The organism is Colidextribacter sp. OB.20 (assembly GCF_009911595.1).
Taxonomy (GTDB): Bacteria; Bacillota; Clostridia; order Oscillospirales; family Oscillospiraceae; genus Lawsonibacter.
Genome location: NZ_QWKG01000010.1, coordinates 1 through 56,391, shown reverse-complemented (window position 1 = coordinate 56,391; position 56,391 = coordinate 1). Strand labels below are relative to the sequence as shown.

Here is a 56,391-nt window from a genome sequence, read left to right as displayed (position 1 = left end):
CACTATTTCTACCACAGCGGCCAATGGATCAGTCCCCACCGCCACCCTGATGACCCGCCCAAGCAGAATCAATTCCGCTCCATCCCGGACACAGAGGCGATTGCCCAGGCATTTCCGGGGACGGACCCGGCCCTTTTGGAGGAGTATTTTCGGGAGGATGCCAATATCCGGGCCAGTTGGGCACAGTGGGCCGGCTATATGTCCCGCCGCCACCGGCAAAAGAACTGGCAACCGCCGGAGCAGCCCCCTGTCCACCGGATCAGGCCGGAGGACCGCTGCCTCTCCAACGACTGGCGGCTGGTTTTTGACCTTGCGGCCTATCTTGGCTTTCCCATTGAGGACTTGGGAATCTTGTTATAGCAGAAAAACTCCCCCGCCGCCGGCGGGGGAGTTTTATGTAAACTGATTGTCACACAATGCGGCGGCCGCCCACAAATCCGGTGGTGTAGTAAGCGGAGCTCATGCTGCTGATGATGACGCCCACCTTGGGGGTGGAGGCGTGGACGAACTGGTTGTTGCCGATGTACAGGCCCACATGCGTGGCGGCCTCCTTGCTATTGCCCTTCTTGAAGATGACGATATCGCCGGGCTGGAGCTCACTCATGGAGACGGGCTGGCCGTTTTTCAACTGGCCGGTGCAGGTGCGGTTCAGGGTATAGCCGAACTGCTTGTACACATAAGTAGTGAGACCGGAGCAGTCAAAGCCCTTGGGGGAGGTGCCGCCGTGGACATAGCGGCAGCCCACGAACTGGAGGGCGTAGTTGGCGATCTCCTGGCCCTTGAGGGCGGAGGCGTTGATCTGGGAGCCGTCAACCTCCTTCACATACTCGGCGCTGACGTATCCGGTGTCGATCTTGTACCAGCCCTCCTCCAGGCTCTGGAACTCCACGATCCGGCCGGTAGCCAGGCTGCCTGCCCTGTCGTAGTCAGTGCCGGGGCCGGTGCGGACGTTCAAGGGCCCGTCCACCACCTGGATGTAGGTCTTGACCGGCTCCTCCGCAGGGGCGGCGTCCCCGGCCAGGGGCGCAGGCGCGGCCGCAGGAGCCTCAGCCGCAGGGGCGGCCTCGCCCTCCAGCACAAGGTACTTGCCAGACACATAGCCCTGAATGCCCTCGTAGGACACCTGATGCCAGCCGCTCTCCAAGGTATTCAGAACCTCTACCTGAACGCCATTGGCCAGATTCTTCAAAATCTCGCCCTCGGTGCTGGCCTCAGCCCGGAGGCGGAGGACATCACTGCCGGTGTTGACCGTGCCGGTCAGGGCAAAGACGGGGGTGATCAGGGTGCTGACCAGCAGCAGGGCGGCGGTCAGGCGGGCTGCGATATGCTTCATAATTGACGTCCTCCTCAATATCTCTCTCAGCAGACGGTTTCTCATCTGTAACTTTTTTGTTACTTTCCGGACAGGGCCCGTTCCAGCCAGACCGCAGCCACGTCCATGGCCGCGTACAGGCTGTCCTTCTCGCTCTTCTTCACCACCCGATCCCGGCTCTTCAGGTCGGGGTCGGTGAGCTGAAGCTGAACGGAAACCTTGTCCGCCACGGACAAATCTCCCTGGTTTTTGGTGGACAGGACCTGGAGCATAATGATGTATTTCTCCGCCATGGTCCCGTAATAAATCAGATTGTCTTTCCGTCGCAGGGGGTGCCCCTTATAGGAAAGAGGCAAATTCTCGCTGGCCATCTGTGGGCCTCCTTCATCCAAAATAGTTTCAAAACGGTTTCAGAACGCACCGCTTTTCTTGTAACCGAATTGTAACACATTTGTTACCACTTGTCAAATCCTTTCCGCAAAATTCTCCAAGAAAAATTTTCCTTCCCTCTCCCACACAAAAAATGGGATAGGCCTTGACAGCCTATCCCATTTATGGTAGAATAAAATGCTTTTGTGTCCCTATGCAAAAATCGGACACTTTTCCATATTCACAGCGTCAGTGTACCACACCGGAGGGGAATTGGCAAGGGTGGATTGCTTAAAACAGTCCACATGCCCGTGTGTATCTCTCCTCCCTCTCCCTCCGAAACTGTGCATACTGACGGCAAACCTTCCCTTTTCTCCCAAAATTCGCCAATAAAAGTGCGTAACAACTGTCAATTCAGAAGAAAGCGAGTTGATTTTTCAGCATGGTCGTCAAGGACGTAATGTACGGCAAGACCCCACGAAAGAGCTTCGCCCGGTATGAGGAAATCCTGGGGATGCCCAACCTGCTGGAGGTTCAAAAGACCTCCTACCAGTGGTTCCTGGATGAGGGGCTGAAGGAGGTGTTCCAGGATGTGGGCTCAATTGTGGACTACGGCGGCAATCTGGAGCTTTCCTTCGTGGACTTCTCCATGGACGAGAAGCCCAAGTATGACGTAGAGGAGTGCAAGGCCCGGGACGCCACCTACGCCGCCCCTGTCAAGGTCAGGGTTCAGCTGCGCAACACCCAGAACAACCAGATCAATGAGCAGGAGATCTTCATGGGTGACTTCCCCATTATGACCAATTCGGGCACCTTTGTCATCAACGGCGCCGAACGGGTCATTGTCTCCCAGATCGTCCGCTCCCCCGGCATGTACTACACCCGTGAGGTAGACAAGGCCGACAACAAGACCTATACCACCACCGTCATCCCCGGCCGGGGCGCCTGGCTGGAGTATGAGACCGACCTGAGCGACATCTTTTATGTCCGGATCGACAAGAACCGCAAGCTGCCCATCACCTGCCTGATCCGGTCCATGGGCCCCCGGACCGATTCAGAGATTCTGGAGCTGTTCGGCGAGGATGAGCGCATCCTGGCCACTCTGGAGAAGGACGCCTGCAAGAGCTATGAGGAGGCCATGCTGGAGATCTACCGCAAGCTGCGCCCCGGCGAGCCCCCCACGCTGGACTCCGCCGAGACTCTGCTCAACGCCACCTTCTTCGATCACCGGCGGTACGACCTGTCCACTGTGGGCCGCTACAAGTTCAACAAGAAGCTGGCCCTGTGGACCCGGCTGTCCGGCCAGAAGCTGGCCCAGCCCATCGCCGATCCCCGCACCGGCGAGATCATCGCCGAGGCCGGTCAGATCCTCACCCGGGAAGAGGCCCAGGAGCTGGACTCCCGGGGAGTCAACCGGGCTGTGGTGGACGCGGACGGCAGAGAAGTGGTGGTCTTTTCCAACGATATGGTAGACGCCAGGGGCTTCACCGCCCTCACCGGCTTCGACCCCGCTGAGGTGAACATCGACGAGATGGTCTCCTTCCCCGCCCTGTGCGCCCTGGTGGACCAGTACCAGGGAGAGGAGCTGAAGGACGCCATCCGCCGCCAGATTGACGACCTGATTCCCAACCACATCACGGTGGCCGACATCATGGCCTCCATCAACTATCTCAACTGCCTGGCCCACAACGTGGGCAACCCCGACGACATCGACCACCTGGGCAACCGCCGCCTGCGCTGCGTGGGCGAGCTGATCCAGAACCAGTTCCGCATCGGCTTCTCCCGCATGGAGCGGGTCATCCGGGAGCGGATGACCACCCAGGACCTGGACGTGGTCACCCCCCAATCCCTGATTAACATCCGGCCCGTCACCGCCGCCATCAAGGAGTTCTTCGGCTCCTCCCCCCTGTCCCAGTTCATGGACCAGACCAACCCTCTGGCCGAGCTGACCCACAAGCGCCGTCTGTCCGCCCTGGGCCCCGGCGGTCTGAGCCGGGACCGGGCCTCCTTCGATGTCCGGGACGTCCACTACAGCCACTACGGCCGGCTGTGTCCCATCGAGACCCCCGAGGGTCCCAACATCGGTCTGATCTCCTACCTTGCCTCCTACGCCCGGATCAACAAATACGGCTTTATCGAGACCCCCTACCGCCGTGTGAACAAGGAGACGGGCAAGCTCACCGACGAGATCACCTATATGACCGCCGACATGGAGGATGAGTTCATCATCGGCCAGGCCACCGAGCCAGTGGACGAGAACGGCTGCCTGGTCAATGAGCGCGTCACCTGCCGCCACCGCAACGAAACCATCTCGGTTGACAAGCACCGGGTGGACTATGTGGACGTATCCCCCAAGATGATGGTGTCGGTGGCTACCGCCATGATCCCCTTCCTTCAGAACGACGACGCCAACCGCGCCCTGATGGGCGCCAACATGCAGCGCCAGGCCGTCCCCCTGCTCCGCCCCGAGGCCCCCATCGTAGCCACCGGCCAGGAGCACAAGAACTGCACCGACTCCGAGGTAGCCATCCTGGCCGAGGGCCCGGGCACCGTCACCAAGGTGGACGCCCGGTATATTACCGTGGCCTACGACGACCCCAAGCTGGGCTCCAAGGAGTACCGGCTCACCAAATACCTCCGCTCCAACCATACTACCTGCATCAATCAGCGGCCCATTGTCAACGCGGGCCAGCGGGTGGACTTCCAGGACGTACTGGCCGACGGCCCCTCCACCGACCGGGGGGAGATCGCCCTGGGCCGGAATATCCTCATGGGCTTCATGACCTGGGAGGGCTATAACTACGAGGACGCCATCCTCCTCAACGAGCGGATGGTCAAGGACGACGTGTTCACCTCCATCCACATCGAGGAGTACGAGACCGAGGCCCGTGACACCAAGCTGGGCCCTGAGACCATCACCCGCGACATTCCCAACGTGGGCGAGGACGCCCTGAAGGACCTGGACGAGCGCGGCATCATCCGCGTGGGCGCCGAGATCCGCGCCGGCGACTACCTGGTGGGCAAGGTCACCCCTAAGGGCGAGGCCGAGGCCACCGCGGAGGAGAAGCTGCTCCGGGCCATCTTTGGCGAGAAGGCCCGGGAGGTCCGGGACACCTCCCTGAAGGTGCCCCACGGCGAGGCGGGCATTGTGGTGGACGTGAAGGTCTACACCCGGGAAAACGGCGACGAGCTGGGCGCCGGGGTCAACCAGACTGTCCGGGTCTATATCGCCCAGAAGCGGAAGATTTCCGTGGGCGACAAGATGGCCGGCCGCCACGGCAACAAGGGCGTGGTGTCCCGCATCCTGCCCCAGGAGGATATGCCCTTCCTCCCCGACGGCACCCCTCTGGATATCGTGCTGAACCCCCTGGGCGTGCCCAGCCGTATGAATATCGGCCAGGTGCTGGAGGTCCATCTGGGCTACGCCGCCCGGACTCTGGGCTGGAAGGTGGCTACCCCCATCTTCAACGGCGCCACTGAGTCGGACATCCAGGAGTGCCTGAAGCTGGCCGGGCTGTCCCGTGAGGTGGGGGCCAACGAGCCTCTCATTGGCAAGCAGCTCTACCTGGCTCAGGAGCCCACCCAGTCCCGCCCCCTGACCCCGGAGGAGGCGGCCTTCCTCAACACAGACGACCCGGCGGGAGCCCAGGTCAGCCGTTGGAAGAACGACGGCCAGGTGCATATGGTTGACGGCCAGCCCTGGCTGGTGGACGACATCCGTCCCCTCACCGCCGAGGAGATGGCCGACGCTCCGCAGGTGGCCCAGTGGCAGAAGGAGGGCCTGCTGCGCATCGTGGACGGCAAGAACTGGCTCTACGACGGCCGCACGGGCAACCGCTTCGACAACCCGGTTACCGTGGGCTACGTCTACTTCCTCAAGCTCCACCACCTGGTGGACGACAAGATTCACGCCCGGGCCACCGGCCCCTACTCCCTGGTCACCCAGCAGCCTCTGGGCGGCAAGGCCCAGTTCGGCGGCCAGCGCTTCGGCGAGATGGAGGTGTGGGCCCTGGAGGCCTACGGCGCGGCTTACACCCTGCAGGAGATACTGACTGTAAAATCCGACGATGTCACCGGGCGCGTCAAAACCTACGAGGCTATTGTCAAGGGCCTGAACGTGCCCAAGCCCGGTGTGCCCGAGTCCTTCAAGGTGCTTATCAAGGAGCTGCAGTCCCTGTGTCTGGACATGAAGGTGCTGGACGACCAGGGCTGCGAGATCGAGCTGAAGGACGACGATGACGACGGCTACCAGCCCGTCAAGGACGACTACTACGACCGGGACGACGACTTCGGCTACCAGGCGGACGACGACTTCGCCTCTGCCGGCGGCTTCACCTTCAAGGGCGACAGCGACGATGACGATCTGTCCCTGGATACGGCGGACGAGACCTCCTCTGAGGACGCCCTGTTTGCCGAAGATGACTTTAACTGATAAGGGAGGAGAAAAAACATGAGCTACGCTGAGTTTGACGCGATCCGCATCGGGATCGCCTCCCCCGAGCAGATTCGCGAGTGGTCCTTCGGTGAGGTCAAGCGCCCCGAGACCATCAACTACCGCACCCTCAAGCCCGAGCGGGACGGCCTGTTCTGCGAGCGTATCTTTGGCCCCACCAAGGACTGGGAGTGCAACTGCGGCAAGTACAAGAAAATCCGCTACAAGGGCAAGGTGTGCGACCGCTGCGGCGTGGAGATCACCAAGGCCAAGGTCCGCCGGGAGCGGATGGGCCACATTGAGCTGGCCGCCCCGGTGAGCCACATCTGGTACTTTAAGGGCATCCCCTCCCGGATGGGCCTGCTGCTGGACATCAGCCCCCGGATTCTGGAGAAGGTGCTGTACTTCGCCGCCTATATCGTCATTGACCCCGGCTTCACCCCCCTGTCCAAAAACCAGATCCTGTCCGAGAAGGAATACAGGGACATGCGGGAGAAGTACGAGGACGACTTCGACGCCGGCATGGGCGCCGAGGCGGTGAAGAAGCTACTCCAGCAAATCAACCTTGACGAGCTGTCTGAGCAGCTGCGCAAGGAGCTGAAGGACGCCTCCGGCCAGAAAAAGGTGAAGATCATCAAGCGGCTGGAGGTGGTGGACGCCTTCCGGGTCTCGGGCAACAAGCCCGAGTGGATGATTATCGACGTGCTGCCGGTCATCCCCCCCGAGATTCGGCCCATGGTCCCCCTGGACGGCGGCCGGTACGCCTCCTCCGACTTAAACGACCTGTACCGCCGGGTCATCAACCGGAACAACCGCCTGAAACGGCTGATCCAGCTCAACGCCCCCGACATCATCGTCCGCAACGAGAAGCGGATGCTCCAGGAGGCGGTGGACGCCCTTATCGACAACGGCCGCCGTGGGCGCGCAGTCACCGGGGCCAACAACCGGGCCCTCAAGTCCCTGAGCGACATGCTCAAGGGCAAGCAGGGCCGCTTCCGCCAGAACCTCCTCGGCAAGCGGGTGGACTACTCGGGCCGTTCGGTCATCGTGGTGGGTCCCTCCCTGAAAATTTACCAGTGCGGCCTGCCCAAGGAGATGGCCATCGAGCTGTTCCGCCCCTTCGTCATGAAGAAGCTGGTGGACGACGGCCTGGCTAACAACATCAAGGCCGCCAAGAAGATGGTGGAAAAGGGCGAGGCCGCCGTGTGGGACGCCCTGGAGTTCGTCATCAAGGACCACCCCGTCATGCTCAACCGGGCCCCCACCCTGCACCGCCTGGGCATTCAGGCCTTCGAGCCCGTGCTGGTGGAGGGCCGGGCCATCAAGCTCCATCCCCTGGTGTGCACCGCCTTCAACGCCGACTTCGACGGCGACCAGATGGCCGTCCATGTCCCCCTGTCCGCCGAGGCCCAGACCGAAGCCCGGGTGCTCATGCTGTCGGCCAACAACCTCCTCCGTCCCCAGGACGGCGGCCCGGTGACTATCCCCTCTCAGGACATGATCCTGGGCGCCTACTACCTGACCTACACCCGGGACGAGGGCGATGTCAACCACGTCTTTGCCGACCGGGACGAGGCCATGCTGGCCTATGACTCCGGCATCGTCACCCTCCATACCCCCATCCGGGTCCGGCTGTACCGGGAGGTGGAGGGCGAGCTGCGGCATAAGCTGGTGGACACCACTGTGGGCCGCCTGATTTACAACGAGGCCATCCCCCAGGACCTGGGCTTCGTGGACCGTACCGATCCCGAGTCCATGTTCGACCCTGAGGTCAACTTTGTAGTGGGCAAGAAGCAGCTGGGCAGGATCATCGACAAGTGCATCAGCAGGCATGGCTTCACCACCTCCGCCGGTATGCTGGACGCCATTAAGGATCTGGGCTACCACTACTCCACCGTGGGCTCCCTCACCGTGGCCATCGCCGATATGACCGTCCCCACCAAGAAGTATGAGCTCATTGGTGAGACGGAGAAGGAGATCGTCCGCATCGACAAGCAGTACCGCCGGGGCCTTATCACCAACGACGAGCGCTACCGTCTCACCGTGTCCGCCTGGGAGAAGACCACCAAGGACGTCACCGACGCCCTCCAGGAGTCTATGGATCAATACAACCCCATCTTCATGATGGCCGATTCGGGCGCCCGAGGCTCCATGGCCCAGATCCGTCAGCTGGCGGGCATGCGCGGCCTGATGGCCGACACCGCCGGCCGCACCATCGAGATCCCCATCAAGGCCAACTTCCGTGAGGGCCTGTCCGTGCTGGAGTACTTCATCTCCTCCAGAGGCGCCCGAAAGGGCATGGCGGACACCGCTCTGCGTACCGCCGACTCGGGCTACCTGACCCGCCGTCTGGTGGACGTGTCCCAGCAGGTCATCATCCGCGAGGAGGACTGCGGCACCCACGACGGCATCCTGGTCAGCGAGATTGAGGAGCACGGCCAGGTCATCGAGACCTTCGCCGAGCGCATCCACGGCCGCTATCCCACCCAGGACATCCTCGACCCCAAGACCGGCGAGGTCCTCTTCTCCAGAGACACCATGCTCAGCAAGGATGACGCCGCCGTCCTGGAGCAGCACGACATCCATCAGGCCAAGATTCGCTCCGTCCTCACCTGCCGGGCGCGGAGCGGCGTGTGCGCCCGGTGCTACGGCATCAACCTCGCCATTGGAGAGCCCGTGGGGGCCGGCGAGGCGGTGGGCATCATCGCCGCCCAGTCCATCGGCGAGCCGGGCACCCAGCTGACCATGCGTACCTTCCACACCGGCGGCGTGGCCGGCGGCGACATCACCCAGGGTCTGCCCCGTGTTGAGGAGCTGTTCGAGGCCCGCAAGCCCAAGAAGATGGCACAGCTGGCTGAGATCTCCGGCCGCATTTCCATTGAGGAGACCAAGCGCAACGTCATGTGCAACGTCACCATCACCGCCGACGACGGCCAGGTGGTCACCTACGCCCTGCCCTACTCCGCCGGCATCAAGGTGAAGGACGGCGACACCGTGGAAAAGGGCATAGAGCTCACCGAGGGCGTCCTGTCCCCCCACGAGGTACTGCGCATCCGGGGTCTGTCCGACTGCCACAATTACCTGATTAGCGAGGTCCAGAAGCCCTACCGCCAGCAGGGCGTGGATATCAACGACAAGCACATCGAGGTCATTGTCAGCCAGATGCTGCGCAAGGTTCGGGTGGACGACTCCGGCGACTCCGACCTGCTCTCCGGCGCCACTGTGGACATCGTGGATTTCCGGGACGCCGAGGCCGCGGTCCGGGCCCGGGCCGACGCCGGGGAGAAGAACGAAATGGGCGAGGACCTGCGCCTGCCCACCTGCACCCAGCTGCTCATGGGCATCACCAAGGCCTCCCTTGCCACCGAGTCCTTCCTGTCCGCCGCCTCCTTCCAGGAGACCACCAAGGTCCTCACCGAGGCGGCCATCAAGGGCAAGGTGGACCACCTCCAGGGTTTGAAGGAAAACGTCATCATCGGCAAGCTGATCCCCGCCGGCTCCGGCCTGGCCCAGTACCGCCGGAAGGACGTCATCGACGACGAGGGCAACCTCATCGCCCAGGCCCACCGCCGTCCGGAGCGGGAGATCAACCTGGATTTCAGCGTGGACGAGGACGAGGAGGAGGGGGACGACCTCTTCACCGAGCTGGGCCCCATTGAGCTGGAGCCCGCCGTCAGCCCGGTCCCCGCTGAGGACTGAGCTCCCCATGTGAATATGGCTTCAGGGGACGCTTCCAACGGAAGCGTCCCCTGTTTTATGCCTCTTTTCCGCTGTCCCACTGAAAGCTTTTCAGGTCCACATGGTCGCTGTCCTTCAGCGACACGCCCTCCTGTCTCAGTCGGCTTTCCTGCTCCCGAAAGCCCGGGGCCAGCCGGCCCGCGTGGTTGACCACCCGGTGGCAGGGATAGGAGCCGTAGTACTGAGACATGCTCAGCACCTTCCCCACCAGCCTGGCGTTCTTCTCCCGGCCGATGAGCCGGGCAATCTGTCCGTAGGTAGCCACTCTCCCCTCCGGGATCTCCTCCACCACGGACAATATCTCATAGATCAGCGATTCATCCATGCCGCTCCCTCCAAAGCAAGCAGCCGCCTCTTTTTTTCCAGCCCTCCGGCGTAGCCGGTGAGGCCGCCGTCCGCCCCCAGCACCCGGTGGCAGGGAATAACCAGGGAGATGGGGTTGTGCCCCACAGCGCCCCCCACCGCCTGGGCCGACATGCCGCCCCGCTTTTGGGCAATTTGGGCCGCCAGCTGTCCGTAGGTGGTGGTCTGACCGTAGGGGACGGCCAGCAGCAGCTCCCAGACCGCCCTGCGGAAGGGGGTCGTCCGCAGGGCCAGCGGAGGGGTAAATTCAGGGGCTCTCCCGCTGAAATAGAGGTCCAGCCACTCAGCAGCCCGATCAAAAACAGGCAGCTCTCTCTCCTGCCGCTCCCCGGACAGGGAGGCGCCAAAATACTTCTGGCCGTCAAACCACAGGCCGGTCAGCGCCTGCCCGTCGCTGGCCAGCGTGATGCCCCCCAGAGGAGAGGTATAATGGGCGATATAATCCATTTTTCCGCCTCCTGTGTCAATAAAAAAATGGGGGGCACCGGGAGGTGTCCCCTCATTGAGGCAAAACTTACTTCAGGTTGAAGAACGCCTTGCGGCCGGGGTACTCGGCCACATTGCCCAGCTCCTCCTCGATGCGCAGCAGCTGGTTGTACTTGGCCACGCGGTCGGTGCGGCTGGGAGCGCCGGTCTTGATCTGGCCGGCGTTGAGGGCCACGGCGATGTCGGCGATGGTGGCATCCTCGGTCTCGCCGGAGCGGTGGGACACGATGGCGGTGTAGCCGGCCCGATTAGCCATCTGAATGGCGTCCAGGGTCTCGGTCAGGGTGCCGATCTGGTTGACCTTGATGAGGATGGCGTTAGCCACGCCCTTCTCAATGCCGTCGGCCAGCCGCTTCACGTTGGTGACGAACAGGTCGTCGCCCACCAGCTGGACCTTGGAGCCGATGGCCTTGGTCAGCATAGCCCAGCCCTCCCAGTCGGTCTCGGCCATGCCGTCCTCCAGGGAGATGATGGGATAGGTGTCGGCGAACTTCTTCCACATGTTCACCAGCTGCTGCTGGGTCAGCTTCTTGTTGCTCTTAGGCTGGATATAGCACTTCTCGTCCTCGTTCCACCACTCGGAGGAGGCGGCGTCAATGGCGATCATGAAGTCCTCGCCGGGCTTGTAGCCGGCCTCCTCGATGGCCTGGACGATCACCTTCAGGGCGTCCTCATCCTTCTTCAGGTTGGGGGCGTAGCCGCCCTCATCGCCCACGCCGGCGGCGGGGGTGCCGTTCTCTTTGAGAACGGTCTTCAGGGTGTGGAAGACCTCGGCACAGCGGCGCAGAGCCTCGCGGAAGGAGGGGGCGGAGACGGGCATAATCATGAACTCCTGAATCTCCACATTGTTGGTGGCGTGAGCGCCACCGTTGAGGATGTTCATCATGGGAACAGGCAGCTGCTTGGCGTTGGAGCCGCCGATATAGTTGTACAGGGAGGTGCCCAGAGCGGCGGCGGCAGCCTTGGCGCAGGCCAGGGAGGCGCCCAGAATGGCGTTGGCGCCCAGGCGGTCCTTGTTGGGGGTGCCGTCCAGCTCGATAAGCATCTTGTCGATGTCCACCTGGTCCAGCACGTTGGTGCCGATGAGAGCTTCGGCGATCTCACCGTTTACGTTGGCGACGGCCTTCTCCACGCCCTTGCCCATATAGCGGCTCTTGTCGCCGTCACGGAGCTCGCAGGCCTCATAGATGCCGGTGGAGGCGCCGGAGGGGACAGCGGCGCGGCCCATGGTGCCGTCCTCCAGGTAGACCTCAACCTCAACGGTGGGGTTCCCGCGGGAGTCCAGGATTTCGCGGCCGATTACGTCTACAATTTCGATCATCTGCTTCATAGTATTTGATCTCCTTTCAAATTGTCGGATATCATTGATAAGGCGGGACTGCCCGCCGGGGGCACGAATCATTGGTCTGCGGCCGGCGCGCCGGGCCGCCGCTATTTTACGATCAGGGTCTCTCCGTCCATCTCGGCGGGCTTCTCCAGGCCCATCAGGTCCAGCATGGTGGGGGCGATGTCGCACAGGCGGCCATCCCGCAGGGCAACGTTAGCCCCCACGATATAGAAGGGCACCAGATTGGTGGTGTGGGCGGTGAAGGGGGAGCCGTCGGTATCCGCCATCCGCTCTGCGTTGCCGTGGTCGGCGGTAATGAGAGACACGCCGCCCATCTTAGAGGTGGCGTCCACCAGCTTGCCCACGCACTCGTCCACGGTGGACACCGCCTTGCAGGCGGCTTCATACACGCCGGTGTGGCCCACCATGTCGCAGTTGGCGAAGTTGAGGATAATCACGTCGTAGTTCCCGCTGAGGATGCGCTTGACCGCCTCCTCGGTGACCTCATAGGCGGACATCTCAGGCTGGAGGTCATAGGTTGCAACCTTGGGGGAGTTAATCAGGCAGCGATCCTCTCCGGGGAAGACCTGCTCCACGCCGCCGTTGAAGAAGAAGGTCACGTGGGCATACTTCTCAGTTTCGGCGATGCGCAGCTGGGTCAGGCCCAGGTTGGAGATATACTCACCGAAGATGTTGTGCAGCTTCTGCCGGGGGTAGGCCACCGACACGTTGGGCATGGTGGCGTCGTACTCGGTGGTACACACAAAGTCCACGGGGATGAAGCCGGTTTTGCGCTCCACGTCAGTAAAGTCCTCGTCCACCAGGGTGCGGGTGATCTCCCGGGCCCGATCGGGGCGGAAATTAAAGAAAATCACCGAGTCGTTGTCCCGGAGCTGAACGTCCTTGGCACAGACCACGGGGATCATGAACTCGTCGGTCACTCCGGCGTCATAGGAGGCCTGGACGGCGTCGGCTGCGTCGGCCATAAAGGGGGCCTGGCCGCAGACAATGGCATCGTAGGCCTTCTGGAGCCGGTCCCAGCGCTTGTCACGGTCCATAGCGTAGTACCGGCCCATGACAGTGGCGATCTGACCGATTCCCATCTGCTGCATTTTCGCCTGGAGCTGCTCCACATAGCCCTTCCCCGAGGAGGGAGGCACGTCGCGGCCGTCCAGGAAGCAGTGGATATAGACCTTTTTCAGCCCCTGATCCTGAGCCATCTTCAGCAGGGCGAAGAGATGAGTAATGTGGCTGTGGACGCCGCCGTCGGACAGCAGGCCCATGAGGTGCAGGGCGCTGCCCCACTCCCGGCAGTTGTCCATGGCCTCCAGGTAGGCGGGGTTCTCGAAGAAAACCCCGGTCTCAATATCCCGGCTGATGTGGGGCAGGTCCTGGAACACCACCCGGCCCGCGCCGATGTTGGTGTGGCCCACCTCGCTGTTGCCCATCTGGCCGTCGGGCAGACCCACGTCCAGCCCGGAGGCGGACAGCCTGCTCCCGGGGCATTCGGCAAAAATTTTATCCAGGCGGGGGGTCGGAGCATTGAGCACCGCGTTCCCGGCGGAGGGCCCCTCTACGCCAAATCCGTCCATAATTATCAAAGTAGTAGGTGTTTTCATAAAACAAACCTTTCCTTTATTTGCAGGGGCAGCTTCTCCCGACCGCCTCATTAAACCGCAGCAGCAAAGCCTCCTTTGGAAAAGGAGGTGGCTGGCCGAAGGCCAGAGGGAGGATTGTATCTCGCCGCAGGCGAAATACAATCCCCACCCGGCTTCACCGGGAGCCCCTTGCCTAAGGGGCCCGCCGGGCAGCAGGACGTCCGGGGGCCGTCCCCTACATAAAATTACTCTTGATTGGCCGCCTCGATGATCGTGACAAAGTCGGCGGGCTTCAGGGCGGCGCCGCCGATGAGGCCGCCGTCCACGTCGGGCTGGGCCAGCAGCTCCTGCGCGTTCTTGGCGTTCATGGAGCCGCCGTACTGGATGGTAACAGAGCGGGCCACGTGGGCGCCGTACAGCTTGCGGATGACGGTGCGGATCGCCTGGCAGACCTCGCCGGCCTGCTCGGCGGTGGCGGTCTTGCCGGTGCCGATGGCCCACAGGGGCTCATAGGCGATGACCACGTGCCGGGCGTCCTCGGGGGCCACGTTGGCCAGGGCGCACTTCACCTGATAGGCAATGAGCTCCATGGTAACCCCCAGCTCCCGCTGCTCCAGGCTCTCGCCCACGCAGACAATGGGAATCAGGCCGGCGGCGATGGCGGCGTGGACCTTCTTGTTCACGGTGAAGTCGGTCTCATTGTAGTACTGCCGGCGCTCGGAGTGGCCGATGATGACATACTTGGCGCCCGCCTCCTTGATCATCTCAGCGGTAATCTCGCCGGTGTAGGCCCCGTGGTCCAGCTCGTGGCAGGTCTCGGCGCCGATGGCGATGTGGCAGTCCTTGAACAGCCGGACGGCGGCCTGGATGTTGACAGCTGGAACACACAGCACCACGTTGCACCACTTGCCCTTGGGCATAATGGGCTTAATCTCCTCTGCGAAGGCCTTGGTCTGGGAGAGGGTGTTGTTCATCTTCCAGTTGCCGGCGATGATGGTCTTGCGGTAACGACGGTTCATAAAAATCTCTCCTAATCGTATATTTTCCGAAATAGCTTCTGTTATGGGCCGGCCTCTGTGCCGGCCCGCTGTTGTATTTACAGACATCGGGGATAACAGGGATATCGGGGCGGCGCGGAGGCCGCCCCCTATATGGGGAACGATCAGGCGTCCAGCAGGCAGGCCACGCCGGGCAGCTCCTTGCCCTCCATAAATTCAAGGGAGGCGCCGCCGCCGGTGGAGATGTGGCTCATCTTGTCGGCGTAGCCCAGCTGCTGCACCGCAGCCGCGGAGTCGCCGCCGCCGATGATGGTGATGGCGCTGGTCCTGCTGAGGGCCTCGGCCACAGCCTTAGTGCCCACGGCGAACTTGTCAAACTCGAACACACCCATGGGGCCGTTCCAGATGACGGTGCCCGCGTCCTTCACCGCGTCACAGTACAGCTTGAGGGTCTCGGGACCGATATCCAGGCCCTGCCAGCCATCGGGGATCTCGCCGGAGGCGACCACCTTGGAGTCGGCGTCGGGAGCGAACTTGTCGGCAATGACGGTGTCCACAGGCAGGAGGAGCTTGACGCCCTTGTCCTGGGCCTTCTGGATCATCTCCAGGGAGTAGTCCTTCCAGTCGGCTTCCAGGAGGGAGTCTCCCACCTTGCCGCCCTGGGCGGCAGAGAAGGTGTATGCCATGCCGCCGCCGATGATGATGGTATCGGCAATTTCCAGGAGGTTGTTGATGACGCCGATCTTGGAGGACACCTTGGAGCCGCCCAGGATAGCCACCAGGGGCCGCTTGGGGTCAGCCAGGGCGCCGCCGATGAAGTCCAGCTCCTTCTGGATCAGGAAGCCGGACACGGCGGGCAGGTAGTCGGCCACGCCGGCGGTAGAGGCGTGGGCGCGGTGGACCGCGCCGAAGGCGTCAGAGACGTATACGCCGTCAGCTCCGGCCAGGCCGGCCATCTTCTTGGCCAGCTCGGGGTCGTTCTTGGTCTCACCCTTCTCAAAGCGGGTGTTCTGAAGCAGCATGATCTCGCCGCTCTTCAAAGCGGCGGCCTTGGCCTGGGCGTCGGGGCCGACGACATCCTCGGCCAGGATGACCGGCTTGCCCAGCAGCTCGCTCAGGCGGGCGGCCACAGGCTCCATACGCAGCTCGGCCAGGGACTTCTTCCACTTCTCCTCCGTGATAGAGGCCTCGTCCTTGCCCTTCTCCAGCTGCTTCTTCTTGTAGGACTCAAAAGTGGCCACCGGCTTGCCCATGTGGGAGCAGGCAATCACCGCCGCGCCCTGGTCCAGCAGATACTGGATAGTGGGCAGGGCGGCCCGGATGCGCTTGTCGTCGGTGATCACGCCGCTGCCGTCCTTAGCCATAGGCACGTTGAAGTCGCAGCGGAGCAGGACCTTTTTACCCTTGACATCCACATCCTTGACGGTCTTCTTGTTATAGTTCATCTTCTTGACTCCTTTCGCTTCATAAAAGGTGACAAAATTCAGGGGTTACGCATGGGAGGCCATCTCCCCCGCCCCGGACAGCTCCGGGAAGCCCTGCTGCCGCAGCGCCTCATAGGCCAGGACAGCCACCGAGTTGGCCAGGTTCAGGCTCCGGGCGCCGGGCCGCATGGGGATGCGGACGCATCGGTCCTGCCAGCGCAGCCGCAGGTCCTCGGGCAGGCCGGCGGTCTCCTTGCCGAACATGAGCCAGCAGCCCTCCTGAAACTTTGCTCTTGAGTAGTCCCGGGGGGCTTTGGTGGTGGCCAGCCACAAGTCGGGCTGGGGATTGACGGAGAAAAAGTGGTCCAGGCTGTTGTAAACGTGCAGATCGACCATGGGCCAGTAGTCCAGCCCCGCCCGCTTCACTGCCCTCTCGCTGATGTCGAAGCCCAGGGGCCTGACCAGATGGAGACGGCTGCAGGTGGCGGCGCAGGTACGGGCAATGTTGCCGGTATTCTGGGGAATCTCCGGCTCGACCAAAACGATGTTCAGCACATGGGCCCCTCCTTGCTGTTGCGGTCTTATTGTAGTCCAATCCGGCAAAAATTTCAACTGTAAATTGCCCGAAATATTGCAGAAACTTCATAAAAGCTTAAAAATATCATCGTTTAACCACATTTTTTAGGTACTTTTTATATTTGACTTGTTTTTCGACGCTTTTTTTCGGCATATTGCCGAAAAAAACCAGGCCGACAGGCAGGTAAAACTGCATTCCCCCCTCTTCTTTTCCTCAATTTGGTCCGGGAGGTAGAAAAATTATACAAAGTTTGTTCCGTTTCCTGGAAAATAACTACCCTTTTCCGTAACAGTGTGCTATAATTACCCCACCAATTTTATCTGAAAGGGAGGAAATCGTATGAAGCTGACCTGGAATGGGCACTCCTGCTTCACCCTGGAGACCGCAGAGGGCTCTGTGGTGCTGGACCCCTACGCGGACGGCAAGGTCCCCGGCCTGGCTCCCCTGCGCCTGACCGCCGACATGGTGCTGTGCAGCCACGAGCATCGGGACCACAGCGCCAGAGAGGTTGTGACCCTCACCGGAAATACGCCCACCTTCACCGTGGAGACCATCTCCACCTTCCACGACCCGGAAAACGGCGCCCTGCGGGGAGAGAACACCATCCACATCATCTCCGCTGAGGGGATGCGCATCGCCCACCTGGGGGACCTGGGCTGTGAGCTCACCGCCCAACAGAAGGACCGCCTGCACAGAGTGGACGTACTGATGGTCCCCGTGGGTGGGTACTACACCATCAGCGCCCATCAGGCCCGCACTCTCGCTACCCCGCTCTTTCCCAGAATTGTTGTCCCTATGCACTACCGCTCCGCCACAGCCGGATATCGCTTTGGCTATGACGTGCTGGGCCTGTTGGGGAATTTCACCTCCGTCTGTCCCAGTGAGAGTCTGGTCTATTACAAGGGCAATACCATGGAGATCACGAAGAGCACCCGCGGACAGACGGCAATTCTGACCTACTGCCCCGGCTGACGCTCCCCTGAAAAACTACTACATTTGGAGGTCCTTCCCATGTCTCATACTGTTGAAATCCTGTCGGTGGGCACCGAGCTGCTTCTGGGCAATGTGGCCAACACCGACGCACAGATCCTGTCCCAGGGGCTGAGCGAGCTGGGGCTGAACGTCTTCTGGCACACCGTGGTGGGGGACAACCCCCAGCGGGCCCGGGAGGCGGTGGCCCTGGCCAAGCAGCGGGCAGACATCATCATCACCACCGGCGGCCTGGGCCCCACCTGCGACGACCTGACCAAAAATATCCTGGCCGACGCCTTCGGCAAGAAGCTGGTCTTTGACGAGCCCTCGGCCGACCGCATCCGGAACTGGTTCCAGCGCACCGGCCGGACCATGACGGACAACAACCTCCAGCAGGCCATGCTGCCCGAGGGCTGCACCGTCCTCCCCAACGACTGGGGCACCGCCCCCGGCTGCGCCTTTGAGGCGGAGGGCTGTCATGTAATTATGCTCCCCGGCCCCCCCAGCGAGTGCCGGCCCATGTTCCAGTACCGCGCCCGGCCCTACCTGCTGTCCCTGTCCGAGGGGGTTATCGCCTCCCACACCATCAAGCTCTTCGGCATCGGGGAGTCCACCATGGAGGCCCAGCTCCGGGACCAGATGAACGCCATGACCAACCCCACCCTGGCCCCCTACGCCAAGGAGGGGGAGTGTGAGCTGCGGGTCACCGCCAAGGCGGCCGCGGACGGGGAGGCCCAGGCCCTCCTCCGGCCCACAGTGGAGCAGGTCAAGGCGCTGTTTGGGGACAAGGTCTACGGGGTGGACGTGCCCTCCCTGGAGCACGTGGTCATCCAGGGCCTGAAGGAAAAGGGCCTCACTCTGGGCTGCGCCGAGAGCTGCACCGGCGGCCTCATCGCCAAGCGGCTCACCGACATCCCCGGCGCCTCTGCCGCCTTCAAGGGGGGCATCGTGTCCTACACCAACGAGATCAAGCGGGATGTTCTGGGGGTTCCGGAGCAGCTTCTCACCCAGCTCGGCGCGGTGTCCGGAGAGGTGGCCGCCGCCATGGCGGAGGGGGCCCGGCGGGTGCTGCGCTGCGACATCGCCCTGTCCTCCACCGGGGTGGCCGGACCGGACCGGGACGACCGGGACAACGAGGTGGGCACCATGTTCGTGGCCATCGCCACCCCTGAGGGCACCCACGTCCGGGCGCTCCACCTGGGAGCCCGCCCCATGCGGGAGCGGCTGCGCATCCAGACCGCCAGCCACGCCTTCGACCTGGCCCGCCGGTATCTGGCCGGGCTGGACTACGGACACTGAGCCCGGTTTTGCCCATTAAGAGACACCAAGGGCGGCGCTTCCGTTGGAAGCGCCGCCCCTTTTCTATACCTGTATCCGCTCAATGCCGTCTACGGCGGCCTGGACCATGCCCTCGATGTCCAGCCCCTGCTCGGCGTACTCCAGCTCCCCCGGGAGGGGGCGCAGGCGGGGATGCCGGGGGGTAAAGACAGTGCAGCAGTCCTCATAGGGGAGGATGGAGGTCTCGAAGGTGCCGATTTTCCGGGCAATTTTGACAATGTCCTCCTTGTCCATCCCCACCACCGGGCGCAGGATGGGCATATCTGTCACCGCTCCGGTAACGGCCATTGCCTCCATGGTCTGGCTGGCCACCTGGCCCAGGCACTCGCCGGTGACCAGGGCCTTGGCCCCGCACCGCTGGGCCACCCGCTCGGCGATGCGCACCATAAACCGGCGCATCACCAAGGTAAACAGCTCCTGAGGGCAGGAGCGGCGCAGCTCCTCCTGGATGGCGGTGAAGGGCACCACGTGTACGGTGAGCCGCCCGCACCAGGGGGTGAGCAGCCGGGCCAGCGTGATGACCTTCTCCTTGGCCTCGTTGGAGGTGTAGGGGTAGGAGAAGAAGTGGACCATCTCCAGGGCCACCCCCCGTTTGGCGATCATCCAGGAGGCCACCGGGGAGTCGATCCCCCCGGACAGCAGAGACACCGCCCGGCCGTTGATGCCCACCGGCAGTCCTCCCGCCCCCGGCTCCGGGTCGGCGTGGACGAAGGCGGCGTAGTCCCGGATCTCAATGTGGACGGTGAGCTCCGGGCTGTGGACGTCCACCTTCAAATCGGGGTATAGCTCATCCAGCTCCCCGCCCACATACTGGCTGAGCTGGATTGAGGTCATGGGGAAGGTCTTGTCCGCCCGCTTGGTCTCCACCTTGAAGGTTTTCGCCGTGGACAGCCTGCCGTCCAGATACTCCCGGGCGGCGGCCAGGATGGCGTCCTTGTCCTTCTCACAGGCCCGGGCCCGGCTCAGGCCCACCACGCCGAAGACCTTCGTCAGCGCCTCCCAGGCCCCATCCATGTCGCACTCGTCATTCATGGGCTCCACATAGGTGGTGGACTGGCGGGTGTACACCCGGAACTGGCCCAGACCGTTCAGCCGGCGGTAGATATTAGCCTGGAGCTTGTCCTCAAAGCTGCGGCGGTTCAGGCCCTTCAGGACCATCTCTCCCAGCTTGAGGAGAATCATTTCGTTCATAAGCGTCCCTCTTTTGCATCAAACTTTCGTCTCCCGCAGGAAAAGGCCCCTTTTGAAAGGGGCTGTCGGCGGAGCCGACTGAGGATTGCGTTTTGCGAAGCAAAACTTACGCAGTAAACCCAAGCCTGCAAAGCTTATATTACTTCGTATGTTCGGCTTCGCCAAACACAATCCTCCGTCATCCGCTTCGCGGATTCCACCTCCTTTCCAAAGGAGGCTTCGGGCGCTTTCCCGCAAGCGGCCATTTTTATTGTTCCTTCCTCTGCCAATCCGGGATGGCCCTGGCCTGCTCATAGAGCCGGACGTAGCTCCGATGGCGGGTGGGAGGAATCTCTCCGGCCTCCACCGCAGCCAGCACGGCGCAGCCCTTCTCCTTCACGTGGGCGCAGTCCTGAAACCGGCACTTCCCCAGGTAAGGGGAGAACTCCCGGAAAGCGTATTGCAGCTCCTCCTTCCGGGCCAGCTCCATTTTATCCACATCAAAGGAGGAGAAGCCCGGAGTATCCGCCGCCAGCGCCCCGCAGGACAGCCGGAACAGCTCCACATGCCGGGTGGTGTGCCGTCCCCGGCCCAGCTTCTCACTGACCTCCCCGGTGGCCAGGTCAAAATCGGCCTCCAGGGCGTTGAGGAGGCTGGACTTGCCCACGCCGGAGTTTCCGGTAAAGGCACACACTCTGCCCGCCAGAAGGCGGCGCAGCTCCTCCATCCCCTCCCCCGTCCGGGCGCTCACCCGGACTGTGGGGAATCCAGCCCGCTCATAGACACGGGCCAGCTCCTCCCCCGGCTCCAGGTCCCGCTTGTTGACGCAGATCAGGGTCTCACAGCCCCGGGCGGCGGCGATGGCGGCCACCCGGTCGATGAGGAAGGGGTCGGTGGCGGGGATGGCCTCAGAGGCCACCACCACCAGCAGGTCGATATTGGCCACCGCGGGGCGATAGAACTCATTTTTCCGGGGCAGAATCTCGTCCAGCGCCCCGGAGCCGTCGGGCTGGAGGGTAAAGGCCACCCGGTCCCCCACCAGGGGGGTCAGCTTGGCGTGGCGGTGTTTTCCCCGGGCCCGGCAGGTGACGACGGACTGCCCGTCGTCCACATAGTAGAAGCCGCTGAGGGCCTTGCGGATGACCCCCTCGCTCATGAATCGAAGTCCACCTTATGGGTGCCTCCGGCCACGCCGTTGATATAGACAGCCACCTCTCTGACGCCCATTCCCGTACTTCCGTGGACCGGGATGTCCACCGAGGACTCCATCGCGGCGTCCGCCGTCCCGCTGCCGACCTCCGCGCCGTCCAGCAGGACCCGGATGTTGACCATGCCCTCATAGCCGTCCAGCTTGACGTTGATGAACTTGGTCACCGGCGTCGAGGGGGGGACGTCCGGGCCGGGATCATCCACTGCGGGCGGGTCGGGGGGCAGGGTGGCCGGATCGGGGCCCTTGCTGATAATCAGATTGACCGCAGTGCCCTCGGTCACCTTCGTGTTGGCGATGGGGTATTGGCTGATCACCTTGCCGGCCTCCACATTGGGGTCATATACCTCTTCAAATTTGCTGTTTTCCAGGTCCAGATTGCGCTGGGTGATGGTCTTCTCCGCCATCTCCTTGGTCATTCCCTCAAAGTTAGGCAGCTCCAGCTCCTTGACCGCGGGGCCCTTGCTCACCACCATCTGCACCTCGGTGCCCGGGGGCAGCTGGAGGCCCTCCTGGGGGGTGTAGGAGATGATATACCCCTCCTTGATCTCATCATCATACTGATACTCCGGCGGGACCACAGGCTTCAGGCCTATGCCCCGCAGCTGGATGCTGGCGGTGTTATAGTCCATACCGTCGAGGGGGGGCATCTCGACAGTATCCGGCCCGCCGCTGATGGTGACCTTGATCTCGGTGACGCTCTCCAGGACCTCCTTGTCCGACCTGGGGTCCTGGTCGATGATGGTGCCCGGCTCGGCCTCGTCGGCCACCGTCTCCCCCTCCACCAGGGTATAGCGGCCCAACAGGTCCGTGTCGTCTTTGATCTCCTCATAGACCTGGCCGATCAGGTTGGGGACGGGGTAGGTCTCCGAGGGGGAGAACAGGCTGGGGAAGATGGTCTGCACCAGGAAATAGACCACCAGCCCCACGAAGAGGAGCACCGCGATGGCGGCCAGGAAAATGGGCCACACCGGCCCCCGGCGGGGGTAGTCGTCCTCCTCGTCCTCATAGCGCTGGCGGCGCTGGGGCGTGGGCGGGTAGTCCTCCTCCTGACGGCTGTGCCGGCTGCGGCGCTGGCCGTGCCGCTCCTCCTCATACTCATAGGAGCGGCTGTGGCTCTGGGGGAAGTCGTCGGGAAGGGGCCGCTCCCCGGAGGCGTGCCGGCCTCCTGTGTGGATGGGGCGGATCTGGGTGCGGTCGTCCTCCGGCTCCTCCTCGGGGTCGAACTCCAGGGCGCTGTAGTCAAAGTTGATGTTGGGGTTTTTCCGGAACTCCTCCAGGTCGGCCAGCATCTCGTCGGCGGACAGATAACGGCTGTCCGGACTGGGGGCCATGGCCTTCATAGTGATAGACTCCAGGGCCTCGGGAATAGAGGAGTCCAGCTCCCGGGGGGACAGGGGGATGGAGTTGATGTGCTGAATGGCAACCGACACGGGGGTATCCCCCTCGAAGGGCAGGCGGCCGGTAATCATCTCATAGAGGACTACGCCGGCGGAGTACAGGTCGGACCGGGCGTCGATGTGGCTGCCCCGGGCCTGCTCGGGGGAGATATAGTGGACCGAGCCCAGGGCCTCCTGGGTCAGGGTGCTGTGTCCGCCGGAGGCCACCCGGGCGATGCCGAAGTCGGCCACCTTCACGCTGCCGTCGCGGAGGACCATGATGTTGTGGGGCTTGATGTCCCGGTGGATAATCCCCCGGCTGTGGGCGTGGCCCAGGGCCTTGACCACCTGGGTGATGAAGTGCAGCGCCTCCCGCCAGTTGAGCTTGTTGCCCTTCTTCTGCATGTACTGCTTCAGGGTGATGCCGTCGATGAGCTCCATGACGATGTACTCCAGATCAGAGGAGCGGCTCACGTCATAGACCGCCACAATATTGGGGTGGGACAGCATGGCGACGGCCTGAGATTCGTCGTGGAACCGGCGGCGGAACTCGGCGTCCTGCGCCAGGTCCTCCCGCAGGATCTTGATGGCAACCAGCCGGTTCAGCCGGTGGCAGCGGGCCTTATAGACCTTGGCCATCCCGCCGGTGCCCACCAGCTCCAGTATCTCATATCGGTTATCGAGTAATTTACCGATGTACTGATCCATGGTAAATATCCTCCTTATCATTCACTCTACGGGCCGTCCAGACGCTCAGCCCTATCTCATCAGGGAGCAAAACGCAGTTTTGCTGAAAGTTCTTTTTCGGTTCCTTTTTCTTTCGAGAAAAAGGAACAAAGCTTAGCGCTTCACCAGCACCGCTGTCACATTGTCGGGGGCGCCCCGGCTCAGGGCGATATCCAGCAGGCGCTGGCAGCACTCCGACTCCTCGCCGCCGTGGATGACCTCATAGAGCATCTCCTGCTCGTTGACCACATTGCTCAGTCCGTCGCTGCACAGCAGCAGATAGTCCCCCTCCGTCAGGGGCTGGCGGAAGCAGTCGGCCATCAGGATGGGCTCCGCCCCCAGAGCCCGGGTAATCAGATTCTTGTGGGGGTGGGTCCTGGCCTGCTCCCGGGTCAGCTCCCCCCGCTCCACCAGGTCCTCCACCAGGGAGTGGTCCCGGGTGACCAGAACGATGCCGTCACTGTTGATGTGATAGGCCCGGCTGTCCCCCTCGTTGAGGATTACCGCCTCTCTCTCACCGGCCAGCGCCGCCACCATGGTGGTGCCCATGCCGGCGCAGTCCTGGTCCTCCACCGACCGCCGGAACACAGCCTGATTGGCCGCCGAGGCGGCGTGGCCCATCCGCTCCTGGGCGGAGTCCTCCGGGCCGCCCCTGGCAAAGTGCTCCATAAACAGCTCTACAGCCATGGTGCTGGCCACATTGCCCGCCCGGGCGCCGCCCATGCCGTCGCAGACCAGGGCAAGCACACGCCCGTCCTCCAGCACCCTGGCGGCGTAGGCGTCCTGATTCTGCTGCCGGACCGCGCCGCGGTCCGTCACTCCCCATACCTGCATCCCGTTCAACCTCGTTTCTGCCGGAACCCCGGCACTTCGCTTTATCGTCTGTCCTTCATAGGGGCGGATATCATCCGCCCCTACTGTTCTTCCCGCATAGCCCTGCGGCGCAGCTGGCCGCAGGAGGCGTCGATGTCGCCGCCCAGCCTCCGCCGGACGGTGACGGTAACCCCGTGGCCCTCCAGTCGCTTCTGGAACGCCGCTACCCGGCGGCTGGGCTTCAGGGGACTCTCCTCCACCTGGTTGAGGGGGATGAGATTCACATGGGCCGGGGCGCCCCTCAGCCGCTTCGCCAGCAGGTCGGCCTGCCAGTCGGCGTCGTTCACCCCGTCAATCATAGCGTATTCATAGGAGATGCGCCGGCCCGTTTTTTCAAAATACCGCCGGCAGGTCTCCAGCAGCTTCTCCACCCCTACGCTCCGGTTCACCGGCATGATTTTGCTCCGGGTCTCATCGTCGGGGGCGTGGAGGGATACCGATAAGGTTAATTGTAACTCATACTGGGCCAGTTTGTCAATTTGCTCCACTAAACCACAGGTTGACAGAGAGATATGCCGCATCCCGATATTCAACCCGTCTGGGTGGTTCACCAGGGTAAGAAAACGCAAAACCGTGTCAAAATTGTCCAGCGGCTCCCCGATTCCCATTAAAACGATGTTAGAAACGGGCGCTCCGCTGTCAATTTGGGTAAACAAAACCTGATCCAGCATTTCCGCAGGGGTCAGGTCCCGGACCTTCCCCGCGATGGTGGAGGCGCAGAAGGCGCACCCCATCCGGCAGCCCACCTGACAGGAGATGCACACCGTGTTGCCGTGCTGATAGCGCATGAGCACTGACTCCACACAGCTGCCATCCCTGAGCCGCCACAGATACTTGACGGTGCCGTCCTGCTGGGACATCTGCCTTCGGGCCACTTGAGGCGGGGCAAGCAGGGCGGTCTCCACCAGTTTCTGACGCAGAGGCTTGGACAGGTTGGTCATCTCCTCAAAGGAGGTGACCCCCCGATACAGCCACTGAAATACCTGTCTGGCCCGGAACGCGGGCTCCCCCTGGTCCTTGAGCCAGGTGGTAAGCTCCTCCAGGGTCATAGATTTTATGTCAACCAAAGAGTTCACTCCTCTTTGCGCAGTTTGCAGATGAAAAAGCCGTCTGTCCCCTGCCGGTGGGGCCAGAGGGTGAGCATCCCCGTCCTGGCGTCCCCCACCTGCTCAGGCAAGGGAAAGCCCTCCGCCCGAAAGTCCGGGTGGTCCGCCAAAAAGCTCAGGGCCACATCCTCATTCTCCCGGCGGAGCAGGGTGCAGGTGGAGTAGACCAGCACCCCGCCGGGGCGGACATACCGTGCGGCGTTGTCCAGAATAGCCCGCTGGACCCTCGGCAGGTCCTTCAAAGGCTCCGGGTCCTTGTAGCGGATATCCGGTTTTTTCCGGATAACCCCTAAGCCGGAGCAGGGGGCGTCCACCAGCACCCTATGGAAGGCGTTCTCCCACTCAGGACGGAACACCTTCCCGTCGGCGGTCATGGGGACAACATTACGTAAACCAAGCCGGTCGGCCCCGGCCCGGATCAGCTTCTTCTTGTGGGGGTGGAGATCGCAGGAGATCACCTCTCCCCTGCCCTCCATCCCAATGGCGCAGGCAAAGCTCTTGCCGCCGGGAGCGGCGCAGCAGTCCAGCACATTCATGTCAGGCTTTGGGTCCAGAGCCTCCGCAGCCAGACGGCTGGCCGGGTCCTGAACGTAGAACAGGCCGTCCCCAAAAGCTGTCAATCGCTCCAGACTGCCGGTTTTGGACAAAATGAGACAATTTTCCAGCCAGGGGTGGGGCTGAACCTGAACCCCCTCCTCCTCCAGCACAGCCGTTAAGGCCTCCGCCGTTGTTTTTGTTATGTTAACCATTGCGGTGATGGGGGCCTGCCCGTTGTTGGCGGCTAACAGCTTGGCCGTCTCCCCGCTGCCTAGGGCGGTAAGGAGCTCCCCCACCAGCCACTCCGGGTGGGAGTAGAGGGTGGACAGATAGCTCACCGGGTCCTTTTGCGGGATGGTGGGCAGGCTGTTCCGGTTCCGCTCCAGATTGCGCAGGATGCCGTTGACCATCCCAGCCGCCCGAGGGTTCTTGCAGTGCTTCCGGGTCAGCTCTACCGAGGTGTTCACCGCCGCGCTGTGAGGAATTTTGTCCAGAAAGAGCATCTGATAGGCCCCCAGCCGCAGGGCCTCCACCACCCGGCCCTCCATCCGCTTCAGGGGCAGGTTGGAGAAGTGGGACAGGTAGAAATCCAGCAAAATCCGGTTTTGCAGCACGCCGAAGCACAGCTGAGTGGCCAGTGCTCTGTCCCGGCTGCTCAGCCGGCTGTCGGCCAGCCGCTTTTTCAGGATGGCATCCGACCATCCTCCCTGCCGCTGGCAGTCGTTCAGCGCCAGCAGCGCCGCTTCCCGGGCGTCCATGCTTTCTCACCGGCCTTTCTTCTTCTTTTCTTTTGAAAAAGAAAAGAAGCAAAAGAAAACTTTTGGAAAAACTTCGTTTTTCCTCTATATTCCTAAGCAGAGGATTGCGTCCTCATGGGTAACAGCTACTACCCAGTCCATAGTCCCGTCAAACAGATATGCGTCGATATCCTCCCAGAGCTCCAGCTGCTCCACATAGTCCACCACCGCACCAAAGCTGGCGGTGCACAGCATACGGATTCGCTCCGAATAGAAAAACACCTTTTTATCCCTGGAGATTCCCAGCTGCGCGATCTCCTCTGTGGGAAGACAACGGGGCTTGTACTGTGAAAAAAAGGAGTTCCACATCAGCCCCACCTGTCTCAGCCGTTTTCGGTCCACATAGCGGTCCCGGAACCGCTCCATAAGCCACGGAGCATTCAAAACGCGGTCATAGGCGGTAAAATCATACATACCATCACACCTGGATCGGGTGCCCCGCCAGGTAGGCGGCGGCGGACATCTTCTTTTTGCCGGGGGGCTGGAGCTCCAGGATGCGCAGGACATGCTTAAACTCCCCGCAGGCGATGTCGATGCCCTGTTTGTTAGCGGCGACGATGGCGCCAGGGCCGGCGTCGGTGTGCTTCTCCACGATCTGGGCTCCCCACAGCTTGATGGGCTCGCCGGAAATCACGTCGGTGGAGGCCCCCGGCCAGGGGTCCAGGCCCCGAATTTGATTAAAAATCTCCTGGGCGGTCTTTGTCCAGTCCACCGGGGACAGGGCCTTGGACAGCATGGGGGCCAGGGTGGCCTTGGAATGGTCCTGGGGGGTGTAGGCGGCCGTTCCGGCCTCGATCTGGGCCACGGCCTCCGTCACCAGCTTCCCCCCCAGCTCGGCCAGCCTGCCGTAGAGCATCCCCGCAGTCTCCTCTGGGTAGATGGGGGTGGACTGCTGTAGGATGATGTCCCCCGCGTCCATGTCGTGGGCCATGCGCTGGATGGTGACGCCAGTCTCAGCTTCCCCGTTGAGGATGGCCCAGTTGATGGGGGCGGAGCCCCGGTACTTGGGCAGGAGGGAGGAGTGGACATTGATGCACCCCTTCGCGGGCAGGGCCAGGATCTCGTCTGGGAGGAACCGGCCGTAGGCCGCCACCACAATGAGCTCCGGGTCCAGCTCCTTTAAAACCGCCAGGGCGGTCCCGTCCCGCAGGGTCTCGGGCTGGCAGACGGGGATATTGTACCCGATGGTGTTGTAATTTAGGGTACACCGCTTTACGATAGGGGGCTCCAGCTTGTTCTGGTGCCGGCCCACCGGCTTGTCCGGCTGGCAGAACACCCCCACCACCTGGTGGTTGGCGATCAGCGCCTTCAGGGAGGGGACAGCAAATTCGGGAGTGCCCATGAATACGATTCTCATCTTCTCCTCCTGACGTGTCTCCTCCGGGCCCGCCGCTGGGCGGGGGTGGTCTCCTCGGGCGAATCCTCCGACAGCATGGCGTCCACCTCCTCGGAGGTATACAGCTGGTCCACATGCTCATCGTACATGTGTCCGTCCAGATGATCCAGCTCGTGGCAGTAGCAGCGGGCGGCCAGATCGGCCCCCTCCACCTCAAACCAGTTGCCAAAGCGGTCCTGGGCCCGGACCTTCACCCAGGTGGGCCGCTTCACATAGCCCCACATGCCGGGGATGGACAGGCAGCCCTCCAGGCCGTCCTCCTCCCCCTCCTGGGCCAGAATCTCCGGGTTGACCAGCTCGATCATCTCGTCGACCTCCGGATCGGGCACCACGATGACCGCCCGGCGCAGGATACCCACCTGAGGGGCCGCCAGCCCCACGCCCTTGGCGCTGTCAAGGGTCTCCCGCAAGTCGTCCAGCAGGTCGGACAGCTTGTCATCAAATTTGGTCACCGGATGGCACACTTTGTTCAGTGCTGGATCTCCTTGGGTCAGAATCTTACGAATCGCCATATACCTCTTTCTCCTTTGGGATTTTTCTCTCTTCTTTTCTTTATAAAAAGAAAAGAAGCAAAAGAAAATTCTGGAAAAGCCTCGTTTTTTCTCTCAGCAATTATAGGGGTCCGCGTCGGCGCAGACGCTGACTCCCTTGTTCTCCTTATCTCTGTGGGCGGCCTGAAGCAGTCCGGACAGCAGGGTCCGAAAGGCCCGGCCGGGCTGCCCCGTCAGGGTGAGCCGGTATCGGTAGCGGTTGTTCACCTTGGCTACCGCCGCCGGGGCGGGACCCACCAGCCGCCACTCGCCCGGGATGTTGGGCAGTTCCCGCTCCAGCGCCCGGCGCAGGCGGGTACAGCACCGCAGAACCGCCCCCTCCTCCAGCCCGGCGGCGGTAATCACCACATGCTGGGCGAAGGGCGGGTCCCGGCGCAGGCGGCGCAGCTCAATCTCCCGCTCATAGAAGCCGTCATAATCCTGGCTGGCAGCGCAGCGGATCACGTCGTTATCCGGGGTGAAGGTCTGAATCACCGCCCGGCCCTGCTTGCTTCCCCGGCCCGCCCGGCCCACCACCTGAGTAAGCAGGGAGAAGGTCCGCTCCCCCGCCCGGAAATCGTCCACATAGAGGGACAGGTCGGGGGCAATCCCCCCCACCAGGGTGACATTTTCAAAGTCCAGCCCCTTAGCCACCATCTGAGTACCCACCAGGATGGGAACCCGCTCCTTGCGGAAGCGGTCCAGCAGGGCCTCATGGGGGTGGGCTGCGGAGACGGTGTCGGTGTCCATCCGCAGCACCTCCGCCCAGGGGAACAAATCCCGCAGCTCCTCCTCCACCCGCTGGGTGCCGGTGCCCACAAAGTTCAGCTGTCCCCCGCAGGAGGGGCAGACCGGGGGCAGCCTCCGGGAGTAACCGCAGTGGTGGCACATGAGCCGGTCGTTGGCCGAGTGGTAAGTCAGCTTCACCGAGCACCGGGGGCACTCGGGCACCTCGCCGCACTCCCCGCAGGACACCATCCGGCTCGCCCCCCGGCGGTTGAGGAACAGGATGGCCTGCTCCTCCCGCTTAAAGTTCTCCTCCAGCTCCCGCTTCAAAACGGAGCTGATGGAGGAGGGATTCCCCTGGCGCAGCTCCTCCTTCAAATCCACGATCAGCACCTGGGGCAGGGCCTTTTGGTTGTATCGGTTTTTCAGGCGGAAGAGGCCGATCTGCCCCTCCCGGGCCTGATACATGGTCTCAATGGACGGGGTGGCCGAGCCCAGCACCAGCAGCGCGCCGTTCTGAACGCAGCGGTACTTTGCCACCTCCCGGGCGTGGTAGCGGGGGGCGTTCTCCGACTTGTAGCTGGACTCCTGCTCCTCGTCCAGGATGATGAGGCCCAGGTTGTCCAGGGGGGCGAACACCGCCGAGCGGGTGCCGATGACCACCTGGGCGTCCCCCCGGCGGGCCCGCTTCCACTCGTCGTACCGCTCCCCCGCCCGGAGGGAGCTGTGAAGCACCGCTACCTGTTTTCCAAAGTGAGAGGCGAAAATCCTCAGCAGCTGGGGGGTGAGGACGATCTCGGGCACCAGCACCAGGGCGGTCCGCCCCCGGGAGAGGGTCTCCTGAATAAGCCGGATGTACACCTGGGTTTTTCCGCTGCCTGTCACCCCGTAGAGCAGGGCGGCGGCGGGCTTGTTCTGCCGGGCCAGGGCGTCCAGCCCCTCGAAGGCCGCCTGCTGCTCTCCGTTGAGCACCGGCGGCGGGACGGGGGGCACATCGTCCAGAGAGGCGGAACGGAGTACCTCCTGATTTTCCAGCGTGAGGATGCCGCTCTTTTCCAGTGATCGGACGGTCTGCATGGATGCCCCGGTGAAGTAGCACAGATCCTTGGCGGAGGCGGCCCCCAGGGCACACAGGAGCTCGGTCACCGAATACCGCAGAGGGGCAGAACGCCTCTTGGCGGTCACGATTGCCATAGCGTCCTCGGCGGGCATAGCCAGCACGGCCAGCTTCTCCGTCTTGTCCGCCACCGCCCGCTGGGCCCCCGTCTCCAGGGCGGCCGCACCGCTGTCAATCAGGAGCCGGATGGCGGGGTTGGGATCTCTGGCCCCGAAGGCCAGGCGGATCTGCTCCATATCCCCCTTGCCGCCCCAGCCCCACAGCAGGTCCAGCAGCTGAACCGCGGCGGGGGAGCCCTCGGCGGCAGCATAGGCCGCCTCCCGGTCCACTCCCTTCCGGATGGCTACCCGGTCCCGCAGGGAGAAGTACAGTCCGGCAGGGAGCATGGCCTTCACACATTCGTAGACGGTGCAGAAGTACCGCTCCCGCATCCAAAGAGCCAGCTGGACGGCCCTCTCATCCAGCACCGGATGGTCGTCCAGCACGGCTTGGATGTACTTCAGGGCCGGCCCGGCGGAGGGGGCCTCCGCAACGGACAGCACCAGTCCGTCCGACCCCCGGTTGCCCGCAGCGAAGGGCACCAGCACCCGCATCCCCACTCGCAGCCGCCCCTCCAGCTCCTGGGGAACCAGGTAGTCATAGGGCCGGTCGATGGCGTAGACCGCTTTGGCGACGGCCACCTTGGCGATTTTTCTGCTCACTGGCCGTCACCTCCGAAATCGGAACTCGTTCCCGTAAAAACAGGGGGCGGCGCCCCCTGTTTATTCCTGTTCAGGCTGCTCGGTCAAGTCGTCCAGCTTTCCGTCGGCCACGGCCTGGATGGCGATACTCACAGGCTTTTCCTCCAGCGGCTCGCCGGCCATCTCGGCCTCCCGGGCAACCTGGCGGGCCTTGCAGGCCACCACATTCACCAGCTCATAGCGGCTGGGCACCTTTTCCAGCAGATCCTTCATAGCGGGATACAGCATCATAGTTAAAACTCCTTACTTTGTGATTCCTCTGCAGGGACGGATATTACCCGCCCGTTCCCACGAAGCACAACGCGTGCTCGCTTGGGCGGATAATATCCACCCCTACAGGACATTATTACGCAAACTGCGCCAAAATAGACTTCCGGTTGTCCACCCTGCACTCCGCAGCGGTGAGGATGGCCTCGATCTCCGCCACAGCGCCGGACACCTTGTCGTTGATGACCAGATAGTCATAGCTGGGAATCTCCCGGAACTCCACCCGGGCCTTCTCCAGCCGGCCGGTGATGATATCCTCGCTGTCGGTGCCCCGGCGGTGGAGACGGCGGGACAGCTCCTCGAAGGAGGGGGGGATAATAAAGATGAACAGGGCGCCGGGGCACCGGGCCCGAACCTTGGCCGCCCCCTGTACCTCAATGTCCAGCAGCACATCGATGCCCGCGTCCAGCCGGTCCTGGATGGCCTTGAGGGAGGTGCCGTAGTAGTTGTTCACATACTCGGCGTACTCCAGCAGCTCCTCTGCGGCAATCATCCGCTCGAACTCCGCCCGGTCCACAAAGTTATAGTTGACCCCGTCCTGCTCCCCCACCCGGGGCTGCCGGGTCGTATAGGACACGGAAAAGTAGATATTCTTCCGCTGACTGAGCAGCTCGGCGATGACGGTGCTCTTGCCCACGCCCGACGGCCCGGACAGCACAATCAGCTGGCCTTTTTCCTTCTTCACGGCTCCTCCTCCTTCTCCTCGCCCTCCAGCCGGCCCGAGATGGCCTCCGGCGTCAGGGCGGAGAGCACCACGTGGTCGTTGTCCATCACCAGCACCGCCTTGGTTTTACGGCCATAGGTAGCGTCGATGAGAATGCCCCGCTCCCGTGCCTCCTGGGCCATGCGCTTGATGGGGGCGGAGTCGGGACTGACCACCGCCACCAGACGCCGGGCCGACACCAGATTGCCAAACCCGATATTGATGAGCTTCAATCCTAGGCCTCCTTCAGTGTATCGTCTGTAGGGGGCGGGCTCTGTCCCGCCCCGTCAAATGTCCCCTACATCAGGGCGGCGCAGAGGCCGCCCCCTACATATCATCATTCAATATTCTGCACCTGTTCCCGGATCTTCTCAATCTCGGCCTTGATGTCCACCACCTGGGCGGAAATCTCGATATCGCTGCACTTGGAGCCGATGGTGTTGGCCTCCCGGTTGAACTCCTGGATGAGGAAATCCAGCTTCCGGCCGGTGGCGCCCCCCTTGGAGAGCATCTCCCGCAGCTGAGCGATATGGCTGCGCAGCCGGACGGTCTCCTCGTCCACCGCCACCTTGTCGGCAAAAATGGCCGCCTCGGTGAGGATGCGGGCGGGGTCCAGCTGGGTGTTGGACAGCACCTCGTTCATCCGGGCCTCCAGCTTGGCCCGATACTCCGCCACCGTCTGGGGGGAGCGCTCCTCCACCAGAGCCACCTTCTCCTCAATGGCGGCGGCCCGGGACAGGATATCCTCCTTCAGCCGCTCCCCCTCCCGGGTGCGCATCTGGTCGAAGTCGGCCAGAGCCCTGTCCAGGACGGCACAGATATCCTTTGCCATCTGCTCCACGTCCTCCTCCGCCTTCTCGGCCAGCAGGACCTCCGGGAACCGGGACAGCAGAGAGACCGAGATGTCGCTGGCCAGCCCGTAGTCCTCCGCCAGCTGCCTCAGGGCGGCGTAATAGCCGTCGGCCACCGGCTTGTTTACCGACACCTGCACCTTCTCCGCCCCGGCGTTGTCCAGGGTGACGAACACGTCTACCTTGCCCCGGGAAATGACGCCCTGCACCCGGGTCTTGATGGCGTCCTCCGCAAAGAGGTACAGCCTGGGAATGCGGACATTGCAGTCCAGATAGCGGTTGTTCACCGAACGCAGCTCCACCGTGATGGCGCAGCCGTTGACAGTATCCTCCGCCCGGCCGTAGCCGGTCATGCTTTTTACCAAAGTCAGTCACACTCCTTCTCCGGACCTTAGCAGCAGGGTCCGCCCCAGGGGGTGCACAGGCTGCAGCAGAGGTAGGTGGTGCAGGGGTCGCAGCCCGCCGAGGTATAGCCTGCCGGCCGATAGCCCCCCATGCCGCCCCGCTGCATCAGAGCCAGGGCCTGGCGGTACTCCATGTTGTTGGGGTCCATCTGGACGGCCCGGGTGTAGTTCTGCATAGCCTCGTCCAGCCATCCCTTGCGGTAGGCGATGCTGCCGGCCAGGAAGTACCACTCCCCGTCCTTCTGCCCCACCTCATAGAGCAGCTGCTCCGCCTGGCCCAGGTCGCCGGCGTTAATCAGATTGCGCACCCGGGCGTAGTTGGGATTGCCGGAGGCATAGCCGCGCTGCTGATAGCCCCCGCCGTAGCCGCCGGAGGGGGCGCCCCCGGTGTAGCCCCCGGAACGCTGCTTGGTGATGGTGTCGTAGGCCTCGTTGATCTCCTTCATCTTCTCCTCGGCCAGGTCGGCCAGAGGATTGTTCTGGTAGTTGTCCGGATGGTACTTCCGGGCCAGCTCCCGATAGGCCTTCTTCACCTCTTCGTCGCTGGCATTCTGGCTGATTCCCAGGACGGAATACGGGTCTCTCATGTGTCGTTTCTCCAAATCTTTTGTATTTTTATCTCTCTCCAGCTGCCGTCAAAGACGGCCCGCTGGACCGCTGGCAGACCGAAATAAACTGTATTTTCCAGCACAGGCCTCCGGCACCCGAACCTGCCCAGCTGAAGGGCGGCCCCCATCAGCTCCAGGGAATGGTCCATGGTCAGCCGCAGAGCCCCGTCGTCCCCCTGGGGTCCGTATCGGGCGGCCACGGGGTTGTACCGGCCGGACAGCTTGTCCTCCTCCAGATCGTCCCGGGCATCGGCCAGGTAAATCCACCGGCCCAGGTGGTAGAGCAGCTGAGACAGCACCCGTCCCCGCTCCCCCTCTCCGGGGGCAGCGGACTGGAGCAGCCGGGCAAAGGTATCCGCCGTCCGGTCCAGGGAGGGACAGCCCTCCCGCTCCAGTGCCGCCAGCTCCTCCAGACAGGCCCGGACGGTCCGGTCAAACTCCGGCACCCGGCGGGCCGCCTTCCGGTAGGCGGGCCTCAGCACCCGGGACAGCGCCCGGGCGGGCAGACCACCCCAGAAGCCGTCGTCCCGGACCGAGTCCCGCAGCTTCCACCAGGCCAGCACCACGCTCTCGTCGGCGGCCAGCTCCAGGGCGGGGCTGTCGGGACACATGGGCTTTTTGGCCAGGGGGTTGCCGTAGCACCTGCCCCGGCAGGGGACGAACCCCTCCTCCGGCTCCCACAGCAGCAGGGCCAGGAAGGTGAAGTCATAGTTGAGCAGCAGCGGGGCAATCAGTCCGTACCGCCGCCGCAGGCAGCGGCACAGGCCGCAGTAGGTGGCCCGATACAGGTCAAAATCCTTGCACTTCAGCTCGGGCCGGAAGGGACGCACATAGCCGAACATGGCTCAAATCCTCAGCGCAACTGCTTCAGAATGGCAAACTCCGGGGCGGAGCTGCGGGTGATGGCCCGGTTCATCAGCACAGCGGGGAAAAAGCCCGCCGCCAGCCCCAGCAGGGCGGTGAGCAGGGAGGCCATCTCCCCCATCCGGAGCACATACAGCCCCAGGGCATAGCCCAGGCCCAGCCCCACACAGGGCAGGAGGAACACCGCCACCGAGGCGCTGATGTTGTGTCCGCCGGAGGGCGCTACCTCTACAAAATCCCCGGGCTTGGCGCCGATGCCGTTGGAGGCCAGAGCCAGAATCTCCTGGGGGGGCTTGGCGGAGCAGCCGGCGCAAGCGCCGTCGCAGTGCAGGCCGCACTCCATCTGCCGCAGCAGGGAGACCTCGGCCATCCCCTCCCGGACAATTTTCTTGACAATCGCGTTTTGAACCATATTGATCTTCCTCGCTTATCCGCTGATATCCACCGCGATAGTGTACTCTCCGATGACGCCCACCGTACTGGAGCCGTTGAGGTAGACCCTGGCGGACACCCGGCTTCCTCCCATGGTGGTCACCTCAGACAGGTCGGCCACCACGATGATCTGGCTGGCGTCAATCTTCTCCAACTCCTCCGCCGGTCCCCGGACGGTCACCAGGACGCTCTGGGTGACCACGTCGGCCTGATAGCCCTCGGCCAGGCCGGTGGTCCGGATATTGGTCACCGGGAACACCTCGGTGTCCAGCCCCTCCACCGTCACCGTGACGGTGGCCGAGGCCAGCCCGCTCTCGTTGGTCAGGCTGGGGTCCAGGGTGATGGGGAAGGTGAAGTCCTTGGTGCCCACCACGTTGGACAGGTCGATGGAGCCCAGGGAGATCTCCTCCAAACCCTCCAGATCGGCCTCAGCGCCGGAAACCACGATCTTCGGGGGATCAACGTCGAGCCTGGCATCGTCCCTCGTGGCGCCGCCGCCGGAGACCACGTTGACGGTGAGGGCCACCTCCTTGGTTTTCACCACCGGAACCACCACATAGGCCGACTCGGCGCTGAGGGTGAGCTCCAGATTCTCCAGGGACTTTCCCTGCTTGTCCACAGGCACCAGAGCCAGATCGCCGGTGAAGCGCTCATTCAGCTCCTCGGTCTTGAGCACCGCCATCACCCGGTCCACCTGATTCACCTGTTCCACGGGGCCGCTGATCACCACCTGCTCCGGCTCGATGGCGATAGTGCCCATCTGATAGCCCTTGGCTACCTTGCCATCCAGCTGGAACTGGATATCGAAGGACTTGCTGTACAGCTTTTCCACCTTTACAGTGACGGTGGACCGCAGGACGGTCAGATCGTCGTAATTGATATTCTCAGGCCATATCTCCCGCCAGCGCAGGGTGTTCTCCCCCTCCACGCAGCTGGAGACGTCCACCCGCACATACAGTCCGCTCCGGTTCCGGAGCAGATTGGCCCGGGCGCTGTTGGGCCCCTCCACCTGGAGCTCCACGACCTGAGGGGTTATCTCGGAAATAGCCAGGCCCTGGCTGGCCAGCACGCTGGCCCCGGTGGTCTCCACCCGCACGTTGTGGATGCTGATGGTCCCGCTGGGATCCACCGCCGCCCGCACATAGACCCATAAAATGATCGCCAGCAGGATGGACAGCAGCACATAGACCCACCGGCTCTCTCTCAGCCGTCCCATCATAGCTCATCCTCCTCCCGCCTGTTTCCGCCCAGCAGCAGACCCAGCAGGGGGAACTGGCCGCTCTTTTTCTCCTCGCCGCTGTCGTTGAGCAGTTCATTGCACAGCAGCCGCTCCAAGGTTTCCGGAGCCAGGTGCCGCTTGAGCATGCCCCCCACGGCGGCGGAGATTGAGCCGGTCTCCTCCGAGACGATGACCACCACGGCATCAGAGTGCTCGCTCATACCGATGCCCGCCCGGTGGCGCATGCCCAGGTCCCGGCTCAGGTTCACGTTGCCCGACAGGGGGAGCATACAGCCCGCCCCCACAATCCGGCCATTTCGGACAACCACCGCCCCGTCATGGAGGGGGGCCTTGTTCCAGAATATGTTCTTCAAAAGCTCGCTGGACACCCGGCAGTCCAGCGCGGTGCCCGTTTTAATCACATCGTCCAGCAGGTTCTGCCGTTCAAAGACCATCAGAGCCCCCACCTTATCCCGGGACAGGTCGGCGTAGGCCTCGGTAGTCTGGGTGATGGCGGTCTCCATCTCCTCTCCCGTCTCCTTGCTGGAGGCGAAGACAAAGCCCAGCCGTCCGCTGCCCATCCGCTCCAGGAAGCGGCGAATCTCCGGCTGGAACAGCACCACCAGCACCAGAAGCCCCCACTGCACCACCTTGTCCAGCAGCCAGCTGGTGGCCGTCAGGGACAGCACCTTGGAGGAGACGAACATGGCCATCATCAGGATGAGCACGCCCCACATCAGCCTGCCTGAGCTGGTCTTGCGCAGCATCCACAGCAGCTTATAGATGATAAAGGACAGGATCGCGATGTCCAAAATGTCGCTCAGCTGGATCTGAAGCAGCGGAAAATTGGACTGTAAAAACACCTGCGCGCTGTGAAACAGCTCTCCTGCCGAGCCCATCTCGCTCACCTTCTTCTTTCCGAGTATTGCCGGACAAAATACTTCATTATGTTATTATACGATATTTCCCTCCGCTTGGCAACCAAAAAGGCAAAATCCCAAATGAAATTTTTCTAAAATTTTTGTGAAAAAGCGGAGCCCCGGGAAGAAGGGCGGTCCGTGCCGCCCTTCTTCCCGGGGCTGTGGTCAGGTCCGCGGCCGGGCAATCTCCCGGACCGCGCGGAGAAACTGGCTGATTTCCCGGTCTGTATTGAACACAGAGACGCTGGCCCGGACCGTTCCGGTGTCCAGCGTTCCGCCGCTCTCGTGGGCCAGGGGGGCGCAGTGCAGCCCCGCCCGCAGGGCGATGCCCTGCTCCCCCAGAGCCTCCCCCACGTCCTCACAGTCCTGCCCCCGGAGCCGGAAGGACAGCACCCCTGTTTGGACCGACGGGTCGGCCGCCAGGAAGGCCTCCGCGCCGGGGATGGCCGTCAGGCCCTCGCCCATATGCCGGATGAGCTGGCTCTCCCCGGCGGCAACGCGCTCCAGCCCCCTGCGCTGGAGAAACCGCAGCCCCTCCAGCAGTCCGGCAATGCCTGTGATATTGTAGGTGCCCGCCTCCAGGCGGTCGGGGAGAAAGTCGGGCATGGCCTGCCGCTTGGACTCGCTGCCCGTCCCCCCCTCCAGCAGGGGGGCCGGGTCCACGCCGCACAGCAGAAGTCCAGTGCCCTGGGGGCCGTACAGCCCCTTGTGCCCGGGCATGGCGGCAAAAGCCGCCCCCAGGGCCTGGAAGTCCAGCGGCAGAACGCCGGCGGACTGGGAGGCGTCCACAATCAGGGGCACCCCCCGCTCCCGGCACAGGGCGGCGATGTCCTCAATGGGCAGGATAAAGCCAAACACGTTGGACACATGGGTGCACACCACCAGGTCGGCCCCTCTGTTCAGCTCCCGGCGGAAGTCCTTCAGAACGGCCTCCTGGTCAAAGAGCCCGCCCCGGGCCACCCGCAGATCCACATCCAAGGCATGGAGGGGCCGGGTGACGGCGTTGTGCTCCCAGCCCGAGATAACTACCCGGCTGCCAGGTCTGGCCAAGGTTTTGATGGCGATGTTCAGCCCGTGGGTGGCATTGAAGGTGAAAACCACCTGCTCCGGGTCGTCCACATGGAACAGCCGGGCCGCCGCCTCCCGGCAGGCGAAGGCGGTTTCCGCTGCCGCCATGGCGGGCTTATGGCCCCCTCTCCCGGGGCTCGCCAGGTGGCCGACAGCCCAGGCGGCGGAGGCGGCGACGGCGGCGGGCTTTTGAAGGGTGGTGGCGGCGCTGTCTAAATAGATCACAGGGCCACCTCCTGATAGCTGCCATCCCCGGCGGTGATATAGACCCGCTTGGGGGTCAGCCCCACCCGCTGTAGGATGCGCAGGGCATCAGGAAGCCTCCTCTGGGATATCTTCACCGAGTGGCTGCACCCTTCGCCGGCGATGCTCTTGGGGGAACGAAGCACCCGGGCGGTAATGCCCGCCCGCTCCAGAGCTGCGGCGGTGCGCTGGGCGTAGGTCAGCGAGCGGCATACGATCAGATAATAGAGCATGGCATAGTTCCTCTCCCGGGGCGAACATCCTCCGCCCCGCAGAATAGCCGGGAGGGGAATCGGTGTCCCCCTCTCGTAACCAGCTTATGCCAATGCCCCGCCGGCTGACACAGCCCGCACCGCTATGCCTCCACCACTGTCAAAACTCCCTCCACCTGGTTCAGCTCCCGGAAAATATCCTCCTTGGTGGCCCCCTGCCGGGAGTGGAGGGTCATCACCGCGCAGGAGGCTCCGTCCTCCTCCCCCTTCCGGGTGATTTCCAAATCCACAAGCTTCACACCCAGCGCGTGGCATTTAGACACCATGTCCTCCAGGGCGGAGGGCCGGCCGTACTCCGCATAGACCGTCACCTCTCGGGTATCCCGGAGCAGATGGTATTCCAGCTTGGAGAAAAAAATCTCCGCCACCAGCACCAGTACGGTGGCGTAAACCGCCCCCTCATAGAACGCGGTGCCGCAGCACAGCCCCACAATAGCCACCACCCACAGCCCGGCAGCGGTGGTCAGGCCCCGCACCCGCTGCCATTTGGTCATCATAATGGCCCCCGCGCCGATGAAGCTGACGCCGGCGATGACCTGAGCCCCCATACGGCTGACGCTGATGGGATAGCCCATAACCACATACAGATACTGGCTGGTGGCGGTGGTCATAGCCGCCCCCAGGCAGATCAGGATGTGGGTCCGGAACCCGGCAGGGCGGCGCTTGCCCGTCCGCTCAATGCCGATGGCGCCGCCGCACACCAGCGCCAGCAGCACCCGGACAGTCATGCCCAGCAGATCGGGCTGGCGCAGGAAATTCAGCTCGGAAAACATAGCCTCACCCTCTTAAATCTCATCAATCGCCCGCACATCCGGGCTGTAGGACAGGTCAGCCAGCAGGCGGGTGTGGGACTGGTATTTGGGCAGATGGAGATAGAATACCACGCTGGAGGTGTTCTCCTTCCGGCTGCTCTCCCTCCGGTCGATCTCCATGTCATAGATCTGGATGCCCCTGTCCTTCAGCGTCCGCACAAAGTCCCTCATCCGCTCAATGGCGGTAAATTCCACATACAGGTTCATATTCCGGGACCTGGCTAAAAGGAAGGTCTCAACATAGGGGAGCACCTTAATGCTCAAAAAGATGGTCAGAAAGCCCAGGAGCATCCCCTCATAAAAGCCCGCGCCAATAGCCAGCCCCATGCAGGCCGAGGCCCACAGCCCCGCCGCAGTGGTCAGGCCCTTCACCTCCCGCTGCTGGGTGATGAGGATGGTGCCCGTCCCCAGAAAGCCGATGCCGTTGATGACCTGGGCCCCGAACCGGGTCACGTCGGTGGTCATGCCCACCTCAAGCTGAGCGCTCTTCCACACCGTATTGAGCATCAGGTGCTGATACTGTCCCAGTATCAGCGTCAGCGCCGCCCCCAGGCACACCAGCATATAGGTGCGGAAGCCCGCCGGGCGCCGCTTGTGCTCCCGGTTGATGCCGATCAGCCCGCCGCACAGCACCGCCAGGGTGAGCCGCAGGAGAACGGAGGGGGTATTAAATTGGCGCAGATAGTCCAGCAAAATCACTTTACCACCACATTTTCCTCTCCCAGCCGCTCGTTCAGCTCCCTGACCAGGGCGGGGTGTATCTCACACCGGGAGCCCACCCGCTGCTTGCAGTCGGCGAAATAGACCACCACCTGGCTCTGCCCGGGGAAGAAGGAGAGAGCCAGCCGCACCTTCCGCAGGCGGGGGTCCTCCCGGCTGGGCAGGCGGAGGTACAGGGTCTGGTCTCCGCCCGGGATTTGGTCCAGGCCGCTGAGGGGCTTGATCTCGTCCACCATCAGCTGGGGGGCCTTGTCCTCCCGGACGGAGATTTTTCCCACAGCCAGAATCGCGGCGTTCTCCCGGATAAAGCTGCCGCTGTCGTTGAGGGTGCGGGAGAAGCACAGCAGCTCCATGGAGGCGGTGTCGTCCTCCAGCATCACATAGGCCATCAGGGTGTTGTTCCGGGTGGTCCGGGTCCGGTAGGTGGAGACCACCCCGGCGATGGACACCCGCTGGCCGTCCCGATAGGCCTGAGGGCCCTCCTCCCGCTCAAAGTCGGTGAGGATAGAGCCGATGGTCACCGCTCCGTACTGTTTAGCCAGCTCCCGGTACTGGTCCATGGGGTGTCCGGAGAGATACAGCCCGGTGGTCTCCTTCTCCATGTTCATCAGCTCCTGGGGGGTGTACTCAGGCAGATCGGGGAGGACCAGGGTGGGCAGGGGGGCTTGCTCCTCCTCTCCCCCGCCCATGCCGAACAGGTCCAGCTGCCCCTCCACGTTCCGCTTCCGTGCGGCGGCGATGCCGTCCAGCACCTGGCCGTAGACCTGCATCAGCTGAGACCGGCGGCAGCCCATGGCGTCGAAGGCGCCGCTCTTGATAAGGCTCTCCAGCATCCGCCGGTTCATGTCCTGGTCGAAGAGCCGGTCGCAGAAGTCCATAAAGCCGGCAAAGGGGCCGTTTTTCTCCCGCTCCTCCAGGAGATTGGCAATAAAGCTGCGGCCCACTCCCTTCAGGGCCACCAGGCCGAAGCGGATGCCCTCCTCCACCACGGTGAAGTTGGCCCCGGACTGGTTCACATCGGGGGGCAGCAGCTGGATGCCCATATCCCGGCACTCGGCGATATACTCGGCCACCTTCTCGGTGGAGTCCAGCACCGAGGTAAGCAGGGCGGCCATATACTCCCTGGGGTGGTGGCACTTGAACCAGGCGGTCTGGTAGCACACAATGGCGTACACCAGAGAGTGGGACTTGTTGAAGGCGTACTCGGCGAAGTCATACATCTCGTTATAGATGGCCTGGGCCGCCTCCTCCGGGACGCCGTTGGCCACACAGCCGGGAATCCTTCGCTTGGGGTCGCCGTGGAGGAAGGCCTCCCGCTCCTTCTCGATCTCCTTGACCTTCTTCTTGCTCATGGCCCGGCGCACCATGTCCGCCTGGCCCAGGGAGTAGCCCGCCAGGTCCTGGAAGATGCGGATTACCTGCTCCTGATAGACGATGCATCCGTAGGTCCCCGACAGGATAGGCTCCAGAGAGGGGTCCTTATAGGTGACCTTGGCCGGGTCCTGGGCGCAGGCCAGAAATTTGGGAATGGAGTCCATGGGGCCGGGGCGGTACAGGGCAATCACCGCGCAGATGTCCTCAATGCTCTTAGGCTTTAATCCCACGCACACCCCGGTCATGCCGGCCGACTCCAGCTGGAACACCCCGGAGGTCTTGCCCTCGGACAGCATGGCCATGGTCTCCGGATCGTTCTCCGGAATTGAAGCAATCGTGAAGCCCGGCTCCTGCTTTTGCACCATTTTTGCCGCGTCGTCCAGCACGGTGAGGTTGCGCAGGCCCAGAAAGTCCATTTTTAACAGCCCAAGCTCCTCCAGGGTGGTCATGACGTACTGCGTGACGGGCAGTCCGTCGTTGGTCGCCAGGGGAACATAGTCCACCACCGGCCGGCGGGTGATAACCACTCCGGCAGCGTGGGTGGAGGTGTTCCGGGGCATCCCCTCGATGGCCATGGCGGTATCCACAAGCTTTTTGGTCACCGGGCTCTCGTCATAGGCGTCCTTCAGCTGCTTGGACAGCTTCAGAGCGTCCTCCAGGGTGATGTGCAGCGCCCCCGGGCCGCTGGGGATCAGCTTTGCCAGGGCGTCCACCTCGCCGTAGGGCACCCCCAGCACCCGGCCCACGTCCCGGACGGAGCCCCGGGCGGCCATGGTGCCGAAGGTGACGATCTGGGCCACGTGGTCCTCGCCGTACTTGCGCTTCACATATTCGATGACCTCCTGCCGCCGCCGGGGGCAGAAGTCGATATCAATATCGGGCATAGACACCCGCTCCGGGTTGAGGAAACGCTCGAAGTACAGCCCGTACTCCATGGGGTCCACATCGGTGATGTTCAGGCAGTAGGCCACCATAGATCCCGCCGCCGATCCCCGCCCAGGCCCCACAGGGATGCCGCTGCCCTTGGCGAAGGCGATAAAGTCGGAGACAATGAGGAAGTAGTCCACAAAACCCATCTTGCGGATCATGTCTATCTCATAGCTGAGCTGCTTCAAATGGCTCTCCGGCTGGTCCGGGTAGCGCCTGGCGAAGCCGTCCAGACACAGCCTGCGGAAGTAGGCCTCCCCGTCGGTCCAGCCCTCGGGGAGCTGAAACAGAGGCAGGTGATACCTGCCGAACTCAAACTCCACGCTGCACAATTCGGCTATTTTGGCCGTATTCTCAATGGCCTCTGGGTGGTCCGGGAAGAGGGCAGACATCTCCTCCTCCGACTTGACGTAAAACTCCCGGGTCTCGAAGCGCATCCGGCCCGGGTCCTCCAGGGTCTTGCCCGTCTGAATGCACATGAGAATGTCCTGGGTCTCGGCGTCCTCCCGGCGCAGGTAGTGGGCGTCATTGGTGGCGATCAGGGGGATGCCCGTTTCCTCACTCAGCCGGATAATCTGGGCGTTCACCTTTTTCTGGGCGGCGATGCCGTGGTCCTGGAGTTCCAGGTAGTAGCCGTCCTCCCCGAAGAGCCCCCGCATCTCCAGGGCCGCCTCCCTGGCCCGGTCGTACTCCCCCGCCAGCAGCAGCCGGGAGATTTCCCCGGACATGCAGGCGGAGCAGGCGATCAGTCCTGCGGTGTGCTCCCGCAGCAGGTCCAGGTCGATCCTGGGCTTGATGTAGAAGCCCTCCAAATAGCCCTTGGACACCAGGTAGGACAGGTTGCGGTAGCCCTCTTCATTCCGGCACAGGAGAACCAGGTGGCTGTAGTGGGAGTCGAACTCGTGGACCTTCTGGAAGCGGGTGCGTCCCCGGGGAGCGACGTAGACCTCGCAGCCGATGATGGGCTTCACCCCCGCTGCCTTGCAGGCCCGGTAGAAGTCGATCACCCCATACATGCAGCCGTGGTCAGTAATCGCCACCGCCTCCTGGCCCATCTCCTTCACCCGCTCTACCAGCTTTTTGATGCGGCAGGCGCCGTCCAGCAGGGAAAATTCCGTGTGCAGATGTAAGTGGACAAAGGACATAGTTGTCACTCCTTTTCCGGCGGCGGACCGCTCAGCTTTTCCTCTAAAAGGGCTAACAGCTCCAAATTATTCTCAATTTTTCCCCATTTCCGTGCGGGGACAACAAGCAGCGCCAAACAAAACAGCACAGTAAGCAACGGCCCCCAGGAATCCGACGTTGCTATAACCCATACCCCGGCCAGAGCCAGCACGGCGGCGAAAAGCGTTATAAGCCTGCTCGTCCATGGAACCGTACTGACGCGCACCAGGCTTCCATCCGCTCCATCCGGCAAAATCACACCCCGGAAGGGGTCCTGAAAGGCCCATACCTTGTCGCTGGCGTGCCCAACGCGGTCCATTCCAGCCGCGCACCAGGCCCCAGGGCCAGTAAAAATATTTGTCTGCCGAAGGGTAAACTCGTTTTCGCCCTTCCATTTCAGGTGAATGGGGCATTTCTTCCCGTAAATAGAGTTGTGCGTCCGCACAAACACCTTTAATTCCCAATTCAACTGTTCCGGAGAAAAGGCACTGTGGAACTCATAAACTGTGCTCATCTTTTTCTCTCCCATCCCCCGCAGGGGCAAGCCTCCCTTCGCAAAGGGAGGTGGCATCCGCAAAGCGGATGACGGAGGGTTTTCTCCTAAAGAGACAGACACCTTTCGTTAGGAGAAAACCCCCACCCGGCTTCGCCAGGAGCCCCCTTTGCGAAGGGGGCCTTTTTCACGCTTCTACTCCGGTCTTGCGGCCTCTTGCAGGGTCTCCCCGGTGAGGCGGTACACCGTCCACTCGTTCATGGGGAGGGCATGCATCCGCTTTGTGTAGAAGTCGATGGAGGGCTGGTTCCAGTCGAGACACGCCCACTCCAGCCGCCCGCAGCCCCGCTCCATGGCAATCCGGGCCAGCTCCTTCAGCAGAGCCTTGCCGCAGCCCTTTCCCCGCTCCTCGGGCAGGACAAACAGGTCCTCCAGATAGATCCCCGCCCGGCCCAGGAAGGTGGAGAAGTTGTGGAAAAACAGGGCGAAGCCCACCGCTTTCCCTCCGGTCTCAGCAAAGATGACCTCCGCCTTTTTCTTCTCAAAAATCCACTCCCGCAGCAGCTCCTGGGTGGCGATCACCTGATCGGACATGTGCTCGTAGTCCGCCAGGGCGCGGATGAAGGTCAGGATCAGCTCCTCATCGCCGGGAACAGCGGAGCGGAAGGTACAGTCAGACATGATATTTCTCCTCATAGTTCAATTCGCTCTGTAGGGGGCGGCCTCTGTGCCGCCCCGCTGTATATCCTCCGGGGACGGAGCGGCGCGGAGGCCGCCCCCTACGTCTCCTTTCCCAGCTCCACCAGCTTCCTCAGCCGGTGATTGAGGGCTGACTTGGTGATGGGCGGGTCGCACCGCTGGGCCAGCTGGGCCAGGGTGTCCTCCGGGTGGGCCAGGCGGAGGGCGGCGGCCTCCCGGAGCTTGTCCGGCAGAGTAATCAGCATGCCGCCGCTGTCCAGCCGGCGGATGGCCTCCATCTGAGTCATGGCGGCCTCCACTGTCTTGTCCAGGTTGGCGGCGTCGCAGTTCACCCGCCGGTTCACCTTGCCCCGCAGGTCCCGCTCCAGCTTGGCGTTCATCACCTCCATAGCGGCGACGGGCGCCCCGATGCAGGTGAGGAAGTCCTCAATCTGGTCGCTCTGTTTGAAGTAGAGCACCGTATTCCCCTTGCGCTGGGCGGACTTGGCCTCCTGGTCCAGCTCCCGCATGAGGGCCAGCACCTCCCGGCTGACGCTGTGGTGGGAGGTGGCCAGCTCCAGGTGGTAGCTCTTCCGGGGGTCGGTGACCGACCCCCCGGCCAGAAAGGCCCCACGGAGAAAGGCGGCACGGCAGCAGTTCTCCTCCAGCATGGCGAAATTCACATGGAGGGCCAGCGCCTTCGGGTCAGATCCGAAGGTCTGGTGGAGCACTGCCAGCTTGTCCGGGCTGTCCAGCACAAACACCTGCTTCCCCTCTCCCTCCGGCAGACTGTCGAAGGAGAGCTTAAATGCCTTTTTGAACAGGGCGGGCAGGCGCTGGGCAAAGGCCCGGTTTTCCGTCACCACCCGGGCCTGCCCGGCGGTGAAGGTGTTGCAGTAGAGCAGCACGCCGTAGGCCTCCGCCTGGGCGCAGCACCTGCGGCTCAGGGGGGTCCGGCACAGCTCGGTTTTCACGTCTCCCGCAAAGGACATAGTCACTCCTCCAAAATATAGCGCCGCTCCCCCCGGAAGATGCGCACCGCCCGCTGGCGGTAGATCTCCAGAACCGCCTGGGCCAGCTTATCCGGGTCGTGGCGGGCGTAGCTGCCCTTTTCCGAGGCCACTGGCCGCTCCACCAGCTCCAGCCCCAGGCGCGCGATGCGCTCCCGGTCCACTGTAAGGGGGACGGCGCCCTCCTCCCGATACTTCTCCAGCAGGCCGGGGTCCACCGGGGCGGTGTTGGCCAGGCACAGGTCCACCAGCCCCGGCTCTCCGTGGACCAGCAGGGCCTCCAGGTGGTCGGCGGCGGTGTAGCCCTCTGTCTCCCCGTCCTGGGTCATGATGTTGCAGATGTAAATCTTGGGGGCGTTCGACCGGGCCACCGCCTGGGCCACCCCCTCCACCAGCAGGTTAGGGATGACGCTGGTATACAGGCTCCCCGGCCCCAGCAGGATCAGGTCGGCCTCCCCGATGGCCTCCAGGGCGGCGGCCGTGGCCTGAGGCCGCTCTGGAATCAGGCTCACATGGTGAATGCGGCAGTCCTGCCGCTTCTTAAAGGCGGCAATCTGAGACTCCCCCACCACCCGGGTGCCGTTCTCAAAGACAGCCTCCAGCTGCACGTCGGCGCTGGTCACCGGGATCACCCGCCCTGTGATGGCCAGAACGTGGCTCATCTCGGCCACCGCCTCCTCAAAAGAGCCAGTAATGCCGTTGAGGGCGGCCAGGATCAGGTTGCCGAAGGACTGCCCGGCCAGAGAGCCCTCGGTGAAGCGGTAAGTAAGCAGTTTCTCCATAACGGGCTCGGTGTTGGCCAGGGCCTCCATGCAGTGGCGGATATCCCCCGGCGGGGGCATCCCCAGGTCCTGGCGCAACACCCCGGAGCCGCCCCCGTTGTCCGCCACCGTGACAATGGCGGTGAGATTTTTGGTATATTTCTTCAAGCCCCGCAGCATGGTGGACAGCCCCGTCCCGCCGCCGATGGCGGCAATCTTCGGGCCCCGCTCCCATTGCTGGAGGGTGGAATATTCAGACATAAGGACTCCTCTTTTCCATCCTGTAGGGGCGCACATTGTGCGCCCGTTCTATCGCTGCACAGTACGTTATCGTGCGGGCGCACACTGTGCGCCCCTGCATAAGCTGCGGTTCTTTGACAGGCGGCCACAGGCCGCCCCTGCATAGAGCGTCACGTCCGCCCCAGATCCCGGTGGCTCTCGGCCACCGGCCAGCCTTGGGCCTTGACCTTGTCCGCCAGGGCGTGGGCAACGGCCACCGAGCGGTGATGCCCGCCGGTACAGCCCACGGCGACAACCAGGGAGGTCTTGCCCTCCTCCTCATACCGGGGCAGCAGCCAGCCCACCAGCTCCCACAGCCGCCTCAAAAACTCCTCCGCCTGCCCGTTCTGAAACACATACTCCCGCACCCGGGTATCCAGGCCGGTGCGGGCGCGCAGCTCAGCCACATAGAAGGGGTTTGGCAGGAATCGGGCGTCAAAGATCAGGTCGGCCTCCATAGGCACCCCATGCTTGAAGCCGAAGGAGGTCACCCTGACCTCCATCCTCCCCTCAGACGTCCCCGCCCGGCCGAACATCTGCCGCAGAACACCCTTCAGCTTGGCGGTGGACAGATTGGTGGTATCCACAATCTTGTCCGCCCGGTCCCGCAGGGCGGACAGCATCCGCCGCTCCAGGGCGATGGCCTCCTCCAGGCTGTCAGTCCCGTCGGCCAGGGGGTGGGCCCGGCGGGTCTCCTTATACCGCTTGATGATGGTCTCGTCGGAGGCGTCCATAAACAGGATACGGTAGGCGCACTTCATCCCCTCCAGGCTGTCCAGGGCCTGAAACAGGCTCTCGAAGTTGGTGCCCGCCCGGACGTCGGTGACCAGGGCTACCCGGTCGTACTCCCCGGAGCCCGCCATGCCCAGCTCGGCGAATTTGGGAATCAGGGGAGCGGGCAGATTGTCCACACAGAAGTAGTCCATATCCTCCATGAAGGAGGCCGCCTTGCTCTTTCCCGCTCCGGACAGGCCGGAGATTATCACAAATTCCATTGATATCACTCTCTTTTGCAACACATTTACTCCCCCCTTTTATGGGGGAAGCGGCCGAAGGGGGTTTGTTGAGCAACTGCGCCCCCTCAGTCAGCCTCCGGCTGACAGCTCCCCCACAAGGGGGGAGCCTTTAGCGCTCCTTCTCCACCAGGGGGACCAGCACGGCCAGAATGGCCTCCCCCAGCTCCTTCGGGCCGACGCCCTCCCGGAGCACCGTGCAGGGCTCCAGCTCCGGGACAAAGCCCCGCTCGGAGCGGCCATCCAACCGGGTAATGGACAGCTCCGTCCCTCTCAGCACAACGTCAACCATAGAGGAAGCCGCCTGAAAGGCCTTCCAGCTGCGGAGGCCGGGCTGGAGCCAATAGCCCTTGGCCTCCGGGTCATACTGGATGCGATTTTGTTTCAGCTCGTCCAGCAGCTCCAGCACCGCCGCGCCCAGCTCCTCCGCCTGGGGCGGCCAGGGGAGCCTTCGTGCCTTGTGGGAGGCGCATTTGATGCCCACAGTGGGCACCAGCAGGGTGGTTTTCTCCCGGACGGCGTAAATGCCCACCGGATATCGTTCACTCAGCTTCATCTCAGCACCTTGACCTCCATCTCCAGCTCCACGCCGGTCTGCCGGAGGACTTCCTCCTTCACCTGATCCACCAGCGCCAGCACATCGGCGCAGGTTGCCCCGCCCCGGTTGACCACGAAGCCGGCGTGTTTCTCTGACACCTGGGCCCCGCCCACGGCGAGCCCCTTCAGGCCGCACTGGTCGATGAGGGCGGCGGCGAAGTGCCCCGGGGGCCGCTTGAACATGGACCCGGCGCTGGGGTATTCCAGGGGCTGCTTCTCCCTGCGCTTGCCCGCCAGCTCCTCCATACGGGCCTTGATGGCGGCGGGGTCCCCCTGGTCCAAATGGAAGCGGGCCTTCAAAATCAGGCACTTCCGGTCGGAAAAAATGCTGTGACGGTAGCCGAAGCCGCACTCCGAGGCGGGCAGAGTACAGACCTCCCCCGCCTCGTCCAGAAAGGTGACCGACTCCAGCACCTGGGCCATCTCCCCGCCGTAGGCCCCGGCGTTCATGGTGACCGCCCCGCCCACGCTGCCCGGGATGCCGCCGGCGAACTCCAGGCCGGTGAGATTCCGTCCCAGGGCACAGCCTGACAGCGAAGACAGCAGAACAGCGCCGCCGGTCACCAGCAGGTGGTTGGCCTCCCAAACCCGGTTCAGTTCGTCTACAGAATAACGGCCGCTCAGTTTCATCACAAAGCCGGGATACCCCTCATCCGACACCAGCAGGTTGGAGCCGTTGCCCAGGAAAAAGGGCTCCACACCCAGCTCCCGGGCGGCTTGCAGCACCATTTTCGCCTCACTCACCGACTTGGGCAGGGCCATCAGAGCCGCCGGCCCGCCGATGCGGAAGGTGGTGTGCCTGGACATGGGCTCGTTCACCCGCAGCTCCAGAGCGGGACGGAGCTCTCTCAGACGTTTTTCCAGTCGTTCCATAGGTCCTCCCTGATTTAAGGTTGTGTATCGTTTGATTATAGCAGGTTTTTGCAAAAAATAGAATAGGGGGAAGAAAAAAACTGCCGTGGTTCTCCACAGCAGTTTTCACTCTTCGGTTTTTACAAGCTCCAATGCCTCACGGATGCCCGTCTCAGCGGATTGAAGATATTCCCAGGCCGCCCGAAAGCCATCCGCATAGGGCTCTTCCTCGCATTTCATCCCGAGGGTCATCAGCTCAATCGCTTTAATCCCACAGTGGAGCCGCTCCAGCGGTTCCTCCAACTTCACCAGTAATTTCTTCTCGTCCATGCGTATGTCCCTCCATTCTGATATTCAAACGAATATCGTTCCGTCATTATTGCACATAACTATTGTATTGTCAAGATATCCAAACAGCTATCATGGAGAACATAGTTATGGGGTATTACAAACGAATACGGGACCTGCGAGAAGATCATGACTTGACCCAGCGTCAATTATCTGCAACACTCAAAATCACGCAACCTCAATACTGCCTGTATGAACAGGGATATCGGGATATTCCAACTGATATTTTAATTGCTCTAGCTAGGATATACGACACTTCCACCGACTATATCTTAGGACTAACAGATAATCCCAATAAACCTATAGGAAAGAGCTGAAAAATATGGCTACTGACAAGCGAGTATTCACTTTAAGACTGTCTGATGAAGTATTTGACAAAATTGGGATTCTCGCCACTTCTGAGCATCGGTCCATGACCAATTACATTGAATATGTCCTGCTTAAACACTTAAATGAATATGAAACAGCCAAGGGCCCTATCAAAGGTTCAGAATAACAGCCTGAAAACTCCCTTGTCTTTCTTGCGGAAAATGTGTTATAATGTGCTCATAAGGATATCACAGCTACGGTTGACACATACGCAGGAGGTGAGCAGAAGTGAACATGCAGGAGAACGCCAGATTGATTCTCGGGCTCAGGTACAAGGGGTGGACCGACACCGAAATTACGGACTTTCTTCTTTGGATTGAATCCGGGGAGGAGCAGTACAGGCCGAAATAGAGCGAACAGCGTGACAGCTGATTTGAGGAAAAAGATATGATAGACGTAATGACAGACAAGCAGTTCAAGACCATTTTAGAAATGGTAGATATGATTCTCGACGGCTGCAAGGATCTGGACGAGGCCAAGCAGAAGGTCCAAAAACTGATTGACAATCAGAGCGGCAAAAAAGAGGAATGAAAAAGGCCCGGGCATAGCCCGGGCCTTCGCAATTACACCAGATTACACAGCAGGGCCGCGCCGACTACGCCGGCGTTGTTGCCCAGGGAGGCCTTCTCAATGCGGACCTTGTGCTCCTTGTCGAAGCACCCCCGCCAGACCAGCTCACGCAGGGGGTCCAGGAGCAGGTCGTCCTCGGCGTTGCTCACCCCGCCGCCCAGACAGATGATCTCAGGCTGGAGGATGTTCACAATGTTAATCATGCCGATGGACAGCCCCTGGAGGTATCTGGACAGCACCCGCTTGGCGGCGGGGTCGCCCAGCCGGGCGGCCTGGAAGGTGGTGCGGCCGCTGACCTTAAAGCTGTCTCCGTCCACGATGGTCCACATCTCGCTTCTCCGGTCCCACTCCATCTCCTGCCGGGCCATCTGGATCAGGGCGGTGGCGGAGCCGTACCGCTCCCAGCAGCCCCGGCTGCCGCAGCCGCACAGGACGCCGTTGGGCTGGATAATCATGTGTCCGATCTCCATGCCGGAGTTGGCGAAGCCGGTGAACAGCTTGCCGTCGATAATCATGCCGCCGCCGATGCCGGTGCCCAGCGTGACCATCACCGCCGGGTCGCAGCCCTTGGCCGCGCCGGCCCAGTACTCGCCCACGGCGGCGCAGTTGGCGTCGTTGCCCAGAAAGACGGGAATATCCCACTCCTTCCGGAACATTTCCCGCAGGGGGACGTTCTTATCCCGGAAGGGCATATTGGGGTTTTGCACGAAGAGTCCTGCCTTGTTGTCCACCGCGCCGGGCAGGCCTATGCCCACAGACTCGACCTTGGACGGGTCGATCTCTCCCACCTCGCACAGCCGGCGCGACATGCGCACCAGCTCCAAGCCGAACTGCTCCGCCGTCATGTCCTTAGCCACCGGCGTGGTCACCTGGTTGAAGATGTGCCCCAGCTCGTTTACCAGTCCGGCCACCAGGTTGGTGCCGCCCACGTCAATTCCGATGTAAAGCATTACTCTCCCCCTCTTTCCAATTCCTGTTGAAAGTGTCTGTCCATGCGGTCGGTCAGCTCCTGGGCCGCGTTGTGGCCCATTTTCCGGTTGCGGTTGTTCATGGCCGCCACCTCCACGATTGCGGCCAGGTTTCTGCCCGGCTTTACCGGAATGGTAGCCACAGGCACCTTCACGCTTAAAATTTCCATAAAGTGGGACTCCAGCCCGAAACGGTCATAGATCGCCGAGTCGTCCCAGGGCTCCAGGTTCACCACCATGTCGATCTCCTGGAAGGGCTTGATAGCCCCCATGCCCAGCAAACGGACGATGTCGATGACGCCGATGCCCCGCAGCTCCATATAGCCCCGGATCAGCTCCGGAGAGGTAGCCATCAGGGTGTGGCGGCTGGTCTCCTTAATCTCCACCGCGTCGTCAGCCACCAGCCGGTGGCCCCGCTTCAGCAGCTCGATGGCTACTTCGCTCTTGCCCACGCCCGACTCCCCCTGGATGAGCACTCCCTCGCCGTAGATCTCCAGCATCACGCCGGAGCGGGTGATCTGGGGAGCCAGGTGGTTGAAGAGGCTGCCGATCAGGGCGCTCATGAACATGGCCGTCTCCTGGGTGGAGCGCAGCACCGTCCGGTCGTGCTTCTCCGCCATCTCCATGCACTCAGAAGGCAGCTCCAGCCCCCGAGTGAGGATCAGGGCGGGCACCGGATAGGACATCAGCTTGTCGAAGCACTCCCGCCGCCGCTCCGGCGGCAGGCCGGTGAGATAGGTGTGCTCCGTCAGGCCGATGAGCAGCAGGCGCTCAGTGTCAAAATGCTCAAAAAATCCCGTCAGAGGCAGGCCGGGGCGGTTGATATCCAGTGCCCGCAGAGGGGCATTCTGATAGTCCTTGCCGCCCCGCAGGACCTCCAGGTCAAATTCCCGGATAATTTCCTCTAATTTTACGCTTTTTTGCTCCACAATGGTCAAGACTCCTTTCCCGCTGTTTCCCAGCGGCCCCGCTGGGCATTGTGCTGTGTTAAGTATAAATCAAGGCGGGGTTTTTTGTCAATTACTTCCGCCCCCCCTCTCCAAAAAGAATATAAAAAATCTCCTGTGCCAGGCACAGGAGATTTTTTACTTTCCATTACACAGCGCGGGTGACCTTACCGGAACGGAGGCATCTGGTGCAGACGTAGACGTGAGTGGGAGTACCATCCACGATCGCCTTTACCCGCTTCACGTTGGGCTTCCAGGCGCGGTTGGAGCGGCGATGGGAGTGGGAAACCTTGATGCCGAAGGTCACGCCCTTGTCGCAAAATTCGCATTTGGCCATGTTGCTTACCTCCTCGCTATGAGAATCTATGAAACGCCTTCAAAAAAGCTTCGACTGATATCATAACAGATATTCCGTGGAAATGCAAGCATTTTTTTCAAAAAGGCGGCCGGTTTTTCAAACGGAGCTCCAGCCTATTTCAGAACGCTCTGAATCCGCTCCACGGCGCTCCTGGTCTCCTCTGCGTCGCCGAAGGCGGTGAGGCGGACATAACCCTCCCCGCTGGGCCCGAAGCCGGCGCCGGGAGTGGTGACTACGCAGGCCTTTTTCAGCAGCAGGTCAAAGAAGTCCCAGGAGCCCATGCCGCCGGGGGTCTGAGCCCAGATATAGGGGGCGTTCTCCCCGCCGTAGACCGTCAGGCCGGCTGCGGACAGCCCCTCCTTAATCACCTTGGCGTTGTTCAGATAGTAGGCGACGGCCTCTTTTGTCTGCTCCTGCCCCTCCGGGGTAAGCACGGCCTCGGCGGCCCGCTGGACAACGTAGGGCACGCCGTTGAACTTACTGCCCTGACGGCGGTTCCACAGGTCACGCAGGCGCGCGCCCCCACGCTCCAGCTCCTTGGGGATCACCGTGTAGGCGCACCGGACCCCGGTAAAGCCGGCGGTCTTGGAGAAGGACCGGAACTCGATGGCGCAGGTCTTGGCCCCCTCCACCTCGAAGATGCTGTGGGGGATGCCCGGCTGGGTGATGAATGCCTCATAGGCCGAGTCATACAAAATCACACTGCCGTGGGCGTTGGCGTAGTCCACCCAGGTCTTGAGCTGCTCTCTGGTGGCAGCCCCGCCGGTGGGGTTGTTGGGGGAGCAGATATAGATCAGGTCCGGGACCTTCCCCCCCTCGGGCAGGTCGGGGAAAAAGCCGTTTTCCGCCGTACAGGGGAGATAGACCAGGTCAGTCCACCGCTCCCCGTCGTAGCTTCCGGCCCGGCCGGCCATGGCGTTGGTGTCCACATAGACGGGATACACCGGGTCACACACCGCCACCACATTGTCCAGCCCAAAAATATCTCCGATGCTGCCGCAGTCGGTCTTGGCCCCGTCGGAGACGAAGATCTCGTCGTCGGCGATGTCCACCCCCTGCTCCTTGTAGGACCTCTGAATGGCGAAGCGGAGGAAATCATAGGCGCAGCAGGTCTCCTCGCAGTAGCCCCGGAAGGTCTCCTTACGCCCCATCTCCTCCACCGCCCGCTCCATGGCGGCGATTACCACGGGGGCCAGGGGCTGGGTCACGTCCCCGATCCCCAGACGGATCAGGGGCATAGGGGGTTGCTCGGCCGAGAAGGCCCGGACGCGGCGACCGATCTCCGGAAAGAGGTATCCCCCGGGCAGCTTCAAAAAGTTCTCATTAATTTTTACCATGGAGTATCCGCTCCTTCTGGAAAATTAGAAGAAGGACACGCCGCAGGGCGTGTCCTTCTGGTACGGGCGAAGGGATTCGAACCCCCGACCTACTGGTTCGTAGCCAGTCACTCTATCCAACTGAGCTACGCCCGCATACCGTAAAGAGGTCTCCCTCTCGACAGCTTGATTAGTATAGCACAGTCCTTTTGAAAATGCAAGAGGTTTTTTCCAATTTCTCAGGTTTTTTTCAAACTCCAGCCTGGCAGGCACCAACAGGAAAGCTCTTTTTCGGTTCCGCCCGGCGAGGGCAAAACCGGCGCGCCGAGAGGCGCGCCGGTTCGTCTGCGGATAATTGGAGATCAGCCGCCGAACACCTTGATCATGAAACCGGCCGCGCAGGCGGAGCCGATTACGCCGGCCACGTTGGGACCCATGGCGTGCATGAGCAGGAAGTTGGAGGGGTTCTCCTTCTGGCCCACATTCTGAGCCACACGGGCGGCCATAGGTACGGCGGACACACCGGCGGAGCCGATGAGCGGATTGACCTTGCCCTTGGTCAGGATATACATCACGTCGCCCAGGATCAGGCCGCCGGCGGTGGACAGCAGGAAGGCGGTCAGGCCCAGGATGATGATGCCCAGAGTCTGGGGAGTCAGGAAGGTACTGCCCACGGCCTTGAAGCCCACGGACAGGCCCAGGGGGATGGTAACGATATTGATCAGGGCGTTCTGGGCGGTGTCGGACAGGCGCTCGGTGACGCCGCTCTCACGGAACAGGTTGCCCAGCATGAGCATACCGATCAGGGGGGCGGTGTCGGGCACCAGCAGAACGACGAAGATGGTCACGGCGATGGGGAAGATAATCTTCTCGGTCTTGGAGACCACGCGCAGCTGACCCATCTTCACCTGACGGGCCTTCTTGGAGGTCAGGGCCTTCATCAGAGGAGGCTGAATCATGGGAATCAGCGCCATATAGGAGTAGGCCGCGATGGCGATGGCGGGCAGCAACTCCACAGCCAGCTTGGAAGCTGTCAGAATGGCGGTGGGGCCGTCGGCGCCGCCGATGACGCCGATGGCGGCGGCCTCAGCGGGCGTGAAGCCCAGGGCCAGAGCCATCAGGAAGGCGGCGAAGATGCCCAGCTGAGCGGCAGCGCCCAGCAGCAGGGAGGTGGGGTTGGCCAGCAGAGGACCAAAGTCGGTCATTGCGCCAATTCCCATGAAGATAATAGACGGATAGATGGCCCACTGAACGCCCTGATAGAGCACCCACATGAAGCCCACAGTTCCGCTGTGGGTAGCGGCATCATAGACAGGCTCGGCAAACAGGCCGGTGATGGGCAGGTTGGCCAGCAGCATACCGAAGGCGATGGGAACCATCAGCAGAGGCTCATAGCCCTTGCCGATCCCCATGTACAGCAGCACGCAGGCAATGAACAGCATTACAAGAGTCCGCCAGTCAAACAGTCCCGTATCAGGATTGGAAAGGATAGCAGCAAAGCCGGAACCGTTGGCGATTGCAAAAATTACATCTTTTAAGAATTCCATACTTTACTCCTCCTTTCAACCGATGGTGACCAGCAGGTCATCGGTATTCACGGCGGTGCCCACAGTGGCGGCCACGGCCTTGACGGTGCCGGCCACAGGGGCGGACACCTCGATCTCCATCTTCATGGCCTCCAGAACGATGAGCACGTCGCCGGCGTTGACAGACTGGCCCACAGAGCACTCCACCTTGAAGATGTTG

At 62.5% G+C, this 56,391-nt stretch carries 56 protein-coding genes and 1 tRNA gene (1 of these 57 only partly in view); 9 read left to right on the top strand and 48 right to left on the bottom strand.

Going from position 1 to position 56,391, the window contains the following annotated elements; genetic code table 11:
- Positions 1-360, top strand: the 3' portion of a protein-coding gene (locus tag D1641_RS03775; protein WP_160663071.1) for a hypothetical protein. Its footprint begins 279 nt before the window's first position; 360 of the gene's 639 nt are visible here — the last part of the coding sequence; the start codon falls outside the window, past its left edge; the stop codon is at positions 358-360.
- Between the two features lie 49 nt (positions 361-409).
- On the opposite strand, the gene D1641_RS03770 is transcribed toward D1641_RS03775, so the two are convergent.
- Positions 410-1,333 carry an NlpC/P60 family protein gene (locus tag D1641_RS03770; protein ID WP_160663070.1) on the bottom strand — a complete coding sequence of 308 codons (924 nt, stop codon included), beginning with the start codon at positions 1,331-1,333 and terminating at the stop codon, positions 410-412.
- Between the two features lie 59 nt (positions 1,334-1,392).
- Positions 1,393-1,683, bottom strand: a complete 291-nt coding sequence (locus D1641_RS03765; protein ID WP_160663069.1) for a hypothetical protein — start codon at positions 1,681-1,683, stop codon at positions 1,393-1,395.
- 440 nt (positions 1,684-2,123) lie between these two features.
- On the opposite strand from D1641_RS03765, the gene rpoB reads away from it, so the two are divergent.
- Together rpoB and rpoC are read left to right on the top strand one after the other, a co-directional pair.
- On the top strand, positions 2,124-6,113 hold the full coding sequence (gene rpoB, locus D1641_RS03760) for a DNA-directed RNA polymerase subunit beta (protein ID WP_160663068.1): 3,990 nt from the start codon (positions 2,124-2,126) through the stop codon (positions 6,111-6,113).
- 18 nt (positions 6,114-6,131) lie between these two features.
- Positions 6,132-9,812 carry a DNA-directed RNA polymerase subunit beta' gene (gene rpoC, locus D1641_RS03755; protein ID WP_160663067.1) on the top strand — a complete coding sequence of 1,227 codons (3,681 nt, stop codon included), beginning with the start codon at positions 6,132-6,134 and terminating at the stop codon, positions 9,810-9,812.
- A 55-nt stretch (positions 9,813-9,867) separates the two neighbouring features.
- On the opposite strand, the gene D1641_RS03750 is transcribed toward rpoC, so the two are convergent.
- The 7 genes from D1641_RS03750 to D1641_RS03720 all read right to left on the bottom strand — a co-directional run bounded on the left by D1641_RS03750 (position 9,868) and on the right by D1641_RS03720 (position 16,602).
- Positions 9,868-10,176 (bottom strand): MGMT family protein, encoded by a 309-nt coding sequence (locus D1641_RS03750; RefSeq protein WP_160663066.1) that lies wholly within the window; start codon positions 10,174-10,176, stop codon positions 9,868-9,870.
- Positions 10,161-10,661, bottom strand: coding sequence for a methylated-DNA--[protein]-cysteine S-methyltransferase (locus tag D1641_RS03745; protein ID WP_160663065.1), 501 nt, complete (start codon positions 10,659-10,661; stop codon positions 10,161-10,163). Before D1641_RS03745 ends, D1641_RS03750 begins: the two co-directional genes overlap by 16 nt.
- A gap of 67 nt (positions 10,662-10,728) precedes the next feature.
- Positions 10,729-12,030: a phosphopyruvate hydratase gene (gene eno / locus D1641_RS03740; RefSeq protein WP_160663064.1), complete on the bottom strand. Its 1,302-nt coding sequence runs from the start codon at positions 12,028-12,030 to the stop codon at positions 10,729-10,731.
- Positions 12,031-12,131: 101 nt separating this feature from the next.
- Entirely contained in the window at positions 12,132-13,646 is a 1,515-nt protein-coding gene (gene gpmI / locus D1641_RS03735) for a 2,3-bisphosphoglycerate-independent phosphoglycerate mutase (protein ID WP_160663063.1), read from the bottom strand.
- Between the two features lie 224 nt (positions 13,647-13,870).
- Positions 13,871-14,644: a triose-phosphate isomerase gene (gene tpiA / locus D1641_RS03730; RefSeq protein ID WP_160663062.1), complete on the bottom strand. Its 774-nt coding sequence runs from the start codon at positions 14,642-14,644 to the stop codon at positions 13,871-13,873.
- Positions 14,645-14,787: 143 nt separating this feature from the next.
- Positions 14,788-16,068 (bottom strand): phosphoglycerate kinase, encoded by a 1,281-nt coding sequence (locus tag D1641_RS03725; RefSeq protein ID WP_160663061.1) that lies wholly within the window; start codon positions 16,066-16,068, stop codon positions 14,788-14,790.
- Positions 16,069-16,113: 45 nt separating this feature from the next.
- On the bottom strand, positions 16,114-16,602 hold the full coding sequence (locus tag D1641_RS03720; protein ID WP_160663060.1) for a tRNA (cytidine(34)-2'-O)-methyltransferase: 489 nt from the start codon (positions 16,600-16,602) through the stop codon (positions 16,114-16,116).
- 361 nt (positions 16,603-16,963) lie between these two features.
- Here D1641_RS03720 and D1641_RS03715 point away from each other — a divergent pair, with 361 nt between their 5' ends.
- Complete coding sequence (locus tag D1641_RS03715; RefSeq protein WP_160663059.1) at positions 16,964-17,596, top strand: MBL fold metallo-hydrolase; 633 nt, start codon at positions 16,964-16,966, stop codon at positions 17,594-17,596.
- Positions 17,597-17,635: 39 nt separating this feature from the next.
- Entirely contained in the window at positions 17,636-18,895 is a 1,260-nt protein-coding gene (locus D1641_RS03710; RefSeq protein ID WP_160663058.1) for a competence/damage-inducible protein A, read from the top strand.
- 63 nt (positions 18,896-18,958) lie between these two features.
- Here the strand turns inward: D1641_RS03710 and thiI are convergent, their stop codons facing one another.
- The 32 genes from thiI to D1641_RS03550 all read right to left on the bottom strand — a co-directional run bounded on the left by thiI (position 18,959) and on the right by D1641_RS03550 (position 50,099).
- The gene (thiI, locus tag D1641_RS03705) at positions 18,959-20,125 is read right to left on the bottom strand and encodes a tRNA uracil 4-sulfurtransferase ThiI (protein ID WP_160663057.1); all 1,167 of its coding nucleotides are present in this window, start codon (positions 20,123-20,125) and stop codon (positions 18,959-18,961) included.
- Positions 20,126-20,372: 247 nt separating this feature from the next.
- On the bottom strand, positions 20,373-21,260 hold the full coding sequence (rsgA, locus tag D1641_RS03700; RefSeq protein WP_160663056.1) for a ribosome small subunit-dependent GTPase A: 888 nt from the start codon (positions 21,258-21,260) through the stop codon (positions 20,373-20,375).
- The gene (gene pknB / locus D1641_RS03695) at positions 21,257-23,398 is read right to left on the bottom strand and encodes a Stk1 family PASTA domain-containing Ser/Thr kinase (protein WP_160663055.1); all 2,142 of its coding nucleotides are present in this window, start codon (positions 23,396-23,398) and stop codon (positions 21,257-21,259) included. Before pknB ends, rsgA begins: the two co-directional genes overlap by 4 nt.
- A 132-nt stretch (positions 23,399-23,530) precedes the next feature.
- Positions 23,531-24,250, bottom strand: a complete 720-nt coding sequence (locus tag D1641_RS03690; protein WP_160663054.1) for a Stp1/IreP family PP2C-type Ser/Thr phosphatase — start codon at positions 24,248-24,250, stop codon at positions 23,531-23,533.
- 80 nt (positions 24,251-24,330) lie between these two features.
- Positions 24,331-25,365 carry a 23S rRNA (adenine(2503)-C(2))-methyltransferase RlmN gene (gene rlmN / locus D1641_RS03685; protein ID WP_347707380.1) on the bottom strand — a complete coding sequence of 345 codons (1,035 nt, stop codon included), beginning with the start codon at positions 25,363-25,365 and terminating at the stop codon, positions 24,331-24,333.
- Positions 25,362-26,690 carry a 16S rRNA (cytosine(967)-C(5))-methyltransferase RsmB gene (gene rsmB, locus D1641_RS03680; protein ID WP_160663052.1) on the bottom strand — a complete coding sequence of 443 codons (1,329 nt, stop codon included), beginning with the start codon at positions 26,688-26,690 and terminating at the stop codon, positions 25,362-25,364. The genes rlmN and rsmB overlap by 4 nt, the downstream gene beginning before the upstream one ends.
- A gap of 84 nt (positions 26,691-26,774) precedes the next feature.
- The gene (locus tag D1641_RS03675; RefSeq protein ID WP_160663051.1) at positions 26,775-27,143 is read right to left on the bottom strand and encodes a hypothetical protein; all 369 of its coding nucleotides are present in this window, start codon (positions 27,141-27,143) and stop codon (positions 26,775-26,777) included.
- Between the two features lie 4 nt (positions 27,144-27,147).
- On the bottom strand, positions 27,148-28,086 hold the full coding sequence (gene fmt / locus D1641_RS03670; protein WP_160663050.1) for a methionyl-tRNA formyltransferase: 939 nt from the start codon (positions 28,084-28,086) through the stop codon (positions 27,148-27,150).
- Positions 28,083-28,637, bottom strand: a complete 555-nt coding sequence (gene def / locus D1641_RS03665; RefSeq protein ID WP_160663049.1) for a peptide deformylase — start codon at positions 28,635-28,637, stop codon at positions 28,083-28,085. Before def ends, fmt begins: the two co-directional genes overlap by 4 nt.
- Positions 28,638-28,730: 93 nt before the next feature.
- Positions 28,731-31,199: a primosomal protein N' gene (gene priA / locus D1641_RS03660; protein ID WP_160663048.1), complete on the bottom strand. Its 2,469-nt coding sequence runs from the start codon at positions 31,197-31,199 to the stop codon at positions 28,731-28,733.
- A gap of 60 nt (positions 31,200-31,259) precedes the next feature.
- Complete coding sequence (gene rpoZ, locus D1641_RS03655; RefSeq protein ID WP_160663047.1) at positions 31,260-31,469, bottom strand: DNA-directed RNA polymerase subunit omega; 210 nt, start codon at positions 31,467-31,469, stop codon at positions 31,260-31,262.
- 115 nt (positions 31,470-31,584) lie between these two features.
- Positions 31,585-32,190 (bottom strand): guanylate kinase, encoded by a 606-nt coding sequence (gmk, locus tag D1641_RS03650; RefSeq protein WP_160663046.1) that lies wholly within the window; start codon positions 32,188-32,190, stop codon positions 31,585-31,587.
- Positions 32,187-32,441, bottom strand: coding sequence for a DUF370 domain-containing protein (locus tag D1641_RS03645; protein ID WP_160663045.1), 255 nt, complete (start codon positions 32,439-32,441; stop codon positions 32,187-32,189). The genes gmk and D1641_RS03645 overlap by 4 nt, the downstream gene beginning before the upstream one ends.
- A 104-nt stretch (positions 32,442-32,545) precedes the next feature.
- On the bottom strand, positions 32,546-33,412 hold the full coding sequence (locus D1641_RS03640) for a YicC/YloC family endoribonuclease (protein WP_201757226.1): 867 nt from the start codon (positions 33,410-33,412) through the stop codon (positions 32,546-32,548).
- Between the two features lie 38 nt (positions 33,413-33,450).
- The gene (locus tag D1641_RS03635; RefSeq protein WP_160663043.1) at positions 33,451-34,050 is read right to left on the bottom strand and encodes a DnaJ domain-containing protein; all 600 of its coding nucleotides are present in this window, start codon (positions 34,048-34,050) and stop codon (positions 33,451-33,453) included.
- On the bottom strand, positions 34,047-34,913 hold the full coding sequence (locus D1641_RS03630) for a DUF5685 family protein (protein WP_160663042.1): 867 nt from the start codon (positions 34,911-34,913) through the stop codon (positions 34,047-34,049). The genes D1641_RS03635 and D1641_RS03630 overlap by 4 nt, the downstream gene beginning before the upstream one ends.
- Before the next feature lie 11 nt (positions 34,914-34,924).
- Positions 34,925-35,347, bottom strand: a complete 423-nt coding sequence (locus D1641_RS03625; protein WP_160663041.1) for a SoxR reducing system RseC family protein — start codon at positions 35,345-35,347, stop codon at positions 34,925-34,927.
- Between the two features lie 15 nt (positions 35,348-35,362).
- Positions 35,363-36,586 (bottom strand): CdaR family protein, encoded by a 1,224-nt coding sequence (locus D1641_RS03620; RefSeq protein WP_160663040.1) that lies wholly within the window; start codon positions 36,584-36,586, stop codon positions 35,363-35,365.
- Positions 36,583-37,485, bottom strand: a complete 903-nt coding sequence (gene cdaA / locus D1641_RS03615; RefSeq protein WP_160663039.1) for a diadenylate cyclase CdaA — start codon at positions 37,483-37,485, stop codon at positions 36,583-36,585. The genes D1641_RS03620 and cdaA overlap by 4 nt, the downstream gene beginning before the upstream one ends.
- 186 nt (positions 37,486-37,671) lie before the next feature.
- A complete protein-coding gene (locus D1641_RS03610; RefSeq protein ID WP_160663038.1) occupies positions 37,672-38,799 on the bottom strand; it encodes an aminotransferase class V-fold PLP-dependent enzyme in 1,128 nt (375 codons plus the stop codon).
- On the bottom strand, positions 38,796-39,050 hold the full coding sequence (locus tag D1641_RS03605) for a DUF3343 domain-containing protein (protein WP_160663037.1): 255 nt from the start codon (positions 39,048-39,050) through the stop codon (positions 38,796-38,798). Before D1641_RS03605 ends, D1641_RS03610 begins: the two co-directional genes overlap by 4 nt.
- Positions 39,051-39,172: 122 nt before the next feature.
- Positions 39,173-39,862, bottom strand: coding sequence for an MgtC/SapB family protein (locus tag D1641_RS03600; RefSeq protein WP_160663036.1), 690 nt, complete (start codon positions 39,860-39,862; stop codon positions 39,173-39,175).
- Positions 39,863-39,874: 12 nt separating this feature from the next.
- Positions 39,875-40,594, bottom strand: a complete 720-nt coding sequence (locus tag D1641_RS03595; protein WP_201757225.1) for an MgtC/SapB family protein — start codon at positions 40,592-40,594, stop codon at positions 39,875-39,877.
- Positions 40,595-40,596: 2 nt separating this feature from the next.
- The gene (locus D1641_RS03590) at positions 40,597-44,067 is read right to left on the bottom strand and encodes a DNA polymerase III subunit alpha (protein WP_160663034.1); all 3,471 of its coding nucleotides are present in this window, start codon (positions 44,065-44,067) and stop codon (positions 40,597-40,599) included.
- Between the two features lie 5 nt (positions 44,068-44,072).
- Positions 44,073-44,600, bottom strand: a complete 528-nt coding sequence (locus tag D1641_RS03585; RefSeq protein WP_160663033.1) for a hypothetical protein — start codon at positions 44,598-44,600, stop codon at positions 44,073-44,075.
- A gap of 174 nt (positions 44,601-44,774) precedes the next feature.
- Positions 44,775-45,260 carry a GNAT family N-acetyltransferase gene (locus tag D1641_RS03580; protein ID WP_160663032.1) on the bottom strand — a complete coding sequence of 162 codons (486 nt, stop codon included), beginning with the start codon at positions 45,258-45,260 and terminating at the stop codon, positions 44,775-44,777.
- 98 nt (positions 45,261-45,358) lie between these two features.
- Positions 45,359-46,249 carry a DNA-binding protein WhiA gene (gene whiA, locus D1641_RS03575; protein ID WP_160663031.1) on the bottom strand — a complete coding sequence of 297 codons (891 nt, stop codon included), beginning with the start codon at positions 46,247-46,249 and terminating at the stop codon, positions 45,359-45,361.
- A 2-nt stretch (positions 46,250-46,251) separates the two neighbouring features.
- On the bottom strand, positions 46,252-47,289 hold the full coding sequence (locus tag D1641_RS03570; RefSeq protein ID WP_160663030.1) for a gluconeogenesis factor YvcK family protein: 1,038 nt from the start codon (positions 47,287-47,289) through the stop codon (positions 46,252-46,254).
- 149 nt (positions 47,290-47,438) lie between these two features.
- On the bottom strand, positions 47,439-48,302 hold the full coding sequence (gene rapZ / locus D1641_RS03565) for an RNase adapter RapZ (protein ID WP_160663029.1): 864 nt from the start codon (positions 48,300-48,302) through the stop codon (positions 47,439-47,441).
- Between the two features lie 130 nt (positions 48,303-48,432).
- Complete coding sequence (locus D1641_RS03560) at positions 48,433-48,876, bottom strand: hypothetical protein (protein WP_160663028.1); 444 nt, start codon at positions 48,874-48,876, stop codon at positions 48,433-48,435.
- Positions 48,873-49,790, bottom strand: a complete 918-nt coding sequence (gene murB / locus D1641_RS03555; protein ID WP_160663027.1) for a UDP-N-acetylmuramate dehydrogenase — start codon at positions 49,788-49,790, stop codon at positions 48,873-48,875. The genes D1641_RS03560 and murB overlap by 4 nt, the downstream gene beginning before the upstream one ends.
- Before the next feature lie 105 nt (positions 49,791-49,895).
- Positions 49,896-50,099, bottom strand: coding sequence for a hypothetical protein (locus D1641_RS03550; RefSeq protein WP_160663026.1), 204 nt, complete (start codon positions 50,097-50,099; stop codon positions 49,896-49,898).
- Positions 50,100-50,191: 92 nt separating this feature from the next.
- Between D1641_RS03550 and D1641_RS03545 the strand changes: the two genes are divergently transcribed.
- The 4 genes from D1641_RS03545 to D1641_RS03540 all read left to right on the top strand — a co-directional run bounded on the left by D1641_RS03545 (position 50,192) and on the right by D1641_RS03540 (position 51,017).
- On the top strand, positions 50,192-50,434 hold the full coding sequence (locus D1641_RS03545; protein WP_347707379.1) for a helix-turn-helix transcriptional regulator: 243 nt from the start codon (positions 50,192-50,194) through the stop codon (positions 50,432-50,434).
- A 5-nt stretch (positions 50,435-50,439) separates the two neighbouring features.
- The gene (locus D1641_RS19095; RefSeq protein WP_201757224.1) at positions 50,440-50,613 is read left to right on the top strand and encodes a hypothetical protein; all 174 of its coding nucleotides are present in this window, start codon (positions 50,440-50,442) and stop codon (positions 50,611-50,613) included.
- 101 nt (positions 50,614-50,714) lie between these two features.
- On the top strand, positions 50,715-50,837 hold the full coding sequence (locus tag D1641_RS19640; protein ID WP_279285648.1) for a hypothetical protein: 123 nt from the start codon (positions 50,715-50,717) through the stop codon (positions 50,835-50,837).
- Positions 50,838-50,873: 36 nt separating this feature from the next.
- Entirely contained in the window at positions 50,874-51,017 is a 144-nt protein-coding gene (locus D1641_RS03540; RefSeq protein WP_160663024.1) for a hypothetical protein, read from the top strand.
- A gap of 32 nt (positions 51,018-51,049) precedes the next feature.
- Here D1641_RS03540 and D1641_RS03535 read toward each other — a convergent pair whose 3' ends face one another.
- From D1641_RS03535 to D1641_RS03505, 7 genes are all read right to left on the bottom strand, one after another.
- The gene (locus D1641_RS03535; protein WP_160663023.1) at positions 51,050-52,006 is read right to left on the bottom strand and encodes an ROK family protein; all 957 of its coding nucleotides are present in this window, start codon (positions 52,004-52,006) and stop codon (positions 51,050-51,052) included.
- Positions 52,006-52,953: an HPr(Ser) kinase/phosphatase gene (hprK, locus tag D1641_RS03530; protein WP_347707378.1), complete on the bottom strand. Its 948-nt coding sequence runs from the start codon at positions 52,951-52,953 to the stop codon at positions 52,006-52,008. The genes D1641_RS03535 and hprK overlap by 1 nt, the downstream gene beginning before the upstream one ends.
- A gap of 166 nt (positions 52,954-53,119) precedes the next feature.
- Positions 53,120-53,308: a 50S ribosomal protein L28 gene (rpmB, locus tag D1641_RS03525; protein WP_160663022.1), complete on the bottom strand. Its 189-nt coding sequence runs from the start codon at positions 53,306-53,308 to the stop codon at positions 53,120-53,122.
- Positions 53,309-53,442: 134 nt separating this feature from the next.
- A complete protein-coding gene (locus tag D1641_RS03520; RefSeq protein WP_160663021.1) occupies positions 53,443-54,666 on the bottom strand; it encodes an LL-diaminopimelate aminotransferase in 1,224 nt (407 codons plus the stop codon).
- A 58-nt stretch (positions 54,667-54,724) separates the two neighbouring features.
- Positions 54,725-54,801: transfer RNA gene (locus D1641_RS03515), tRNA-Arg, on the bottom strand.
- 206 nt (positions 54,802-55,007) lie between these two features.
- On the bottom strand, positions 55,008-56,192 hold the full coding sequence (locus tag D1641_RS03510) for a sodium ion-translocating decarboxylase subunit beta (RefSeq protein WP_160663020.1): 1,185 nt from the start codon (positions 56,190-56,192) through the stop codon (positions 55,008-55,010).
- 15 nt (positions 56,193-56,207) lie between these two features.
- On the bottom strand, positions 56,208-56,391 hold a 184-nt coding region (locus D1641_RS03505), incomplete at its 5' end, for a biotin/lipoyl-containing protein (protein WP_160663019.1).

Coding starts and splice junctions, on each gene's coding strand:
- D1641_RS03770 (WP_160663070.1), bottom strand. CDS start 1,333: ATGAAGCATATCGCAGCCCGCCTGACCGCCGCCCTGCTGCTGGTCAGC.
- D1641_RS03765 (WP_160663069.1), bottom strand. CDS start 1,683: ATGGCCAGCGAGAATTTGCCTCTTTCCTATAAGGGGCACCCCCTGCGA.
- rpoB (WP_160663068.1), top strand. CDS start 2,124: ATGGTCGTCAAGGACGTAATGTACGGCAAGACCCCACGAAAGAGCTTC.
- rpoC (WP_160663067.1), top strand. CDS start 6,132: ATGAGCTACGCTGAGTTTGACGCGATCCGCATCGGGATCGCCTCCCCC.
- D1641_RS03750 (WP_160663066.1), bottom strand. CDS start 10,176: ATGGATGAATCGCTGATCTATGAGATATTGTCCGTGGTGGAGGAGATC.
- D1641_RS03745 (WP_160663065.1), bottom strand. CDS start 10,661: ATGGATTATATCGCCCATTATACCTCTCCTCTGGGGGGCATCACGCTG.
- eno (WP_160663064.1), bottom strand. CDS start 12,030: ATGAAGCAGATGATCGAAATTGTAGACGTAATCGGCCGCGAAATCCTG.
- gpmI (WP_160663063.1), bottom strand. CDS start 13,646: ATGAAAACACCTACTACTTTGATAATTATGGACGGATTTGGCGTAGAG.
- tpiA (WP_160663062.1), bottom strand. CDS start 14,644: ATGAACCGTCGTTACCGCAAGACCATCATCGCCGGCAACTGGAAGATG.
- D1641_RS03725 (WP_160663061.1), bottom strand. CDS start 16,068: ATGAACTATAACAAGAAGACCGTCAAGGATGTGGATGTCAAGGGTAAA.
- D1641_RS03715 (WP_160663059.1), top strand. CDS start 16,964: ATGAAGCTGACCTGGAATGGGCACTCCTGCTTCACCCTGGAGACCGCA.
- D1641_RS03710 (WP_160663058.1), top strand. CDS start 17,636: ATGTCTCATACTGTTGAAATCCTGTCGGTGGGCACCGAGCTGCTTCTG.
- thiI (WP_160663057.1), bottom strand. CDS start 20,125: ATGAACGAAATGATTCTCCTCAAGCTGGGAGAGATGGTCCTGAAGGGC.
- rsgA (WP_160663056.1), bottom strand. CDS start 21,260: ATGAGCGAGGGGGTCATCCGCAAGGCCCTCAGCGGCTTCTACTATGTG.
- pknB (WP_160663055.1), bottom strand. CDS start 23,398: ATGGATCAGTACATCGGTAAATTACTCGATAACCGATATGAGATACTG.
- D1641_RS03690 (WP_160663054.1), bottom strand. CDS start 24,250: ATGCAGGTATGGGGAGTGACGGACCGCGGCGCGGTCCGGCAGCAGAAT.
- rsmB (WP_160663052.1), bottom strand. CDS start 26,690: ATGGACGCCCGGGAAGCGGCGCTGCTGGCGCTGAACGACTGCCAGCGG.
- D1641_RS03675 (WP_160663051.1), bottom strand. CDS start 27,143: ATGTATGATTTTACCGCCTATGACCGCGTTTTGAATGCTCCGTGGCTT.
- fmt (WP_160663050.1), bottom strand. CDS start 28,086: ATGAGAATCGTATTCATGGGCACTCCCGAATTTGCTGTCCCCTCCCTG.
- def (WP_160663049.1), bottom strand. CDS start 28,637: ATGGCGATTCGTAAGATTCTGACCCAAGGAGATCCAGCACTGAACAAA.
- rpoZ (WP_160663047.1), bottom strand. CDS start 31,469: ATGATGCTGTATCCCGCTATGAAGGATCTGCTGGAAAAGGTGCCCAGC.
- D1641_RS03640 (WP_201757226.1), bottom strand. CDS start 33,412: ATGACCGGCTACGGCCGGGCGGAGGATACTGTCAACGGCTGCGCCATC.
- D1641_RS03635 (WP_160663043.1), bottom strand. CDS start 34,050: ATGAGAGACCCGTATTCCGTCCTGGGAATCAGCCAGAATGCCAGCGAC.
- D1641_RS03630 (WP_160663042.1), bottom strand. CDS start 34,913: ATGTTCGGCTATGTGCGTCCCTTCCGGCCCGAGCTGAAGTGCAAGGAT.
- D1641_RS03625 (WP_160663041.1), bottom strand. CDS start 35,347: ATGGTTCAAAACGCGATTGTCAAGAAAATTGTCCGGGAGGGGATGGCC.
- D1641_RS03620 (WP_160663040.1), bottom strand. CDS start 36,586: ATGATGGGACGGCTGAGAGAGAGCCGGTGGGTCTATGTGCTGCTGTCC.
- cdaA (WP_160663039.1), bottom strand. CDS start 37,485: ATGGGCTCGGCAGGAGAGCTGTTTCACAGCGCGCAGGTGTTTTTACAG.
- D1641_RS03605 (WP_160663037.1), bottom strand. CDS start 39,050: ATGCTCTATTATCTGATCGTATGCCGCTCGCTGACCTACGCCCAGCGC.
- D1641_RS03600 (WP_160663036.1), bottom strand. CDS start 39,862: ATGTTTTCCGAGCTGAATTTCCTGCGCCAGCCCGATCTGCTGGGCATG.
- D1641_RS03590 (WP_160663034.1), bottom strand. CDS start 44,067: ATGTCCTTTGTCCACTTACATCTGCACACGGAATTTTCCCTGCTGGAC.
- D1641_RS03585 (WP_160663033.1), bottom strand. CDS start 44,600: ATGAGCACAGTTTATGAGTTCCACAGTGCCTTTTCTCCGGAACAGTTG.
- D1641_RS03580 (WP_160663032.1), bottom strand. CDS start 45,260: ATGTCTGACTGTACCTTCCGCTCCGCTGTTCCCGGCGATGAGGAGCTG.
- whiA (WP_160663031.1), bottom strand. CDS start 46,249: ATGTCCTTTGCGGGAGACGTGAAAACCGAGCTGTGCCGGACCCCCCTG.
- D1641_RS03570 (WP_160663030.1), bottom strand. CDS start 47,289: ATGTCTGAATATTCCACCCTCCAGCAATGGGAGCGGGGCCCGAAGATT.
- rapZ (WP_160663029.1), bottom strand. CDS start 48,302: ATGGAATTTGTGATAATCTCCGGCCTGTCCGGAGCGGGAAAGAGCAAG.
- D1641_RS03560 (WP_160663028.1), bottom strand. CDS start 48,876: ATGAAGCTGAGTGAACGATATCCGGTGGGCATTTACGCCGTCCGGGAG.
- murB (WP_160663027.1), bottom strand. CDS start 49,790: ATGGAACGACTGGAAAAACGTCTGAGAGAGCTCCGTCCCGCTCTGGAG.
- D1641_RS03550 (WP_160663026.1), bottom strand. CDS start 50,099: ATGGACGAGAAGAAATTACTGGTGAAGTTGGAGGAACCGCTGGAGCGG.
- D1641_RS03545 (WP_347707379.1), top strand. CDS start 50,192: ATGGAGAACATAGTTATGGGGTATTACAAACGAATACGGGACCTGCGA.
- D1641_RS19095 (WP_201757224.1), top strand. CDS start 50,440: ATGGCTACTGACAAGCGAGTATTCACTTTAAGACTGTCTGATGAAGTA.
- D1641_RS03540 (WP_160663024.1), top strand. CDS start 50,874: ATGATAGACGTAATGACAGACAAGCAGTTCAAGACCATTTTAGAAATG.
- D1641_RS03535 (WP_160663023.1), bottom strand. CDS start 52,006: ATGCTTTACATCGGAATTGACGTGGGCGGCACCAACCTGGTGGCCGGA.
- rpmB (WP_160663022.1), bottom strand. CDS start 53,308: ATGGCCAAATGCGAATTTTGCGACAAGGGCGTGACCTTCGGCATCAAG.
- D1641_RS03520 (WP_160663021.1), bottom strand. CDS start 54,666: ATGGTAAAAATTAATGAGAACTTTTTGAAGCTGCCCGGGGGATACCTC.
- D1641_RS03510 (WP_160663020.1), bottom strand. CDS start 56,192: ATGGAATTCTTAAAAGATGTAATTTTTGCAATCGCCAACGGTTCCGGC.